Annotated in this window: 43 protein-coding genes; 23 read left to right on the forward strand and 20 right to left on the reverse strand. The window is 72.0% G+C overall.

What is annotated here, in order from left to right; all coding sequences use genetic code 11:
- The 5 genes from ACWEJ6_RS45720 to ACWEJ6_RS45740 form a co-directional block, all read left to right on the forward strand.
- Nucleotides 1–1,226 (forward strand): amino acid ABC transporter ATP-binding/permease protein (locus ACWEJ6_RS45720; protein ID WP_452431671.1); only part of this gene is annotated, 1,226 nt, incomplete at its 5' end.
- An 81-nt stretch (nt 1,227–1,307) separates the two neighbouring features.
- Nucleotides 1,308–1,928, forward strand: a complete 621-nt coding sequence (locus ACWEJ6_RS45725; protein WP_387669872.1) for a hypothetical protein — start codon at nt 1,308–1,310, stop codon at nt 1,926–1,928.
- Entirely contained in the window at nt 1,925–2,248 is a 324-nt protein-coding gene (locus ACWEJ6_RS45730; RefSeq protein ID WP_352328377.1) for a winged helix-turn-helix domain-containing protein, read from the forward strand. The genes ACWEJ6_RS45725 and ACWEJ6_RS45730 overlap by 4 nt, the downstream gene beginning before the upstream one ends.
- Nucleotides 2,245–3,138, forward strand: coding sequence for an ABC transporter ATP-binding protein (locus tag ACWEJ6_RS45735; RefSeq protein WP_387669873.1), 894 nt, complete (start codon nt 2,245–2,247; stop codon nt 3,136–3,138). The genes ACWEJ6_RS45730 and ACWEJ6_RS45735 overlap by 4 nt, the downstream gene beginning before the upstream one ends.
- Nucleotides 3,131–3,871, forward strand: coding sequence for an ABC transporter permease (locus tag ACWEJ6_RS45740; protein WP_364333811.1), 741 nt, complete (start codon nt 3,131–3,133; stop codon nt 3,869–3,871). Before ACWEJ6_RS45735 ends, ACWEJ6_RS45740 begins: the two co-directional genes overlap by 8 nt.
- Before the next feature lie 70 nt (nt 3,872–3,941).
- Here the strand turns inward: ACWEJ6_RS45740 and ACWEJ6_RS45745 are convergent, their stop codons facing one another.
- From ACWEJ6_RS45745 to ACWEJ6_RS45780, 8 genes are all read right to left on the reverse strand, one after another.
- Nucleotides 3,942–5,177, reverse strand: coding sequence for a S1C family serine protease (locus ACWEJ6_RS45745; protein ID WP_387669874.1), 1,236 nt, complete (start codon nt 5,175–5,177; stop codon nt 3,942–3,944).
- A gap of 309 nt (nt 5,178–5,486) precedes the next feature.
- Complete coding sequence (locus ACWEJ6_RS45750; RefSeq protein WP_452431672.1) at nt 5,487–5,636, reverse strand: hypothetical protein; 150 nt, start codon at nt 5,634–5,636, stop codon at nt 5,487–5,489.
- A gap of 209 nt (nt 5,637–5,845) precedes the next feature.
- Nucleotides 5,846–6,334, reverse strand: coding sequence for a DUF5946 family protein (locus ACWEJ6_RS45755; protein ID WP_452431673.1), 489 nt, complete (start codon nt 6,332–6,334; stop codon nt 5,846–5,848).
- 456 nt (nt 6,335–6,790) lie between these two features.
- Nucleotides 6,791–8,326 carry an AMP-binding protein gene (locus tag ACWEJ6_RS45760; protein ID WP_452431674.1) on the reverse strand — a complete coding sequence of 512 codons (1,536 nt, stop codon included), beginning with the start codon at nt 8,324–8,326 and terminating at the stop codon, nt 6,791–6,793.
- Nucleotides 8,327–8,483: 157 nt separating this feature from the next.
- Entirely contained in the window at nt 8,484–9,311 is an 828-nt protein-coding gene (locus ACWEJ6_RS45765) for a MetQ/NlpA family ABC transporter substrate-binding protein (protein ID WP_452431675.1), read from the reverse strand.
- Between the two features lie 10 nt (nt 9,312–9,321).
- Nucleotides 9,322–9,978 carry a methionine ABC transporter permease gene (locus ACWEJ6_RS45770; protein WP_352329100.1) on the reverse strand — a complete coding sequence of 219 codons (657 nt, stop codon included), beginning with the start codon at nt 9,976–9,978 and terminating at the stop codon, nt 9,322–9,324.
- Nucleotides 9,975–10,937 (reverse strand): methionine ABC transporter ATP-binding protein, encoded by a 963-nt coding sequence (locus ACWEJ6_RS45775; protein WP_358293113.1) that lies wholly within the window; start codon nt 10,935–10,937, stop codon nt 9,975–9,977. Before ACWEJ6_RS45775 ends, ACWEJ6_RS45770 begins: the two co-directional genes overlap by 4 nt.
- A 298-nt stretch (nt 10,938–11,235) precedes the next feature.
- Nucleotides 11,236–12,093, reverse strand: a complete 858-nt coding sequence (locus ACWEJ6_RS45780) for an SAM-dependent methyltransferase (RefSeq protein WP_452431676.1) — start codon at nt 12,091–12,093, stop codon at nt 11,236–11,238.
- Nucleotides 12,094–12,132: 39 nt separating this feature from the next.
- Between ACWEJ6_RS45780 and ACWEJ6_RS45785 the strand changes: the two genes are divergently transcribed.
- On the forward strand, nt 12,133–12,552 hold the full coding sequence (locus tag ACWEJ6_RS45785; RefSeq protein WP_452431677.1) for a MarR family winged helix-turn-helix transcriptional regulator: 420 nt from the start codon (nt 12,133–12,135) through the stop codon (nt 12,550–12,552).
- 158 nt (nt 12,553–12,710) lie between these two features.
- Here the strand turns inward: ACWEJ6_RS45785 and lon are convergent, their stop codons facing one another.
- Nucleotides 12,711–15,071, reverse strand: coding sequence for an endopeptidase La (gene lon / locus ACWEJ6_RS45790; RefSeq protein ID WP_358293121.1), 2,361 nt, complete (start codon nt 15,069–15,071; stop codon nt 12,711–12,713).
- Between the two features lie 176 nt (nt 15,072–15,247).
- Here lon and ACWEJ6_RS45795 point away from each other — a divergent pair, with 176 nt between their 5' ends.
- From ACWEJ6_RS45795 to ACWEJ6_RS45820, 6 genes are all read left to right on the forward strand, one after another.
- Complete coding sequence (locus ACWEJ6_RS45795) at nt 15,248–16,708, forward strand: sensor histidine kinase (protein ID WP_452431678.1); 1,461 nt, start codon at nt 15,248–15,250, stop codon at nt 16,706–16,708.
- Nucleotides 16,705–17,361: a response regulator transcription factor gene (locus tag ACWEJ6_RS45800; RefSeq protein WP_358293127.1), complete on the forward strand. Its 657-nt coding sequence runs from the start codon at nt 16,705–16,707 to the stop codon at nt 17,359–17,361. Before ACWEJ6_RS45795 ends, ACWEJ6_RS45800 begins: the two co-directional genes overlap by 4 nt.
- A gap of 515 nt (nt 17,362–17,876) precedes the next feature.
- A complete protein-coding gene (locus ACWEJ6_RS45805) occupies nt 17,877–18,257 on the forward strand; it encodes a hypothetical protein (RefSeq protein WP_452431679.1) in 381 nt (126 codons plus the stop codon).
- 5 nt (nt 18,258–18,262) lie between these two features.
- Nucleotides 18,263–19,174 (forward strand): hypothetical protein, encoded by a 912-nt coding sequence (locus ACWEJ6_RS45810; RefSeq protein ID WP_452431680.1) that lies wholly within the window; start codon nt 18,263–18,265, stop codon nt 19,172–19,174.
- Nucleotides 19,175–19,348: 174 nt separating this feature from the next.
- Nucleotides 19,349–22,219: a CHAT domain-containing protein gene (locus ACWEJ6_RS45815; protein ID WP_452431681.1), complete on the forward strand. Its 2,871-nt coding sequence runs from the start codon at nt 19,349–19,351 to the stop codon at nt 22,217–22,219.
- A 271-nt stretch (nt 22,220–22,490) separates the two neighbouring features.
- Nucleotides 22,491–23,852: a phenylacetate--CoA ligase family protein gene (locus tag ACWEJ6_RS45820; protein WP_452431682.1), complete on the forward strand. Its 1,362-nt coding sequence runs from the start codon at nt 22,491–22,493 to the stop codon at nt 23,850–23,852.
- Nucleotides 23,853–23,877: 25 nt separating this feature from the next.
- Here ACWEJ6_RS45820 and ACWEJ6_RS45825 read toward each other — a convergent pair whose 3' ends face one another.
- Genes ACWEJ6_RS45825 through ACWEJ6_RS45850 form a run of 6 tightly spaced genes read right to left on the reverse strand, consistent with a single transcriptional unit; the run spans nt 23,878 to nt 29,711 of the window.
- Nucleotides 23,878–25,467: a SpoIIE family protein phosphatase gene (locus ACWEJ6_RS45825; RefSeq protein WP_452431683.1), complete on the reverse strand. Its 1,590-nt coding sequence runs from the start codon at nt 25,465–25,467 to the stop codon at nt 23,878–23,880.
- Nucleotides 25,460–27,142: an ATP-binding response regulator gene (locus ACWEJ6_RS45830; RefSeq protein ID WP_452431684.1), complete on the reverse strand. Its 1,683-nt coding sequence runs from the start codon at nt 27,140–27,142 to the stop codon at nt 25,460–25,462. The genes ACWEJ6_RS45825 and ACWEJ6_RS45830 overlap by 8 nt, the downstream gene beginning before the upstream one ends.
- A complete protein-coding gene (locus ACWEJ6_RS45835; protein WP_387669894.1) occupies nt 27,129–28,130 on the reverse strand; it encodes an ATP-binding protein in 1,002 nt (333 codons plus the stop codon). Before ACWEJ6_RS45835 ends, ACWEJ6_RS45830 begins: the two co-directional genes overlap by 14 nt.
- A complete protein-coding gene (locus ACWEJ6_RS45840) occupies nt 28,118–28,501 on the reverse strand; it encodes an anti-sigma regulatory factor (RefSeq protein WP_358011053.1) in 384 nt (127 codons plus the stop codon). The genes ACWEJ6_RS45835 and ACWEJ6_RS45840 overlap by 13 nt, the downstream gene beginning before the upstream one ends.
- Before the next feature lie 8 nt (nt 28,502–28,509).
- Nucleotides 28,510–28,875 carry an STAS domain-containing protein gene (locus ACWEJ6_RS45845; protein WP_221762408.1) on the reverse strand — a complete coding sequence of 122 codons (366 nt, stop codon included), beginning with the start codon at nt 28,873–28,875 and terminating at the stop codon, nt 28,510–28,512.
- Nucleotides 28,875–29,711: an STAS domain-containing protein gene (locus ACWEJ6_RS45850; protein WP_387669895.1), complete on the reverse strand. Its 837-nt coding sequence runs from the start codon at nt 29,709–29,711 to the stop codon at nt 28,875–28,877. The genes ACWEJ6_RS45845 and ACWEJ6_RS45850 overlap by 1 nt, the downstream gene beginning before the upstream one ends.
- A 255-nt stretch (nt 29,712–29,966) precedes the next feature.
- On the opposite strand from ACWEJ6_RS45850, the gene ACWEJ6_RS45855 reads away from it, so the two are divergent.
- The gene (locus tag ACWEJ6_RS45855) at nt 29,967–30,617 is read left to right on the forward strand and encodes a biliverdin-producing heme oxygenase (RefSeq protein WP_352354231.1); all 651 of its coding nucleotides are present in this window, start codon (nt 29,967–29,969) and stop codon (nt 30,615–30,617) included.
- Here the strand turns inward: ACWEJ6_RS45855 and ACWEJ6_RS45860 are convergent.
- The 4 genes from ACWEJ6_RS45860 to ACWEJ6_RS45875 are packed head-to-tail and all read right to left on the reverse strand — an operon-like array spanning nt 30,601 to nt 34,616.
- Nucleotides 30,601–32,610: an APC family permease gene (locus ACWEJ6_RS45860; RefSeq protein WP_452431685.1), complete on the reverse strand. Its 2,010-nt coding sequence runs from the start codon at nt 32,608–32,610 to the stop codon at nt 30,601–30,603. The two genes, ACWEJ6_RS45855 and ACWEJ6_RS45860, sit on opposite strands and share 17 nt — an antisense overlap.
- Before the next feature lie 22 nt (nt 32,611–32,632).
- The gene (crcB, locus tag ACWEJ6_RS45865) at nt 32,633–33,010 is read right to left on the reverse strand and encodes a fluoride efflux transporter CrcB (protein ID WP_452431686.1); all 378 of its coding nucleotides are present in this window, start codon (nt 33,008–33,010) and stop codon (nt 32,633–32,635) included.
- Nucleotides 33,007–33,399 (reverse strand): fluoride efflux transporter CrcB, encoded by a 393-nt coding sequence (gene crcB / locus ACWEJ6_RS45870; protein ID WP_397164243.1) that lies wholly within the window; start codon nt 33,397–33,399, stop codon nt 33,007–33,009. The genes crcB (ACWEJ6_RS45865) and crcB (ACWEJ6_RS45870) overlap by 4 nt, the downstream gene beginning before the upstream one ends.
- Nucleotides 33,399–34,616, reverse strand: a complete 1,218-nt coding sequence (locus tag ACWEJ6_RS45875; RefSeq protein ID WP_452431687.1) for an ammonium transporter — start codon at nt 34,614–34,616, stop codon at nt 33,399–33,401. The genes crcB (ACWEJ6_RS45870) and ACWEJ6_RS45875 overlap by 1 nt, the downstream gene beginning before the upstream one ends.
- A gap of 225 nt (nt 34,617–34,841) precedes the next feature.
- Here ACWEJ6_RS45875 and ACWEJ6_RS45880 point away from each other — a divergent pair, with 225 nt between their 5' ends.
- The 9 genes from ACWEJ6_RS45880 to ACWEJ6_RS45920 all read left to right on the forward strand — a co-directional run bounded on the left by ACWEJ6_RS45880 (nt 34,842) and on the right by ACWEJ6_RS45920 (nt 42,880).
- The gene (locus ACWEJ6_RS45880) at nt 34,842–35,774 is read left to right on the forward strand and encodes an urea transporter (protein WP_452431688.1); all 933 of its coding nucleotides are present in this window, start codon (nt 34,842–34,844) and stop codon (nt 35,772–35,774) included.
- Between the two features lie 9 nt (nt 35,775–35,783).
- On the forward strand, nt 35,784–36,089 hold the full coding sequence (locus tag ACWEJ6_RS45885) for an urease subunit gamma (RefSeq protein WP_352330244.1): 306 nt from the start codon (nt 35,784–35,786) through the stop codon (nt 36,087–36,089).
- A 31-nt stretch (nt 36,090–36,120) separates the two neighbouring features.
- Complete coding sequence (locus ACWEJ6_RS45890) at nt 36,121–36,648, forward strand: urease subunit beta (RefSeq protein WP_452431689.1); 528 nt, start codon at nt 36,121–36,123, stop codon at nt 36,646–36,648.
- Between the two features lie 4 nt (nt 36,649–36,652).
- Nucleotides 36,653–38,377: an urease subunit alpha gene (gene ureC, locus ACWEJ6_RS45895; protein WP_387669904.1), complete on the forward strand. Its 1,725-nt coding sequence runs from the start codon at nt 36,653–36,655 to the stop codon at nt 38,375–38,377.
- On the forward strand, nt 38,374–39,045 hold the full coding sequence (locus ACWEJ6_RS45900) for an urease accessory protein UreF (protein ID WP_452431690.1): 672 nt from the start codon (nt 38,374–38,376) through the stop codon (nt 39,043–39,045). Before ureC ends, ACWEJ6_RS45900 begins: the two co-directional genes overlap by 4 nt.
- Nucleotides 39,046–39,098: 53 nt before the next feature.
- Nucleotides 39,099–39,782, forward strand: coding sequence for an urease accessory protein UreG (ureG, locus tag ACWEJ6_RS45905; RefSeq protein WP_452431691.1), 684 nt, complete (start codon nt 39,099–39,101; stop codon nt 39,780–39,782).
- The gene (locus ACWEJ6_RS45910; protein ID WP_452431692.1) at nt 39,764–40,705 is read left to right on the forward strand and encodes an urease accessory protein UreD; all 942 of its coding nucleotides are present in this window, start codon (nt 39,764–39,766) and stop codon (nt 40,703–40,705) included. The genes ureG and ACWEJ6_RS45910 overlap by 19 nt, the downstream gene beginning before the upstream one ends.
- A gap of 111 nt (nt 40,706–40,816) precedes the next feature.
- Nucleotides 40,817–41,416 carry a TetR/AcrR family transcriptional regulator gene (locus ACWEJ6_RS45915; protein ID WP_452431693.1) on the forward strand — a complete coding sequence of 200 codons (600 nt, stop codon included), beginning with the start codon at nt 40,817–40,819 and terminating at the stop codon, nt 41,414–41,416.
- Nucleotides 41,417–41,473: 57 nt separating this feature from the next.
- Entirely contained in the window at nt 41,474–42,880 is a 1,407-nt protein-coding gene (locus ACWEJ6_RS45920; protein ID WP_452431694.1) for an MFS transporter, read from the forward strand.
- On the opposite strand, the gene ACWEJ6_RS45925 is transcribed toward ACWEJ6_RS45920, so the two are convergent.
- Nucleotides 42,870–44,099, reverse strand: a complete 1,230-nt coding sequence (locus ACWEJ6_RS45925) for a cytochrome P450 (RefSeq protein ID WP_358293170.1) — start codon at nt 44,097–44,099, stop codon at nt 42,870–42,872. The two genes, ACWEJ6_RS45920 and ACWEJ6_RS45925, sit on opposite strands and share 11 nt — an antisense overlap.
- Before the next feature lie 136 nt (nt 44,100–44,235).
- Here ACWEJ6_RS45925 and ACWEJ6_RS45930 point away from each other — a divergent pair, with 136 nt between their 5' ends.
- Nucleotides 44,236–44,571, forward strand: coding sequence for an FG-GAP repeat domain-containing protein (locus ACWEJ6_RS45930; RefSeq protein WP_452431695.1), 336 nt, complete (start codon nt 44,236–44,238; stop codon nt 44,569–44,571).
- Nucleotides 44,572–44,644: the final 73 nt, after the last annotated feature.

Genomic DNA, 44,644 nt, shown 5'->3' on the forward strand with positions numbered 1-44,644 from the left:
GCCCTGCCACAGCGCCTTGTAGACGGCGATCGCCGCGCCCGGCGCGACGCCGGAGCCGCTGGTCGGCCCGGATCGCGCCGGCCAGGGCCGCGCTGGCGGCCCGCGTGGCCGACCTCGTGCACGGCTCGGCCGACCTGGCCGCCTACGGCGCGGGCGAGCGGGCGCTGTCCGGCGCGCTGGCCGCCGACGAGGCGCTGGCCGCGCTGGAGCGCCGCCAGTCGCGCGTGCACGCCGCCGCCCTGGCGGTCGGAACGCTGGCCCAGGGCCTGACGGTGGCGGCCATCGTGCTGCTCGCCCAGGGGGCGGGCGCCGGCTCCGTCGCGACGGCGGTGCTCGCGCTGACCGCGCTGGTGTCGTTCGAGCCGGTGCTGCCGCTGGCGGCGGCGGGCGAGCGGATGGCCGGGATCACCGCCGCGATCCGGCGGCTGCGCGAGGTCCGCGCCGCCGCGCCGGCCGTCACCGAGCCCGCCGCTCCCGCGCCCGTGCCGTCGGCTCCCCTGACGGTCGAGGTCGACGACCTCGTCGTCCGCCATCCCGACGCCGCGCGGCCCGCCCTCGACGGCGTCTCCCTGCGCCTGACCCCGGGCCGCCGGGTGGCGATCGTGGGCCCGAGCGGGGCGGGCAAGAGCACGCTGCTGGCCGCGCTGATGCGCCTGGTCGAGCCAGAGTCGGGAAGCGTCCGCGTCAACGGGACCGACCTGCGCGACCTGTCCGGCGACGACGTCCGGACGCTGATGACCGGCCTCACCCAGGACCCGTACATCTTCCGCACCACCCTGCGCGACAACCTGCGCCTGGCCGGGCCGGACGCCGGCGAGGAGCGGCTGACGGCGGCCGTGCGGGAGGCCAGGCTCGGCCCGTGGGTCGAGCGCACCGGCTGGGACGCCGAGCTCGGCGAGGACGGCAGGACCGTCTCCGGCGGCCAGCTCCAGCGCCTGGCCCTGGCCAGGGCGCTGCTGTACGACCCGCCCGTGCTGCTGCTGGACGAGCCCGCCGAGGCGCTCGACGAGGAGACCGCCGACCGCCTGATGGCCGACCTGCTGGACGTCATCCGCGACCGCACCACCGTGCTGGTGACCCACCGGCTCAAGGGCCTGGAGTCGGTGGACGAGGTCGTGGTGCTCGACGAGGGCCGCGTCGTCCAGCGCGGGCGGCACGACGAGCTGGTGGCGGTGCCCGGGTACTACCGCGACCTGTGGGAGTCCGAGGCGCTGACCCGGCGGTAGCCGTTCCTCTTGCCCTCGCGTTGAGTTTGCGTCGCCATCAGGTTTATGATGCAAACCTGTTTGCGGGTAAGAGGAGTTGGCATGGTTGACGACGATCGGGCGCGCACTCCCGAGGAGACGCTGCGGCTGATCGAGCAGCAGCGCTCCGCCACGGTCCGGCGCCTGCACGGCGACCCGGTGCTGCTCTACGTGCCCTGGGGCGTGGCCTGGCTGCTCGGCTTCACGGCGCTGTTCCTGCACTACGGCCTCGACGGCGTCCCCTACGCGCCGATCTCCCGCCCGCAGGCGCTCATGGTGCTGTTCGCGGGCATGTCGCTGGCCGGGGCGATCGCGATCTTCGGCATGGTGAAGATGGGGGCGCAGGTCCGCGGCGAGACCTCGGCCAAGGGCATGATGTACGGCTACGCCTGGGCGGCCGGCCTGGTCTCCATGACGGTGCTCGCCATCCGCCTCAGCCCCCAGCTCCCGGCCACCGAGAGCGGCCTGCTGTGGGGCGGCGGGTTCATGATGCTCGTCGCGTTGCTCTACATGGCCGGCGGCGCGATCTGGACGTACTGGCCGATGTTCTTCGTCGGCGTGTGGGCGGCGGTGGTCAACGGCGTGGGCGTCATGCTCGGCGCCGGCTGGCACGCGCTGCTGACGGCCGTGCTGACCGGCGGCGGCTACATCGCGGCCGGCGTCGTGCTGCGGCGGCGGATGTGAGCCCCGACGGGGCCGTCCCCGAGCTCGACCCGGTGATCCACGCGCAGGCCAGGCTGCGGGTGGTCGCCACGCTCAACACCCTCGGCGGGCGCGACGAGATCGCCTTCCCCTCGCTGAAGGACCTGCTCGGGATGACGGCCGGCAATCTCTCGGTGCACCTGACCAAGCTGGAGGACGCCGGTTACGTCCGCATCACCAAGACCCACAAGGGCCGCACCCCCGTCACCTACGTCGCGCTCACCCAGCGCGGACGGCTGGCCTTCGAGGACTACACCAAGGCGATCCGCGCCTTGCTCGACAACGCTGGAGGAACCCCATGACGGCCCTCGCCAGAACGGTGGAGGTCACCCGCCGCTACGGGGACGTGCTCGCGCTCGACCGCGTCTCGCTCGACATCCGGGCAGGAGAGCTGGTCGGCCTGCTCGGCCCGAACGGCGCGGGCAAGTCCACCCTGATCAACCTGTTCGTCGGGCTGCGCCGCCCGACCTCCGGGACGGTCGAGCTGTTCGGCGGCTCCCCTCAGGATCCCGTCATCCGCCGGGGCATCGGCGTGACCCCGCAGGAGACCGGCCTGCCCGAGTCGCTGCGGGTCGGCGAGATCGCCGACTTCGTGCGCGCCCACTTCCCCGACGCGCTCGGCAGGGACGAACTGCTCGACCGCTTCGGCCTGAGCGACCTGGTCAAGCGGCAGGTGGGCGGGCTGTCCGGCGGCCAGAAGCGGCGCCTGGCCGTGGCGCTGGCCTTCGCCGGCCGGCCGCGCCTGGTGTTCCTGGACGAGCCGACCACCGGCCTCGACGTCGAGGCCAGGCGCACCCTCTGGGACGGCATCCAGGCCTTCCACGCCGAAGGCGGCACGGTCGTCCTGACCAGCCACTACCTGGAGGAGATCGAGGCGCTGGCCCAGCGCGTGGTCGTCGTCGGGCAGGGACGCGTCCTGGCCGACGACACCGTGCGGGCCGTGCGCGACATGGTGGGGGTGCGGCGCGTCTCCCTCGACGCCGGGGACCTGCCCGAGCTGCCCGGCGTGCTCAGCACCGAACGCCAGGACGGCCGCGTCAGCCTGCTGACCACCGACCCCGACCGGCTGGTGGTCGAGCTGGTGCGCAGCGGCATCCCGTTCTCGGGGCTGGAGGTCAGGCCGACCACGCTGGAGGAGGCCTTCCTCACCATCACCTCGACCTCGCCCCCCAAGGAGAGCGCGCATGTCTAGCCTGATCGTCGCCCACACCCGGCTGCAGCTCGTCGAGCAGTTCAGGGTGCCCATCGGGATCCTGGCCAGCTCCATGTTCCCGGCCATCTCGATGCTGGCGTTCGTGGTGCCGTTCGCGGGCGGCGACCCGGCGGCGGCGACGTCGGCGACGGGGGCGCTGATGTTCTTCGGCGCCATGTCCTCGGCGGTGATCGGGCTCAGCGCGTCGGTCTCGCAGGATCGCGAGCAGCCGTGGGACCCCTACACGCGCACGCTGCCCGCCGGGCCGTTCCCGCGCCTGGCCGGGCGGATGGTCTCGACGGTGGTCCTCATGCTGCTGTCGGTGGTGCCGGTGCTGGTGGTCGCGGCCCTGCTGACCGAGGCGGTCATCACGCCGGTCCGGCTGGCCCTGGGGCTGGCCGCGCTGGTCGGCGGAGGGGTGCCGTTCATGCTGATCGGCCTGTTCCTCGGCCTGACGCTGCCGTCGAAGGCGGCGCTCGCGGTGGCGCAGATCGTCTTCTTCCCCGTGGCGATCGTGGGCGGGCTGATCCTGCCGCCGCAGATCCTGCCGGACATCGTGGAGGCCGTCTCGCCGTACGTTCCGTCCAGGGGCGCGGCCGAGCTGATCTGGGCGGCCATCTCGGGGGCCCGCCCTGACGGCATCGCGCTGATCATGCTGGGCGTCTGGACGGTGATCGCGGCGGCCGCCGCGACGTGGGCGTACCGCCGCGACGAGGGCCGGCGTTTCGCCTGATGGGGGGGTGTGCCGCCGAGTCCGCAGCGATCTCAACGGCACACCCGTCTCCGGGAGGGGGTCCTTGTGTTTACTTCTTCTCTTGGAGGGTCACGGTGGCCTCCGCGGACCGACCGTCCCTCATATATGTGATCTTGACCTGTTGGCCCGGTTTGAAACCTCTGACCTGTCCAACAACGGTATCGCCTGAGTCAACAGGTGTGTCCCCAATCTTGGTGATGAGGTCGCCCTCCTGCAGCCCGGCCCTGGCTGCCGGGCTTTCCGCGGTCACCTGCCGGATCAGCGCGCCGGGCACGTCGCCGGTGGCGTCGGTGACGCTCACGCCGAGGAAGGCGTGGCTGACCTTGCCGCTCTTGATGAGCTGCTCGGCGACCTGCTTGGCGGTGTTGACCGGGATCGCGAAGCCGACGCCGCCGCCGGCCGCGTCGGAGGCGATGGCGGTGTTGATGCCGACGAGCGCGCCCGCCGCGTTCACCAGCGCGCCGCCGGAGTTGCCGGGGTTGATCGCGGCGTCGGTCTGGATGACGTCGCCGATGGTGGTGCCCTCCACCGGGGCCTGCTGCTGCTCGCCGCCGAACCCGGGGGGAAGCTGCTGACGCTGCTCGCCGCCCAGCTTGAGCGTACGGTTCAGGGCGCTGACGATGCCCCTGCTGACCGACCCGTCCAGGCCGAGGGGGCTGCCGATGGCCAGCACGTCGTCGCCGACCTTGAGCTGGTCGCTGTCGCCCAGCGTGGCCTTGGTCAGGCCCGAGACGTCCTCGGCCTTGATGACCGCGAGGTCGGTGGCCGGGTCGGTGCCCACGACCTTGGCCTTGGCCGTCTTCCCGTCGCTGAACTTGACCGTCATCTGACCCCCGCCCTGCGAGGCGCCGACGACCACGTGGTTGTTGGTGAGGATGAGGCCGTCCTCGGACAGCACGACCCCCGACCCCTCGCCCGTCTGCCCCTGGATCATGACCACCGACGGCTGCACCCGCTCGGCCACCTCAGCGGTGGAGAGCTGGTTGGAGGCGGCCCTGAGCACCGGGCTCGGCGCGCTGACCACCTGCTGCGGCTCGGGCTGGAACGCGGTCGCGACGGCGGCCCCCACGACACCGCCGCCGATGGCCATCGCGGCCAGCGCGAGCCCGGCGACGGCCTTCTGCCCGGCGTTGAGCCGCGCCTTGACGGGGGTGGACGGCGGAGGAGGAGGCGGCTGCTCCATGACGATCGTGTCCCGCCGGGGGAAGCCCCCGGCGGCCGGCGGGGTGGCGCCGAACTGGCTCCACCCACCGGTGCCCTGCTCGCGAGGCTCGTTCGCGTTCATCTGTCATCTCCCTCAAGTCCCTATGACTCAAGGGTGCCAAGAGGGGCGTAAGAGCTGGTTAAGGCGCTGATCGGAACTCTGTGAGACGACTCACTCACACCTTATCTGCGCTGCTCACCGCCCGGACTTCGGCTCACAAAAGCAGAAAAGAATCTACAAACCACGTTCGTACGGGGTGCGGCGCAGCCGGGGGTGGGTTCACCGGCGGCGGTCACGGTTCGCCAGCCTCACCGCCGCGACCACGATCCCTCCCCATGACCAGCGCCATCACGACGAGGACGACCAGCATCCGGTCAGCGGCAGGGGCGGTCAGCGGCGGGCGCGGACGGCCGCTTCGATGCGCAGGGCGAAGCCGCCCAGGGCGATCACCAGGTAGACGAGCAGCCACGCGGTGGGCTCGTCCTGCCACGGCGTGACGATGGTGAGCACCGACAGCGCCAAGCCCAGAAAGATGGCCACGTTGCCGACCACGCGCACCGCCGTGGCGGGGTCACCGTCCCCCCGGTGGACGCCACGAGGACGGGGATCTGGACGGGGACTTGGTCGTCGGCGGGCTCGCCTGCTGAAGAGGTCACGGGTCGAGAGGCTGCCATCCCGAGATCAAGATTCGATAGCTGCCGGGTCCCCGATCCGTTGACGAGGGGCCACGGCCTCCGCCCCGGGCGGGGTCAGGTCTGGAGGGAGCGCCAGGACTCCACCGTGGCTGCGGCGATCGTCTCGATGCGCCGGCCGTAGGCGGGATGGCCGTCGGACACGAAGCTGCCGTCGCGGACCGGGAGGTCGCTGAACGTGGCGCGGAAGTGCCGGGGCGGCCCGCCCGGCGGGAGCGGCGCGTACGCCGACAACGGTTCCAGGTCGTGGACCGGCCGCGTCCCGTGCCTGTTCCTGGCCACCTGGCGGGCTCCCACGCGCAGCAGCGCGTCCAGGCCCCGGTCCAGGCAGAGCTGCAACTGGCGGAACTGCCCGTCGAGGTACTTCGGGTGCGCCCCGGACGGATGCTGCAGGAAGTACGCGCAGACCACCACCGCGTGCCACCGGTACATGCCGGGATCGCCCTGCTCCTCTGCCAGGACGGCGTGATAGTAGTCCACGCAGGCGCCCAGCGGTCCGGCGACCGCGCCGCACTCGCACCGAGTCATGGTGAGACGCTCCGTCATGGCCCGCACCCTAGGCGGCCGGAGCGGCGTTGTCGACGAGGCGTCCGGCGCCGGGGCTACCGCCGGCCGCGGTTGGCGAGTCTCACCGCCACGAACACGATGCCTCCTAAGATCAACGCCCCGAGGGCGAGGATCACCAGAAGAGCGAGGATCTCAGGGACTCCGATGTTGGTCATGCTCGTCTCCCGTCCAGGTCGGTGCGGGGCCGTCACGCCGGCCCGGCCGTCAGGGGCGGCCGGGCGGACGAGGGGTCGCCGCCTCGCGGGAACGGGCCCCCGGGTGTCGGTCCCGGACTGTTCGCCTCCGGCCCGCGGCAGGGCCGGGGGCACCACCGAGCCTCCCTCATCGACCTACGCACGCGCCAGGGGCGGCGACGGACCGGGCTTCCTCTCGCAGCCTCCGCCCGTCCACCAAGGGACGATCCTGGACGCCAGCCGCATGATCGCGGCCCTGTGGTCAGGTGCGGGCGGGCCAGTATTCGTCCCTGAGGAGGCGTTTGTAGAGTTTGCCGGTCGGGTGGCGCGGGAGCTCGTCGCGGAAGTCGACCGACTTCGGGCACTTGTAGTGGGCCAGGTGCTCCCGGCAGTACGCGATCAGCTCCGCCTCCAGCGCCGGACCCGCCTCCGCCGCCGTCATCGCCTGGACCACGGCCTTGACCTGCTCCCCCATCTCCTCGTCCGGTACGCCGAACACGGCCACGTCGGCCACCTTGGGATGCACGGCCAGCACGTTCTCGGCCTCCTGCGGGTAGATGTTCACCCCACCCGAGATGATCATGTACGAGCGGCGGTCCGTGAGGTACAGGAAACCGTCGGCGTCCAGGTAGCCGATGTCGCCGAGGGTGGTCCAGCCCCGGCCCTTCGGGTCCTGCGCCGAGCGGGTCTTGTCGGGGTCGCCGTGGTACTCGAAGCGGGCGCCGTTCTCGAAGTAGACCGTGCCGTGCTCGCCCGGCGGCAGGTCCTCGCCCTCCTCGTCGCAGATGTGCACGACGCCGAGCAGCGAGCGGCCGACCGTGCCCTTGTGCTCCAGCCAGTCCTGGGAGCCGACGTAGAGGAAGCCGTTGCCCTCGGTGCCCGCGTAGTACTCGTGGATCACCGGCCCCCACCAGGAGATCATCTGCTCCTTGACCGGCACGGGACACGGCGCGGCCGCGTGGATGGCGCAGACCAGCGACGACAGGTCGTACTTCTTCCGGGTCTCCTCCGGCAGCTTCAGCATCTTGATGAACATCGTCGGGACGAGCTGCGAGTGCGTCACCCCGTACCGCTCGACCAGCCGCAGGTACTCCTCGGGGTCGAAGCGTTCCATCACCACCACCGTGGCGCCGAGCCGCTGGAAGGACAGGCAGTAGCGCAGCGGCGCGGCGTGGTACAGCGGCGCGGGCGAGAGGTAGACGCTGTCGGCCGACGGCGCGAACAGCGCCTGGATGAGCCGGACCAGCGTGTTCGACTCGGCCAGCGGGGCCAGCGAGGCGGCCACCTTGACGCCCTTCGGACGCCCGGTCGTGCCGGAGGAGTAGAGCATGTCGGCGCCCTGGCACTCGTCGGCGATCGGGGTGACCGGGCAGCCGGCCACCGTCTCCTCGTAGGAGGCGAAGCCCTCGGCGCGGCCGTCGAGCATGAGCCGCAGTTCCACGCGCGGCGTGGCGCCGGTGATCGAGGTGGCCACCTCCGCCAGGTTCGCGCTGGAGATGAAGACCCGGGCGCCGCAGTTGTCCACGATGTAGGCGAGTTCGTCGGTCTGCAGGCGGGAGCTGATCGGCGTGTAGTACAGGCCCGCGCGGTGCGCGGCCCAGGCGACGGCCAGGAAGAGCGGGTGGTTGGCGAGCATGAAGGCGACGTGGTCGCCGGGCCTGAGCCCGGCCGCGCGGAAGGCGTGGGCCAGGCGGTTGGACTCCTCTTCGAGCTCGCGGTAGGTGAGGATTTGCCCGGAGCCCGCCATGATCACAGCGGGCTTGTCGGGGGTGACGGCTGCGATGGCTCCCGGGTACATATTAGAACAGTATTCGGTCCGTCGGCGGCGGCGCTAGGGCGCGCCGAAGCCGCGGCTCCCCGGCGGGGAAGCCGCGGCTTCGGCATCGGCCGACGCCGGGATCACTCGGCGCGAATCACTCGGCGCGAATCACTCGGCGCGGATCACTCGGCGGGGATCACTCGGCGGGGATCACCGAGCCCTCGTACTTCTGCTTGATGAAGTCCTTGACCTTCGGGTCCTGGAGCAGCTTGCCGAGGGTGACGATGTTGGCGTCCTTCTCGTGGCCGGCCTGGACGACGAGCCCGTTGACGTACGGGTTGCCCTCGGTCTTCTCCAGCACCAGCGCCTGGCTGGCGGGCTTGAGCCCGGCCTCGATGGCGTAGTTGCCGTTGATCACGGCGGCGTCCACGTCGTCGAGCGAGCGCGGGAGCTGGGCCGCCTCAAGGGGCTTGAACTGCAGCTTCTTGGGGTTGTCCGTGACGTCGCGCTCGGTGGCCGCGGTGCCCGCGCCGTCCTTGAGCTTGACCAGGCCGTGGTCGGCGAGCAGCTTGAGCGAGCGGCCGAGGTTCGTGGCGTCGTTGGGGACGGCCACGGTGGCCCCGTCCGCCAGCGCCGACAGCGCGGTGATCTTCTTGGAGTACAGGCCGAGCGGCTCCAGGTGCACCGGGGTGACGAAGCTCAGCTTGGTGCCCTTGGAGGCGCTGAAGTCGTCCAGGTAGGGCTTGTGCTGGAAGAAGTTGGCGTTCAGCTGGCCCTCGTCGAGCTGCACGTTCGGCTGGACGTAATCGGTGAACTCGACGATCTCCAGCTTCAGCCCGGCCGCCGGGGCCAGGTTGTCCTTGACGAACTTCAGGATCTCGCCGTGCGGGACGGGGCTCGCGCCCACCTTCAGCACCGTGTCGGCCGACTCGGCGGCGGGGGTGGTGGTCGCGGACTGCGACGTACCGCATGCGGCGAGCAACAGGGACAGCGCAGCAGCACCCAATATCGAGCGAATCTTCATGATTTTTCCCTTACTTATGTGAAATGCGCCGAGCGACCCAGTCGCCCAGACTCTGCAGAATTTGCACGATGACGATGAGCAGGACGACGGTCACGATCATCACGAGCGTCTCGAACCGCTGGTAGCCGTAGCGCACGGCCAGGTCGCCGAGCCCGCCGCCGCCGACGGTGCCCGCCATGGCCGAGTACCCGATGAGCGCGACGATCGTGACGGTCAGCCCCGACACCAGGCCCGGCAGCGCCTCGGGCAGCAGGACCTTGCGCACGATGGCGGTCCGGCTCGCCCCCATGGCCTGCGCGGCCTGGACGACGTCGGTGCCGACCTCGCGCAGCGCCGTCTCGACCAGCCGGGCGAAGAACGGCACGGCCCCCACGGTCAGCGGCACCACCACGGCCGCGGTGCCGATCGTGGTCCCGATGACGAGCCGGGTGAACGGGATGATCGCGATCATCAGCACGATGAACGGCAGCGACCGCCCGATGTTGACGACGATCCCCAGCACGGACTTCAACGCCGGCAGCGGGCGCAGCCCGTCCCGGTCGAAGGCCACCAGCGCCACACCGAGCGGCAGCCCGAACAGCACGGTGAACAGCGTGGCCCAGCCCACCATCTGGGCGGTCTCCCACGTGGCCGGCCACAGCAGCGGCGCGATCTCTTCCCAGGTCATGCGGCCTCCCCCGCGACTTCGACGAGCAACCCCGACTCCCGCAGGAACGACAGCGCCGAGGACGACTCCGCGCCGGTCAGCGCCACGCGCAGGCGGCCGACCGAACCGCCGGCCAGTTCCTCGATCGAGCCGCCGAGGATGTTGACGTCCACGTCGAACTTGCGCGCCATCTCCGAGACCAGCGGGCGGCCCGGGTCACCGGTGAAGGTGAGCGTGACGGAACCGGCCGGAGCCGGCTCGGGCAGCGGGAAGATCTCCCTGGTCAGGCGGGATCCGGGGGTCCTGATGAGGTCGGCGATCGCCCCCGACTCCTCGACGCGGCCCCCGGCCATGATCGCGACCGAGTCGCAGACGCTCTTGACGACGTTCATCTCGTGGGTGATGAGCAGGATCGTCAGGCCCAGCTCGGCGTTGAGCCGCTTGAGCAGGGCGAGGATCGACTGGGTGGTGGCCGGGTCCAGCGCGGAGGTGGCCTCGTCCGACAGCAGCACCGACGGGTTGCCCGCCAGCGCCCTGGCGATGCCGACACGCTGCTTCTGACCGCCGGAGAGCTGGTGGGGGCGGTCGCCGCCGCGTCCCTGGAGGCCGACGAGGTCGAGCAGCTCGGCCACGCGCCGCTGCCGTTCGGCCCTGGGCACGCCCATGACCTCCAGCGGGAAGGCGACGTTGCCGGCCACCGTGCGCGAGGACAGCAGCGCGAAGTGCTGGTGGATCATGCCGATGCGCTGCCTGGCGCGGTTGAGCTCGCGGCCGGGCAGGGCGGTCAGGTCCTGCCCGGCGACGGTGACCGTGCCCGCGGTGGGGCGTTCGAGCAGGTTGACGCAGCGCAGCAGCGTGCTCTTGCCGGCGCCGCTCTGGCCGAGCACGCCGTAGATCTCGCCCTCGCGCACATGCAGGTCGACGCCGTCGAGCGCGACGGTCTGGCCGTACTGCTTGCGCAGGCCGGAAGCCTGGATCACGAAATTTCCCCACGAGTGAGAGCGGCCGGGTGGCGGGCCGCTTCCTTACACGAACATCACCGTCGGAGCGGTGGGATCTAGTGGCTGCCCGGAGGGAACGGCAGGTGGCTCAGCCTGCGCAGCACGAAGCAGAAAGTGTGGATCATGGTGACCTTCGAGGAGAACGGGCGGGGATCTGGTCTCTAACGGGCCGGCATTCGCCCCATACGCATGCGACAACACATGGCGTCCCGGTGGGCGCGGTGGTCGTTCGCGTATGCCTCGTTCACGCCGGTGCTAACGCCGCCTTTACATACTCCTATTCCGGGGAATTGTGGTGATCTGCGTCACTCAGCACCGCGGTGAGGAAACCGCCGCGCGGGGCGGGGCGGCCGTACCGGGCGGCGAGGGCGGCGGCTTCGACCGTACGCGTCCGCCAGCCGCAGGCTGTCAGCCGGGCGACGGCGTCCGCGCCCGGGCCGCCCTTCCAGAGGGTGGCGATCCGCCGCAGCTCGGGCATCGTGCGCACCCGCTCGGCGAGCACGGCGGCCGCGGCCGGGTCGTGCTCGAAGGCGAGCCTGCTGCCCGCGGCCGACAGCGCGCACACGCCGTCGAGCAGCCGCCCGGCCTCGGCCGGGCTCAGGTAGATCAGCAGGCCCTCGATCAGCCAGGCCGTCGGCCGCGCCGGGTCGAACCCGGCCGCGCGCAGGCTGCCCGGCCAGTCCTCGCGCAGGTCCACCGGCACCGGGACGCGCTCGCACCGCGCCGTCGCGGCCAGCCCGCGCAGCACGCCGTCCTTGAACGCCAGCAGCTCGGGCAGGTCGAGCTCGAACAGCCGCACGCCCGGCGGCCAGTCGAGCCGGAAGGCGCGGGCGTCGAGCCCGGCGGCCAGCAGGACGACCTGGTCGCAGCCGGAACCGCTCAGATGGTCGTCGAAGAACCTGGTCCTGAACACCAGGTGGGCGCTGAAGAGATCACCCGCTCCGCTCCCCCGCCCCGCGTCCGGCGACCCGGAGTCCGGCGACCCGGAGTCCGGCGACCCGGAGTCCGGCGACCCGGAGTCCGCGGCCGCCACGAAGGCGCCCGCGTACGGGTCCTCGAACAGCCGGTCGGGCCGTTCGCTCTCGCGCGCCCGTAACCGGGCCGCGCCCACCGCCGTCCTCGCCACCCCATTCATATCGCTGACGATACATCTTCAGCGATACAATCGGCCACCATGAACGTGGCACGACTGCGAAGGCTCGGACGACGGCTGGTGGACCTGTCGAAGACGGCGGCCGGCGAGACCAAGGGCCCGCCCCTCACCCCCGGCGAGGAGGCCGTCTTCGAGGACGTGCTGCGCCACCCGGGCGGCACCGTCGGCGAGATCCAGGCCAGGACGGGCTTCGTCCAGAGCCACGTGTCGGCCTCGGTGGCCCGGATGCGCGAGCGCGGCCTCGTCCGGACCGAACCCGACCCCGGCGACGGGCGGCGCACCCTGGTCACGCTGACGGAACCGGCGCTGGCCGCGGTCCACCGCCGGGCGGCCGGACCGGTGGAGGAGGCGGTGCGCGCGGCGGCCGGCGACGATCCCGAACGCGCGGCCCGGGTCATGGCGCTGCTGGCGGAACTGGAGTCGCTCCTGCTCACCGACTGACCCCGCCGGTCCGCACACCGGTCTGTCCAAGCCCCGCCCGCCGGTTCGTTCAGGCCCCGCACGCCGGTTCGTTCAGGCCCCCGTACATGGAGCCGCCCCGCCGCATCCGGGGAGCCGGAGGCGGCGGGGCGGTGCCGGGGCAGCCCCGGGGCGCGGCGTCAGGCCGCGACCGTGGTGGCGACCTCGGCCGGGGTCAGCGCGATGTCGAGGACCTCGCGCACGTCGCTGACCGCGTGGATGGTCAGCTCGTTGCGCACCTCCTCGGGCACGTCGTCCAGGTCGGGCTCGTTGCGGGCCGGGATGAGCACCGTGGTGATGCCCGCCCGGTGGGCGGCCAGCAGCTTCTGCTTGACGCCGCCGATCGGCAGGACGCGCCCGGTCAGCGAGATCTCACCGGTCATGGCGACGTCGGCGCGGACCTGGCGGCCCGACAGGAGCGAGGCCAGCGCGGTCGTCAGCGTCACGCCCGCCGAGGGACCGTCCTTGGGGACGGCGCCCGCGGGGAAGTGCACGTGGACCGAGCGGTCCTTCAGCGCGGTGACCGGCAGCTCCAGCTCCGCGCCGTGCGAGCGCAGGTAGGACAGCGCGATCCGGGCCGACTCCTTCATCACGTCGCCGAGCTGGCCGGTCAGGGTCAGGCCGGTCTCGCCGGTCTCCGGGTCGGCCAGCGACGCCTCCACGTAGAGGACGTCGCCGCCGGCCCCGGTCACCGCCAGGCCCGTGGCCACGCCCGGCACCGAGGTGCGCTGGGTGGACTCGGGCAGCGACGACTCCGGCACGAACCGCGGCCTGCCGATGTAGCCGACCAGGTCGTCGGGGCCGACCGTGACGGGCAGCTCGTCCTTGGCCGCCACCTTGCGCAGGATCCTGGCGACCGCCCGCTCCAGCGAGCGCACGCCGGCCTCGCGGGTGTACTCGCCGGCCAGCCGCCGCAGCGCGCCGTCGTCGACCTTGACCTCCTCGGAGGTCAGCCCGGCGAGCTCCAGCTGCCTGGGCAGCAGGTGGTCGCGGGCGATGGCGACCTTCTCGTCCTCGGTGTAGCCGTCGAGGGTGACGACCTCCATGCGGTCGAGCAGCGGGCCGGGGATGGCCTCCAGCACGTTGGCCGTGGCCAGGAACAGCACGTCGGACAGGTCGAGCTCGACCTCGAGGTAGTGGTCGCGGAAGGTGTGGTTCTGGGCCGGGTCGAGGACCTCCAGCAGCGCCGCCGTGGGGTCGCCGCGGTAGTCGGCGCCGACCTTGTCGACCTCGTCGAGCAGGACGACCGGGTTCATCGAGCCGGCCTCGCGGATGGCCCGGACGACGCGGCCCGGCAGGGCGCCGACGTAGGTGCGCCGGTGCCCGCGGATCTCGGCCTCGTCCCGTACGCCGCCGAGCGCGACCCGGACGAACTTGCGGCCCATCGCGCGCGCCACCGACTCACCCAGGGACGTCTTGCCGACCCCGGGAGGACCGGCGAGCGCCAGGACGGCGCCGCTGCGCCGGCCGCTCACCACGCCGAGGCCCTTGTCCTGGCGGCGCTTGCGCACGGCCAGGTGCTCGATGATGCGGTCCTTGACGTCGTCGAGGCCCGTGTGGTCGGCGTCGAGCACGGCCCGCGCGCCCGCGATGTCGTAGTTGTCCTCGGTACGCTCGTTCCACGGGATGTCGAGCACCGTGTCGAGCCAGGTGCGGATCCAGCCGCCCTCCGGGGACTGGTCGGAGGTGCGCTCCAGCTTGTCGACCTCCTTGAGTGCGGCCTCGCGCACCTTCTCCGGCAGGTCGGCGGCCTCGACGCGGGCCCGGTAGTCCTCCTCCTCGCTCTCGGCGGTGTCGCCGTTGAGCTCCTTCAGCTCCTTGCGGACGGCGGCGAGCTGCTGGCGCAGCAGGAACTCACGCTGCTGCTTCTCCATGCCCTCCTGGACGTCCTTGCGGATCGTCTCGGCGACGTCGAGCTCGGCGAGGTGCTCGCGGGACCACTCGATGAGCCTGGCCAGGCGGTCGGCCGGGTCGGCGGCCTCCAGCAGCTCGACCTTCTGGGCGGTGGTCAGCCACGGGGTGTAGCCGGAGCTGTCGGCCAGCACCGAGGGGTCGTCGATCTGGTTGACCTGGTCGACGACCTGCCAGGCGCCGCGCTTCTGCAGGATGGTGGTGGCCAGGGCCTTGTACTCCTTGGCCAGCTCCTGGGCGCGCTCGCCGGCCGGAACCGTGTCGATCGTGTCGGCCTCGACCCACAGTGCGGCGCCGGGGCCGGTGGTGCCGGTGCCCACGCGCACGCGGTTGACACCGCGGACCACGGCGGCGGGCTCACCGCCGGGCAACCTTCCGACCTGCTCGATCACGGCCTGGACGCCGACGGCGCCGTAACGGCCGTCGATCCGGGGAACGAGGAGGACCCGCGGCTTGTTACCACCGGACGCGCGGGCCGCGTCGATCGCAGCACGCACCTCGGAGTCGGACAGGTCCAGCGGAACCACCATGCCCGGCAGGACGACCTCGTCGTCGAGCGGCAGGACCGGGAGGATCAAGCTCTCACTCATGCGAACTCCAAAGGGTTGAGTTATACCGACTCAATTCATTGGAGCGCGCTGTTGTTCCCAACCTTGCCGATGTTCGCTCACGGCGATCGTAATGTTGTAAGTGATACCTGAGGGTGACGTCAGGATCAGACCTTGGTCTGACGTCCGGCCGCCCGCCTTTCCGTATCCTTGACCAGGTGAATCACCGTGCCCGGCGCTCCGCGCCACTCGCCTCCCGGGGCGACGCGCGCACCGGCCCTCCGGAGTCGTCCGGAGGAGCGGCCGGGCGGTTCGCCGTGGCGCTGTGGCGGGCCTCGCTGGCCGTGCTGCGGCCCTTCACGCTCGCGTTGCTGACGGGCAGCGCCGATCCCCCGTCCCGGCCGCGTTCCCGGTGGCTGCGGATGCCGGTGCCCCGATGGCTGGCGCCGCTGGTCCCGGTGAAGACGTACAGCCTGTTGCAGATCGCCGAGCTCCTGCTGGGCGTGGAGCTGTTCGGCGTGACGCTGTCCACGACCCAGGAGTGGAACGAGCGGGCCGCCGCCACGCCCGGCGATCCCGCGCCGCTCTGGGGCGGCGCCGTCGTCCTCGCGGCCCTGGCCGCCGGCCTGCCGGTGGTGCTGCGCAACCGGTGGCCGCTGGCAGCCTGGCGGGCGGCCGCCGTGCTGACCCCCCTCGCCGTCTGCGCCAGCCTCACGATCGGGCAGGACGAGGGCTACGCGCCCTACCCGATCGCGGTGGGGGTGGCGTACCTGCTGGCGCTCTATTCCGTGGGCGTGCGCTGCGATCGGCGGATCACGGTGGGGGCCGGGATCCTCACCGTCCTGTTGTGCCTGGCCGTCGACGTCGACTCGACGCCGGTGGTGGCCGGCGTGGCCGTGGTCGTCCTGCTGTTCGGCTACAACGTGCGCGCCCGGCGCAACGCCACGGCCCTGCTCATCGAGGAGGAGCGGCGCACCCGGCAGGCCGAGGGCGCGCAGGCGGTGCTGGAGGAGCGCGCCCGCATCGCCCGCGAGCTGCACGACGTGGTGGCCCACCACATGTCGGTGATCGCCATCCAGGCCGAGGCCGTGCCGCTCAGGGCCGGGGGCGACGCGTCCCAGCTGGAGGCGGGGCTGGCCGAGATCCGCGCGTTGTCCCTGGAGGCCATCAACGAGCTGCGCCAGGTCCTCGGCGTGCTGCGCGACCCCGAGGGCCGCACCGACACCGCGCCGCAGCCCGGCCTCGACCGGCTGGAGGAGCTGGTGGCCAACGCCCGCAACGCGGGGCTGACCGTGGCGGTCGACCGGCGGCGGCCGATCGGGCGGCTGTCGCCCGCGGTGGGGTTGTCGGCGTACCGGATCGTGCAGGAGTCGCTCAGCAACGCGATGCGGCACGCGCCGGGGTCGAGCGTCACCGTGGAGATCACCGCCGACGCCGGCACGTTGCGCCTGCGCGTCGCCAACGGCCCCGGCCGCTCCCCCGCGGCGGCGCCCGGCGCGGGCCAGGGGCTGGTGGGCATGCGGGAACGCGCGGCGCTGCTCGGCGGCACGCTCGACGCCGGGCCCACGCGCGGCGGCGGTTACCAGGTGAGCGCCGCGTTGCCGACGGAGCCGCCGGTCGAGTCGTCAAGCGGGCCGGCCGCAGGGCTGCCGGTCGAGGAGAGGGAGGGTGCCGCGTGATCCGCGTGCTGATCGCCGACGACCAGGGGATGGTCCGCACGGGGTTCACCGTGTTCCTGAGCGGCCAGCCGGACATCGAGGTCGTGGGCGAGGCGGCCGACGGCCGTGAGGCGGTGACGCGGGCCGTCGCGCTGAGCCCCGACGTGGTGCTGATGGACGTGCGCATGCCGGTCATGAACGGGCTGGAGGCGACCCGGGAGGTGCTGGCGGCGTGCCCGGCGTCGAAGGTGCTCATCCTGACCACGTTCGACCTCGACGACTACGTCTACGAGGCGCTGCGGGCGGGGGCCAGCGGGTTCCTGCTCAAGGACGCTTCGGCGGCCCAGCTCGCCGAGGCCGTCCGCGTGGTCGCCGCCGGCGACGCGCTCATCGCGCCGGCCATCACCAAGCGGCTGATCCACGAGTTCGCCCGGCTGGGCGGGCCCCGTCCGCCGTCGGGGAGGCGTCCGGAGGAGCTGACCGAACGCGAGACGGAGGTGCTCATCCTGGTCGCCCAGGCGATGTCCAACCAGGAGATCGCCCAGAAGCTGTTCGTGGCCGAGCAGACGGTCAAGACACATGTGGGCCGCGTGCTGACCAAGCTAGGGCTGCGCGACCGCGCCCAGGCCATCGTCTTCGCCTACGAAACCGGCCTCGTCCGCCCCGGCGAGTAACCCGTCCCCGAACAGACACCCAGCGCTGGAACACGGACGGACATGAGGCCGGGGCGGTACCAAGCGCCACAGCACGACACCACAAGAGCCCAACGTACGAGTACGGCGCCGCCAAGGGCACGGCGAGCCGGCAAGCCTCCGGGACGCCCCACCGGCCGGAACGGGAGGACGGCGGTACGCCGACGACCAGGTCAGCCGGCACAGGGAAACGGCGGCACAGGGAAACGGCGGCACGAGGGACACCTACGGGAACGGCGAAGCCGAGAGGCACAGCGACCGGAAGGACCGGCGAAGCCGAGAGGCACAGCGAGCCGGAGGGGCCTGGGAACACTGCGCTCACGGGTACGGGCGTACGGCGGTACGACGGCGACCAGGGAGGCACGAGCCGTGCGCGATGTCGCGCAGCCCGGAGCCATGGAGAGCACGGCCTCCTCGGTGACGGCGGCGCCGCCGATGGTCTTGCCGCGGCCGCGGGCGCGGGCGCGGGCGCGGGCGCGGGCGCATTCGTGCCCTTGATGCCGCGATCACGGGCTGGGACGATCGAGGCGATGGACGACGCCGAACGTCTCGCGCTGACCGTGTTATGCGGCGAGTTGCCTGAGTTGCGTGCCGAATGTGCGCGCCAGTCCGAGCGCCATCAGCGGCTGCTCGGAGCCATCGAGGCCGCGGCCCGCGTGCGGCGGCCGATCATTCCCATGCTGGGGCAGTTGCTCGGGGGCGACGGGTCCGGCGCCCTGCGCGCCCTCGGCAGCGCCCTGCCGGGCAGCGGCCCCGGCAGGGCGCACGAGGAGGAGTTCGGCTGCCCGGACGGCGCGTGTGACCGGCTGGAGGTTCCCCTGCCCGGCGGGCCGATCCCGGTGTGCCGGGTGACCTTCGCGCCGATGCGGCCCAGGTAGCGGCCGTGGGTGATTTCTTCGCCGAGCTGGCCAAGAAGCTCGCCGAGCGATGGGTTTCGCTGCTGCTGCTTCCCGGGGTGTTGTTTCTCGCCGTCGCGGCGCTCGGCGTCCGGCTCGGGCACGCCCACGCCCTCGACGTGGATCTGGCGGCGAGGGAGGTGGTCGGGTTCTCGGAGTGGTTCGCCCGGCGGCCTGCGGGAGGTCAGGTGGGACTGCTGGTCGCTGTGCTGGTGGCGACCGGCGGGGCGGGGCTGCTGGTGCAGGCGATGGCCGGGGTGACGCGTACGTTGTGGCTGGGTCAGTGGCCATGGCCGTTCGGCCGGCTGCGGAACACGCTCGTACGGCGAAGGCGCGACCGCTGGCATGCGCTGCTGAATCGACGCCGCACGCTCACCCGCGCTCACCCTGCCCCAACCAGGACTCCTGAGCAGCAGGAGCGGATCGACCAGGCGGCGGCCGAGGTCAACCGGATGGCCCTGGCCGAGCCGGGGCGGCCGACCTGGCTGGGAGACCGGATCCACGGCGCGGAGGCGGTCGCACGGGATCGCTACGGCCTCGATCTGCCCTTCGTCTGGCCGAGGTTGTGGGTGGTGCTGCCCGAGGCCGCGCGTGCCGATCTCGTGAACGCCGGCACCGCACTGGCCACAGCGGTCGCCGTCGCCAGCTGGTCATGGCCCCTGGTCGCCCTCGCCTTCGTGTGGTGGCCCGCCGCCCTGATCGCGATCGTGGTCGGCGCCGCCGGATGGGCACGCGCCCGCGGCGCCGTGAACGAGCTGGCGTTGCTCGTCGAGTCCGTCGTGGACCTGCACGGCCGTACGCTCGCGACGGCACTGGGCGTGGCCGAGGAAGGCCATGCCGGGCCGCTCACCGTCGAGGAGGGCAGCCGGGTCACCGCTGTGGCACGGAAGGGACGCTGAGGTGGGAATCTCCGGTGTGCCGCGGGGCTTCCAGCTCCACCTGATCGCCCGCCGGATCCGCCGCCGCCTCGCGGCTTACGAACGTACCGGTGACGCGCGGACCGTGCTCGACGAGGACGCTCTCAGGACGCGTTACGGCTGTGGCACGGCACGGTGCGGCGGAACCCCTCGGACATGACCGGCTCGGAACGGAAACGGCTGCTCAAGGCACATATCGCCATCGGCTGGCTCTTTCATGCCCGCTGGGTCGCCACCCGGTCGAACTTCGAGCTGTCCCAGGCCGCTTTCCACCTCACACCGGTCGCGCACATCCCCCGCGTGGTCCCCGAACTGCTACGGCCGCTGATCGGGCCCGACGCCGACCCCGAGGTCCAGGCCGGTACGGCGATGGCCCTGCTCGCCGAGGCGCACACCACGTCCGAACCGTCGTACCTGACCGTCGTCATCACGCTGCTCTCCCAGGCGGCGGCCGGGACGCCGTCCGGCAGCCCGGAGCTGCCGCTGCTGCTCATGAACCTCGGCGTCGCCTTCCGCCACCGCTACCAGCGTCACGGTGATCCAACCGATCTCGACGCCGCGACCCTGGCCACGGAGGAGGCGCTGGGCCTGGTGAGCGAGTCGAGCGCCGAGTGGTTCGCGGCGGCCGCCAATCTTGTCGCGGTCTATCAGCAGCGATACGAGCTGCGTGGCGATGTGGCGGATCTGGACGAGGCGATCCGGCTGGGGGATCAGGTCGTGGACACCGCGCCGGGTGATCATCCGCTGCTGCTGGTCGCGGTCTCGTATCTTGGCATCGGGTACCAGCTGCGGTACCTGAGGGACGGCGGGCTGCCCGACCTGCTCCGGGCGATCACGCTGAGCGAGGTGTCGGTCGAGGCCACCCCGCCGGACGACCCGGACCGGCCGGGACGGTTGAACAACCTCAGCATCGCGTTGCTCCAGCGTTACCTGCGCGGGGGCGGAGTGGCGGATCTCGACCGGGCCATCGAGCTGTCGGAGGAGAGCCTGGCGTCGGTGCCCGGCGATCATCCTGAGCGGGTGATCTACCTCAGGCAGCTCGCCGCCGTTCTGGCTCGGCGACACGAGCACGGCGGGGATCCGGTGACCCTGGATCGCGCGATCGAGGCCGGTGAACAGGGGCTCGCGCTGGCGTCCGGCGGCGCGCTCGCGTCCGGGGGCGCGCTCGCGTCCGGGGGCGGCGCGCTGGCGTCCGGGGGCGGCGCGCTGGCGTCCGGGGGCGCCGACCTGGCCGCCGGTGCCCCCCTGGCCGGTGGTGCGGACCTGGCCAAGCAGCTGGCGGACCTCGCCCATGGCTACTTGTGGCGGTACGAGCGCGACGGCGACGCCGCAGACCTGGCACGCGCGGCGGAACTCGCCCGGAACGCCCTCCCGTTGCTGCCGGACGGCCACCCCGCCACCGCCGGGATCATCTCCGTGACCACCGACATCCACTCGGCACACCGCGCCGCTGGTTCCCCCTCGGTGACGATCGACGAGCTGCGGCGCCTCGCGGGGCTGGCCCGCGGCGCCGTCCGCTCGGTGCCCAGCCACAGCGTCCGCGCCTTCACCCAGCTGGCCACATTGGCTGTCGAACTCGGTGACCCGTCGCTCGCCGCCGACCTGTACGACGCGGCGGTCGCGCTGCTGCCCGCCGCGGTGTCCAGGCGCAACTCCCGCGTCGATCAGGAGGAACGGGTCGCCGAGTACACGCACCTGGTGGGCGAGGCCGTCGCCGCCCATCTGGCCGCGGGCGACCCGGCGGGCGCCGTCGCCGTGGCGGAACAGGGCAGAGGCATCCTGCTGGCCGAAGAGGCCGACCTGCACACCGACCTCACCGAACTGGAGGCACGCGACCCCGGGCTCGCCGCGCGCTTCCGGGACGTACGCGACAGGCTTCGCGCCACGTCACAGGTCCATCCAGGCGGCTTCATGGTGATCACCACCGATCTGGTCAACGACCGCACGCGGCTATGGGCGGAGTACGACGACCTGGTCAAGGAGATCCGGCGTGGGGCACCGCGCTTCCTCGGCCGTCCGGACCTGGCCGAACTGCGCGCCGCCACGGCCGGCGGCGCGGTGGTGCTGGTCAACTCGGCACGCACCCGTAGCGATGCGATCATCATCACGACCGGGGACATCACCCCGGTCGCGCTGCCCGGCCTTTCCTGGGACGACGTGGCGGAGCACGTGGCCGAACTGGTCATCTCCATCCGGGCATCTGCGAACGGAACGCTGACCGGTGCGCTGCGCATGCAGAGGGTGGTCAAGGAGACCCTGGAGTGGCTGTCGGCCACGATCGCCGGGCCGATCGCAGCCGCCCTGCCCGCAGTGGACCGGGTCTGGTGGCTGCCCATCGGCATGCTCGGCGTCCTCCCCCTGCACGCGGCCCTTCCCGAACCTGTGGTGTCCTCCTACGCGCCGACGCTTCGCGCGCTCGCCCGGGCCAGGTCGCGGGCGCCGGCCACAGTACGCCGCCAGCTCACCGTCGCGGTCGGCAGCGCGCCCGAGCTGCCTGCTCTCACCTCTACGGCCGAGGAGGCGGAGGCCCTGCACCAGCACCACCCCGGGGTCCTTCTCGTGGATGAGCACGCCACGACCGACCGGGTACTCGCCGAGTTGCCCGGCCGCACCTGGGCCCATTTCGCCTGCCACGCGGCCACCGACCTGGAGAAGCCGTCGCTGGGCGGCCTCGTCCTGCACGATGACCTGCTGCCCGTCGGTGCGATCGCCGCACTGCCCCTGGACCAGGCCGAACTGGCTTACCTGTCGGCCTGCTCGACCGCCTTCAGCGGGATCTTCCACGCCAACGAGTCGATCCATCTCGCGTCCGTGTTTCAGATGGTCGGCTTCCGCCATGTCGTCGGCAGTCTGTGGCCCCTCGACGACGCGACGGCCGCGGCGGTCGCCCGCGAGTTCTACCGCGGCCTGCCCGGACCGGACGCGGACGACGCCGCCCGCGTGCTGCACCGCGTCATGCGCGACCTACGCCGTACCCACCCGGACAGACCTGATCTATGGGCGGCACTCGTCCACCACGGCCCCTGACCCCCATGCCGGCAATTCCTGTCCTCATGGCGTGCCCCTGGCCCTTACGGCGCAGTTTCCCTTCGCGGGCCATGGGCGGCCGACATGCGACGGTGTCATCCCCTGGACGCGAGGCGACGCGGTACACCCAAGGCGTGACCGCCGCTCGGACGGTGAGGACGGGCGAGGAGTGGTGTCACCATGGGGGCTGGAGACGATCGATTCTTGGAGGGAGGAGGCGTGGGGGCTGGTCCGGGGCGCAGGGTTCCGGGCGGCCGGCCGCGCGTGCCCCATGGATCCCCTTGAGCTCTTCCATCAGGTGGCCGCCACCGTGCCCGCCTACCGTTCGTTCCTGGCCGAGCACGGTGTCGACCCGGCGAGCGTCACCGATCTGGAGCGCTTCAGCCGGCTGCCGATGACGTCCAAGGACACCTACATCCGCCGTCACCCGCTCCCCGACCTCTGCCGGGACGGCCTGATCGGGGACATGATCGCCGTGTCCTCGGGCTCGACCGGCACGCCGTCGTTCTGGCCGCGCTCGGTGGCGGACGAGCGGGTGATCGCGTCCCGCTTCGAGGAGGTCTTCCGGGGCTCCTTCGGGGCCCGCGAACGCCGTACGCTGGCCGTGGTCTGTTTCGCCCTGGGCACCTGGGTGGGCGGCCTGTTCACCATCGAGTGCTGTCGTCACCTGGCCGAACGCGGCTATCCGATCACCGTCGTCGCGCCGGGCACCGACCGCAGGGAGATCGCCCGGGTGCTGCCGGAGCTGGCGCCGCACTTCGACCAGGTGGTCCTGCTGGGCTATCCGCCGTTCCTGAAGAACGTCATCGACACCGAGCCGCTCCCCTGGGCCGACTGGAACGTCAAGCTGGTCACGGCGGGCGAGGTGTTCAGCGAGGAGTGGCGCACGCTGGTGGCCGAGCGGGCCGGGATCGCCGACCCCGTGCGCGGGATCGCCTCCCTGTACGGCACCGCGGACGCCGGGGTGCTCGGCAACGAGACGCCGCTCTCGGTCGAGCTGCGCCGGTTCCTGTCCGGCCGCCCGGACACGGCCAGGGAGCTGTTCGGGGAGTCCCGGCTGCCGACCCTGGTGCAGTACGACCCGGGGGTGCGCTTCTTCGAGGAGCACGAGGGCACGCTGCTGTTCTCCGGCGACAACGGCGTGCCGCTGATCCGGTACCACATCGCCGACGAGGGCGGCGTGATCCCGTACGAGCGCATGCTGGAGTTCGCCGAGCGGCACGGTTTCCGGTCGGACGTCGCCGGCCCGCGGCATCCGTTCGTCTACGTGTTCGGCCGGAGCCATTTCACGCTGTCGTACTACGGCGCGAACGTCTACCCGGAGAACATCGCGGTCGGGCTGGAGCAGCCGGAGGTCAGCAGGTGGGTGACGGGCAAGTTCGTGATGGAGGCGGCCGAGGACGCCGACCACGACCGGCACCTGACGGTCACGGTGGAGCTGATGCCCGGCGAGAAGCCTGCCGACGAGGTCGCCCAGGCGGTGGGCGCCTCGATCCTGGCCCAGCTGCTGCGGCTGAACAGCGAGTTCGCGAACTATGTGCCGGTGGCGCAGCAGATGCCGTTCATCCGGTTGCGCGAGGCCGGGGACCCGGAGTACTTCCCGCCCGGAGCCAAGCACCGGTACACCCGCTGAGGGGTTCAGGCCCAAGTACGCCCGTTCAGGCGCCGGCGGAGTCCGCGTCGAGGGTGCGGCGGACGACGACGAGCGCCACGTCGTCCTCGCGCGCCCCGAACGCCGCCAGCATGCGCTCGGCGAACTCCTCCAGGTCGTCCTCGACGGTCTCGGCGAGCTGCCTGGCCTTCTCCATGCTGTCGTCGAGCAGGATGTGCCGGTCCTCCAGCAGGCCGTCGGTGAACAGCATCATCGTGCCGCCGGGCGGCAGCTTGAGCCGGTCCACCTGGTACCGCTCGGGCACCGCGCCGAGCAGCAGGTTGCCCAGCGTGTGGTACGAGCTGCCGGGCCCGGCGAACAGCGGCGGCATGTGCCCGGCGTTGGCCAGCTCGATCTCGCCGGTGGCCGGGTCGATGAGCATCAGGCACACGGTGGCGGTCAGGCCCCGGTGGTAGCGCCGCATCATCTGGTTGAGCAGGTCGAGGGAGGCGCTCAGGTCGACCTGGGCGATGAGCGAGGCGCGCAGGGCGTGGCGCACCTCGGCCATGACGGTCGCGGCGTGCAGGGAGTGGCCCTCCACGTCGCCGACGGCGATCAGCACGCGTCCGTCGACCTGCAGCACCTCGTAGAAGTCGCCGCCGACCTCGACGTTGTCCACGGCGGGCTGGTAGCGCAGCGCGACCTGCAGGCCCGGCACCTCGGGGATGCGGCTGGGCAGCAGGCTGCGCTGCAGGGTCAGCGCGATGTCGTGCTCCTCGGTGTAGGCGCGCAGGGCGCCCAGCGCCAGGGCCAGCTCCTGGCCGAGCTGGCGCAGCAGGTTCACCTCGTCGGCGTCGAGCGGCGAGACGGCCTCGACGCCCAGGTAGACCGGCGACGGGGAGTTCTTGGTGCGGCAGAGCACGCCGGTGGTGGAGTCCTCGGCGCGCACGTCGGGCAGCAGGCCCTCCCATTCGCTGGTGGCCAGGGTGAACACCCGGGCCCTGGTGGCGTCCTTCAGCGTCCGCTCGGACAGGCGTTCCAGCACGTCGGGGGCGGCGGGCTGGACACTGGCCGGCTCGCCGGGACGGGCGCGGAGGCGCCGGACCCGCCCGTCGGGCAGCATGGCGAGCGTGCCGCTGTAGCGGCCGAGCACCTCGGCGGTGCCCTCGACGGCCACGGTCAGCAGCTCGTCGAACGTCTCGGCCTCGTTCATCCGCAACGTCACCTCGGCGAGCTTGGCCAGGCGCTCGGCCATCAGCTCGGCCCGCCAGCGCGCCCGGTAGTAGCGCAGCATGGCCTCGACGGTCGCGGCGAACTCGGTGGGCTCGATGGGCTCGCTCAGGTAGGCGTCGGCGCCGCGTTCCAGCCCCTCGGTGCGGTCGGCGGGAGTGATCGCGTTGGCCGACACCTGGATGACGGGGATGGAGGCGGTGGCCGGGTTGGCCTTGATCAGCTCGCAGACCTCGTAGCCGTTGATGTCGGGCAGCCGGACGTCGAGGACGACCAGGTCGACCTGGTTGGCGGCGAGCAGGCCGAGGGCCTCCTCGCCGCCCCTGGCCTCCAGCACGTGGTGCCCCGACCGTCGGAGCCAGCTCGACAGGATGTAGCGCTTGGTGGGGGTGTCGTCCACCACCAGCACGCGTGCGGACTCAGGCATTCTGGTCCTCTCCAGCACCGCCGTTCTCGCCCTGGCGGGCGCTGCGGATGGCCTGCAGGAGTTGTTCCCTGCGCAGCCCGTGCTTGGACAGTACCGGCCGGTTGCCGGGAGCGTGTTGCGGGGCGATGGTCACGATGACGACCGGGATGTCGCTCAGCCGCTCGTCCTCGGCCATCTGGTGCAGCAGCACGTGGCCGTCCACGCGGGGCATGAGCAGGTCGACCAGGATCACGTCGGGCGGGGAGGCGGCCATGACCTCCAGCGCGGCGGCGCCGTCGGCGGCCTCGTCCACGTGCACGGTGAAGCCGTAGAGCATGCGGCGGGCGCTGGCGCGGAAGACCTCGTCGTCGTCGGCGATCAGCACGCGCTGGACCTCGGGCGTGCCGCTCTGGTGCGGCAGCCGCAGGGTGGCGGTGGTGCCCTCGCCCGGCGTGCTGGTGAGATCCAGCGTGCCGCCCAGGGCCTCGGCGAGCCTGCGCGCGTACGGCAGGCCGAGGCCGGTGCCCCTGGCCCTGACCTGGAGCGAGCCGGGAACCTGGTAGAAGTCCTCGAACACGCGCGTCAAGTGTTCCTCCGAGATGCCGATGCCGGTGTCCGTGACCGTGATGACGATCTCGCTCTTGGCTTCGTCGGCATGCGCGGCCAGCACTACCTGCCCGCTTTGAGTGAATTTGAGCGCGTTCGAGAGCAAATTGCGCAGAATTCTGATCAGCATGCTCTCGTCGGCGTACAGCTCGGTGGCCTCCGGCGTGATCTCGTGGCTCAGCGTCACGCCGGCGCGCTCGCTGGTCGGCCGCATGGTGACGTGCAACTGCCCGGCCATCCGCGCCAGGTTGACCAGCGTGGGCTGCGGGTCCAGGCGGCCGGACTCGGCCTTGGCCATGTCGAGCAGCTCGCTGACGAGTTCGAGCAGCGTCTGCGCCGAGTCGCCGATCAGCCCGATCTGGTGGGCCTGCTCCTCGGTCAGCGGCTCGCCGCCCTGGCCGGTCAGCAGCCGGACCAGGCCGATGACGGAGTTCAGCGGGGTGCGCAGCTCGTGGCTGACGGTGGCCCAGAACCGGTTGCGCGCCTCGATGGTCTCGCGGAGCTGGGCGGACTTCTCGTCCAGCTCGGCGTACAGGGCGACGACTCCCCTGTTGGTCTCCTCCAGCTCGGCCGAGAGCTGGTTGTACATGGCCAGCACGCCGGTGTTGGTCTCCTGCAGCTCGGAGTTGAGCCGCAGCACGTCCTCCAGGGTCTCGGCCAGCTCCCTGTTCTGCTCGCGCAGCTCCTCCAGCGCGCTGATCGGCGCCAGCTTGGCGAGGTCGGCGCGGATGGCCTCCAGCGGGAGGGCGGTCGCCCGCGGCCGCAGCCGCTTGGTGATCGTGACGTGGCCGTCGCCGAGGGCGATGTCGTCGACGAGCCGGCCGGCCAGCGTCACGCCTTCGGAGCGGTCCAAAGCGGACGGCCTGGTGTGGCGGATGGTGATCGCGAGCACGTCGGGGCCGAGGGCGATCACGGCGGCGGCGTCCTTGCCGAAGGCCTCCCTGCCGACCTCACTGAGGGCGGTGGCGACCCGGATCTGGTCCTGGGACTCCAGCCCGACCAGCTCGGCCGCGGCCCGGCCGAGGCGGCGCAGGACGAAGACGTCCTGGTCGGTCTCGAGCCTGACCCTGATGAGCTCAGTCGCCGCCATTGCCGGGCCTCACCGTCACCACGCAGGCGTCGTCACGCCTGCTGCCCGCCTCGCGCAGCAGGCCCGCGGCGATGACCGCGGGGGTGCGCGCGAACAGCCCCGGCACGTTCCCGGGGTCCCATCGGTCGGTCAGGCCGTCGGAGTGCATCACGACGGTGGCGTACGGGGGGATCTTGTACTCGTACTGGCGGAGCGTGCGTCCCTGGTGGCCGGCGATGCCGGGCAGCGAGATCATGCCCTGCCGGCCGCCGGCGTCGGCGACCCAGCCGGAGACGTTGCCCAGCCCGGCGTAGGTGACGGTGTCCCGGCCGACCCGGGCGACCGCGACGGCGCCGCCGCGGGTCCCGCTCAGTCCGCGGTGCAGGTGTTCCAGGATCGACAGCGGCTCCTGGTCCTGGACCTGCGCGAACAGCTCGATGGCGGTCTGCGCGGCGATGGCGGCGATGTGGCCGTGGCCGAGGCCGTCGCACAGCAGCACCGTGGTGCTCTCGCCGTTCTCGGCGATGGCGTAGCCGTCACCGCAGCTCACCTCGTCGCCGATCGGCCGGGTCAGGCCGCTGGCGCGCAGCGGAGGGCCGGGCGTGCCCTCGGCGGTGAAATGCATGACGAGCACAGTGCCCATGCCGGGCACGGAGTGAACGTCGTATCCGGTGGCGATGCGGGCGATGGCCCCCATCCCGATGCCGAGGGTGCCGGAGGTGGAGTAGCCGTCGCGCAGGGCGCGGGCCACGTCGGCCATGCCGGGGCCCTTGTCCACCGCGACGAGCTCCACGCCGGCCGGGGCCTCGGGGTGCGGCCGTACCAGGACGACGCCCTCCACGGCGTGCTTGACCAGGTTGGAGACGGCCTCGCTGACGGCCACGGCCGTCTGCCCGGTGCGGGTGGTGTCGAAGCCGGCCGCCTCGGCCAGCTCGACCGCCCGCCGCCGGACGGCGCCGACGGCACTCGGGTCCTCGGCGCGCACCCAGGCCGGGTTCACCTCGCCCACTTGGTCACCGTCACGGTCGTGCCCTTCCCGGGGGCGGAGATCAGGTCGAACTCGTCGACCAGCCGGCGGGAGCCGCCGAGGCCGAGGCCCATGCCGCCGCCGGTGGTGAAACCGTCGGTGAGCGCCTTGTCCAGGTCGGGGATGCCGGGGCCCTCGTCGCTGAAGACCAGCTTCAGGCCCCGTTTCCGGCCGTTCTCGACGAGGTCGATGCGCACGTCGCCGCCGCCGGCGTAGACGAGCGCGTTGCGGGCCAGCTCGCTGGCCGCCGTGACGATCTTGGTCTGGTCCACGAGGGAGAGCCCTGCCTCGATCGCGAGGGTCCGCACGATCTGCCGGACCATCACGACGTCCGCGCTGCCCGCGATCGTCATCGTCTCGGTCACGTGGCGGCGCCCCTGACGTGGTCGAGCAGCGCCACTCCCTTCTCCAGGTTCAGTGCCGTGCGCACGCCGCCCAGCGACAGGCCGAGCTCGACCAGGGTGATCGCCACCGCGGGACGCATGCCGACGACCACGGTCTGGGCGTCCAGCATGCGGCACATGGTGGCGATGGTGGCCAGCATGCGGCCGATGAAGGAGTCGACGATCTCGACCGCGGTGATGTCGATGATCACGCCTCTGGCCCCGGTGGCGACGACCCGCTCGGCCAGGTCCTCCTGGAGGGCCAGCACGCTCTGGTCCTCCAGGTCGATCTGGATGGAGACGATCAGGATGTCGCCGAGCTTGAGTACGGGCACCCGGTCCATCAGGCGCCCTCCGCCCGGACGGCGATGCGGGCGTGCTTGGACTGCGTCACCTGCACGCCGCTGCGCTTGAAGGCGTGGGCGAGGGCGTCGGCCAGCGACGCCTTGGTGACGATGTCGCCGAACTCGATGCCGAGCGTGACGATGGTGTGCGCGATCTGCGGGCGGATGCCGGAGATGACGCATTCTGCGCCCATCAGCCTGGCGGCCACCACGGTCTTGAGGAGGTGCTGGGCCACCTGGGTGTCCACGGCGGGCACGCCGGTGATGTCGATCACAGCGTGCTCGGCGCCGGTGTCGACCAGGGTCTGCAGCAGCTTCTCCATCACGACCTGGGTCCTGGCGGAGTCGAGGGTGCCGATCAGCGGCACGGCGACGATGCCCTCCCACAGCTTGACCACCGGGGTGGACAGTTCGAGCAGCTGCTCGGCCTGGTCCAGGATGATCTTCTCGCGGGCGTCGGCGAAGGTCTCGAAGGTGAGCAGGCCGAGGTCGTCGATGAGCCGGGAGAACCAGATGAAGCCGCGCAGGGCCTCGGGCTCGCCGTCGGCCTCGACGATTTCGTACAGGGCCTCCTTGAGCCCGAAGACCGCGCGGGCGGTGTCGGCCGGCTGGTGGCCCGCGCGGGCGCGGGTGCGGGAGAGCTCCGCGAGCAGCCCGCGGACGTCGGCGAGGTCTCCCTTGCCCTGATCGAGCGAGGACCGCAGGGCGCGGTAGATGTCGAGAAGCTCGTCCGACGGGGCCTTGGCGAGCTGCACCCAACGGGTGAGGATCTGCTCCTCGTGCTCACGGAGCAGCTCTTCGATGCGTCGCCTGGCGACGTCGGCTTGGACGGTCAAGGATCACTCCTGGGTTGGCTAGCGAGTGACGGTGTCACCGTATGTTAGAGCGATTTTTCCAGGTAGCGGACCGTTTGACGCCCGCCACTGTGCGCGACGGGCGGCCCCGCCAGGCCCGCCCCCTTGAGCGCCGCCTTCCTGGGTAGATGAACGGCGGAGGCGAGTTTTGCTGACATGCTGTCGCCATCACCTTGACGGAGCCTCCGCGGGTTGTGACACTGTGTCAGAAACATTCGCGCGAGTTGGGGAAGTGCTGTGACGACGTCGTTCTCCGAGACCTTGAGGGCCGCCACCTGGGGCGACCACGAGTCGGCCGAGTCCGAGGGCTACCTCGCCGAGCTGATGAGCGGCCGGTTGACCGAGCACGAGTACGGCGAGATGGTCGCCCAGCACTACTTCGCCTACCTCGCCCTCGACGGCGTCTCCAAGGAGCTGGCCGCCCACCCGGTCGCCGGCCGCTTCGTCTTCCCCGAGCTGTACCGCGAGCCCGCCCTGGAACGCGACCTGGCCACCATCTACGGCCCCGCCTGGCGCGAGCGCGTGGCCCCCTCCAAGGCCACCCGGACCCTCCAGGCCCGCATCCACCAGATGACCGACTGGCCCGGCGGCTACGTCGCCCACCACTACACCCGGTACCTCGGCGACCTGTCGGGCGGCCAGTTCATCCGCATGGAACTGCAGAAGATCTTCGGCTACCGGGCCGGCGGCGGCGTCGACTTCTACATCTTCGACGAGGTCGGCAGCCTGCCGCGGTTCAAGACCGAGTACCGGGCCCGGCTCGACGCCCTCGGCGCGGAGCTCGACGAGCGCGAGCGGCAGCGGATCATCGGCGAGGTGCGGCTGGCCTACCAGCTCAACACCGAGGTCCTGGCCGAGCTCATGCACGTCGTCAGGGCCGCGGCGTAGCCGCCTGCGCCGGGTCGTCGCCGCCGTCCGGCGCCTGGGCCAGGACGGCCAGGCGCGTGGGCAGCCGCGGCGGGCGCTCGGCCCGGCCCTCGCCCGAGGCCAGCCGGTAGGGCACCAGGGTGACCATGACCCCGGGGAGCAGCAGCAGCCGGTCCCGCAGCCGGGCGGTCAGCCGGTTGTGCAGGGCCGGCTCCCACCAGCGGCCGGTGACGTAGTCGACGATGTAGACGGTCACGATCTGGTCGGGGTGCAGGGCCAGCCAGTCGCGTACGTGCCGCAGGATCGGGCCCACGGCGGTCCGGTAGGGCGCCTCGATCATCCTCAGCGGCACGGAGGAGGGCGCGTAGTGCTCCCAGCCCTCGCGCAGCTCGCGGGTCGCCTCCTCGTCGGTGCACACGTGCACGGCCTCCAGCCCGGCCGGGCGGGTGGCCGCGGCGTAGGCGACCGCCTGGAGCGCGGGGCTGCCCAGCCGGGAGACCAGCACCATGGCGTGGGCGCCGCCCGGCAGCTCGACGGGCGCGTCCGGGGTGGTGGCCGCCCGTACCTGGTCGTAGTGCCGCCTGATGCCCTTCATGAGCGCGAACAGGCCCGGGATGGCCAGGCAGACCAGCCAGGCGCCGTTCGCGAACTTGGTGACCAGCACGATCACCAGGACGGCGGCGGTCACCGTCGCGCCGGTCGCGTTGACGGCCTGGCGCCGCCGCACGCCGGGCGAGCGCGGGCCGGTCCGCTGCCAGTGCCGCACCATGCCGGCCTGGCTCAGCGTGAAGGAGATGAAGACGCCGATGATGTAGAGCTGGATGAGCCGGGAGCTGTTGGCGTCGAAGACGACGAGCAGCACGGCCGCGGCCGTCGCGAGCAGCAGGATGCCGTTGCTGAAGACCAGCCGGTCGCCGCGCTTGTGCAGCTGGCTGGACAGGTAGGAGTCGGCGGACAGGATCGAGGCCAGCATGGGGAAGCCGTTGTAGGCGGTGTTGGCCGCCATGATCAGGATCGCCGCGGTGCTGGCCTGGAGGAAGGCGTACAGGACGCCGCGGCCGAGCACGGCGTCGCCGATCTGGGCCAGGGCGGTGGGCTCGACGTACCCGGCGGGCATCCCGGCGAGCCGGCCGGGGTGGTCGGGGTCGGTCATCCGGACGTGGGTGAGCAGGGCCAGCACGGTGATGCCGGAGAACATGGTGACCGACAGCACGCCCATGATCGCCAGGGTGTTCGCCGCGTTCCTGCTCTTGGGCCGGCGGAAGGCGGGCACGCCGTTGCTGACCGCCTCCACCCCGGTCAGCGCCGTGCAGCCGGAGGCGAACGCGCGCAGCACCAGGAAGACGGCGACGAAGCCGACGGGCTGGTAGAGCGGCTCGATGGCGAAGCCGGCGCTGACCGCCCGAGGATGCTCGCCGGTCAGCAGCCGCCAGGCGGCGACCAGGAACATCAGGTAGACCGCGGCGATGAAGGCGTAGGTGGGCACCGCGAACCCGCGGCCGGACTCGCGGGTGCCGCGCAGGTTGACCAGGGTGAGCAGCGCGACGCAGGCCACGCTCAGCGGCGCCGACCAGCGGTCCAGGCCGGGCGCGTAGGAGGTGATGGCGTCCACCCCGGCGGCGACGGAGACGGCGACGGTCAGCACGTAGTCGACCAGCAGCGCGCTGGCGGCGACCAGGCTGGCGTTGACGCCCAGGTTCTCCCGGCTGACGACGTACGCGCCGCCGCCGCCCGGGTAGGCGTAGCAGGTCTGCCGGTAGGACACGATGATGATCACCAGCATGGCCACGATGGCCAGGGCGATCCAGCCGGTCACGTGCAGCAGGGCGAGGCCGCCCAGGGTGAGGGCCATGATGATCTGCTCGGTCGCGTACGCCACCGACGAGATCGGGTCGCTGCAGAAGACCGGCAGCGCCAGCCGCTTGGGCAGGAGCTGCCGTTCCAGGTGCTGGGTCCGCAGCGGCCGGCCGACCAGGGCCCGCTTGGCCCGCTCCCACGGGGAGGCGGTGGTCATGGGCGTTCCCGCCTCCTTCCGGTCAGCCGGCGATCGCCCTGCCGAGCAGGTAGCCGAGGCTGACGACGGCCAGGCCGAGCACCAGGTTCATGGCGATGTTGGCCAGCGCCCGGCCGGTGGACCCGGCGGCCAGCAACTTCCAGGTGTCGGCGCTGAAGGTGCTGAACGTGGTGAGCGCGCCGCAGAACCCGGTGCCGACCAGCGACAACACGGCCGGCGGCAGGGCGCCGTGGGAGGCGATGCCCATCAGGACGCCGAGCACGGCCGAGCCGATGACGTTGACGGCCAGCGTGCCCCACGGCATCGCCTTGCCGGCCGCCTTGGTGACGCCGGCGTCCACGAGGTAGCGGGCCGGCGCGCCGATCAGGCCGCCGACGAAGACGACCAGCGTGAGGATCATCGACGGCCGCCCAGCCGCAGGCCCGCCCAGACGGCCAGCAGGCCCAGGACGACGCTGAGCACGAGGTAGAGCACCGCCCAGCCGGCCGCGCCGCCGACGGTGAGCTCGCGGACGCCGTCCACCAGGTGCGAGAAGGTGGTGAAGCCGCCCAGGAAGCCGGTGCCGAGCAGCGCCTTGACCGGCATGCGGTGCAGCGGGTGGCGGGTCAGCTCGCCGGTGAGCAGGCCCATCAGCAGGCAGCCGAGGACGTTGACCACCAGCGTGGGCCAGGGCAGCGGGTGGTCGGCGCCCATCAGGGTCTGGGTGAGCAGGTGACGGGCGACCGCGCCGACGCCGCCGCCCACCCCGACCAGGACGAGCGCGCGGGCCGGATGGCGGGTGGCGGCCATCAGTCCTCCGTCCCGAGCTGCGCGTCGGTGCCGGCGAGCTGTTCGGCCTCGGTCTCGCGCATCCGGCAGAGCCGGTCCACGACGCGGCCGATGAGGTAGGTGACGACGAAGGAGTAGAGGCCGACGACGACGATCGCGGCGAGCTGCTTGAGCAGCACCTCGATCGGGCCGCCGTACAGCAGGCCCTTGGTCCTGGTGGCGCTGACGCCGGTCGCGAGCAGGCCGATGAGGGCCGTGCCGACGATGCCGCCCGCGCCGTGCACGCCGACGACGTCGAGGGTGTCGTCGTAGCCGAGGACGAGCTTCCAGGTGACCGCGTACGACACCACGACGGCGGCCACGATGCCGACGACCAGGGCGCCCTCGGCGTTGACGAAGGCGCAGGCGGGCGTGATGGCCACCAGCCCGGCCAGCGCGCCGGTGGCCGAGCCGAGCCGGGTGAAGTGCCGGTACCGCAACCACTCCAGGACGAGCCAGGTCAGCATCCCGGCGGCCCCGGCGATCATGGTGGTCAGGAAGGCGTTGACCGCGATGCCGCCGTCGGCCATGGCCGAGCCGGCGTTGAAGCCGAACCAGCCGAACCACAGCAGGCCCAGCCCGAGCATGACGAACGGGATGTTGCTCGGCCGGGGCGGCTCCTTCCTGCGGAAGCGCACGCCGGGGCCGAGCGCGAGGGCCAGGGCCAGGCCGGCCATGCCGGAGTTCAGCTCGACCACCAGGCCGCCGGCGAAGTCGAGCACGCCCCACCGGCTGATCCAGCCCTGCCGGTCGAACACCCAGTGCGCGATCGGGAAGTACACCAGCGTCACCCAGACGACGGAGAACACGATCCACGGCCCGAGCCGGGTCCGGCCGGCGACCGAGCCGCTGATCAGGGCCACCGTGATGATGGCGAAGGTGAGCTGGAACAGCGCGAAGGCGTAGGTGGGGACGCGGCCGTGCAGCATGGTGGGCGTGATGTCGGCGAAGCGCAGGTCGCCGAAGCCGATCACGCCGGCGCCGCCCACGTCGGGGCCGAAGACCAGCCCGTAGCCGTAGCCGAACCACAAAATCGTCACCAGGGCGATCGAGACGAAGCTCATGAACAGCATGCTGAGCACGTTCTGGGCGCGGACCATGCCGCCGTAGAAGAAGGCCAGTCCGGGCGTCATGAGCAGCACCATGGCGGCGCTGACGAGCACCCAGGCCGAATCGCCGGTGTTGAGCCCTGGCGGCATCGCCCGACCTCCCTTCCTGTCCCCAGACAGAGATGATCGGGGGAACCGGAGGCAAAACTCCCTGGTAAAGCGCCTTTGCCGGGCATGTGCATTGTTGAGGCGCTCTTAGTCCTCGACGGCTTTCGCAAAGAATGTCCATCCCACCGCCGCCGCCGCGTGGCCCGCCGCCCGCGGGGGAATGGTGCCGCTCGTCAACCCCGGTTCCGGCGAGAGAGGCAGGCGGACATGCGCGCCGAGATGCCCGACCTGCCGCTCGCCACGCTCCGCGGCGTCAGCCAGGTGGACCTGCAGAACAACCTGGGGACCGCGATCTGCTTCGTCGTCGCGCTGCTCGCCGCCGGATGGCGCTTCGCGCTGTTCGGCCTGGTCGGCGCGTCCGTGGGCACGCTCACCGCCTGGTTCCTCGGCGCGCCCAGGGAGAGCGTGGCCGCGGGGCTCGAAGGGTTCAACGGCACGCTGATCGGCGTCGCGCTGGTGCTGTACTTCCAGGCCCGGTGGATCACGCTGCTGCTGGTCGTCGTCGGCGCGATCATGGGCAGCGTCCTGACGTCGGCGCTCAAGACGCTGCTCGGGCCGCACGACCTGCCGGGGCTCACGGCGCCGTTCTGCGCGGTGGCCACGATCATGGTGGTCGGCGGCCCGGCCTACGAGCGGGTCTGGCGCCGGCACGTCCTGGCGGCGCCGCCGTCGGCGACGTCCCCGGGGACCGCGGTGACGTTCGCCGACCTGTGGCAGGGGCTGCTGAACGGCGTCGGCCAGGTGTTCTTCCAGGGCAAGTGGTACGTCGGCCTGATCTTCCTGATCGGCCTGGCGTTCGCCGGGTGGCGGGTGGCGGGGGCCGCGCTGGCCGCCAGCGCCGTCGGGATCCTGGTGGCCGTGCTGCTCGGCGCGCCCGCGGCCGACATCGGCGCCGGCCTGTACGGCTACAACGCGGTGCTCACCGGCATCGCGCTGTGCTGCGCGTTCGTCGTGCCGACCGTCCTCGGCCTGCTGTACGCCCTGGCCGGCGTGGTGTCGGCGACCGTGCTGACGGCGTTCGTCGGCCACCTGTTCGCGCCGGTCGGCGGGCACACCCTGACCTGGCCCTTCGTCCTGGTCACCTGGATCTTCCTGGCGGCGGTCCCGGCGTTCTCCGGCGTCCGGCGCGCTTCCACCTAAGGAGAGCTCATGAACCTCGCACCGCGCGAGATCGACAAGCTGCTGATCTACGTCGTCGCCGACCTGGCCGCCAAGCGCCGCGAGCGCGGCGTGAAGCTGAACTACAGCGAGGCGGTGGCGCTGATCAGCGTCGCGGTCCTGGAGGCCGCCCGGGACGGCAGGACGGTGGCCGAGTGCATGGAGCTCGGCAAGCAGGTGCTCGGCGCCGGGGACGTCATGCCCGGGGTGCGCGAAATGCTCAAGCTGATGCAGGTCGAGGCGTCGTTCAAGGACGGCTCCAAGCTCGTTTCCTGCCACGACCCCATCGGCGGCTGACACCGCCGCGACCAGAAAGGAGCGGTTCGCCATGACGGACACGGACCGGATCATGTACGGGGACGAGCCGATCGAGATCAACGCCGGTCGCGCCACGGTCACCCTGACCGTGCGCAACACCGGCGACCGGGCCATCCAGGTCGGCTCGCACTTCCACTTCTTCGAGGCGAACCGGGCGCTCAGCTTCGACCGCGAGAAGGCGTACGGCATGCATCTCGACATCCCGGCCGGCACCGCCGTACGCATCGAGCCGGGCGACACCCACCAGGTCACCCTGGTCGAGTTCGCCGGCGGCATGCGCGTCGTCGGCTTCGCCGGCCTGGTGGACGGCGGCCTGCGGGCCCGGGACAGCCGCACCCGCGCCCTGCGCCGCCTGGCCGAGCTCGGGTACGCCGACCAGCCGGAGCCGGGGGCCACGGTCCGCGCGCCGGGCGAGGAGCCTCCGGCGCGCAAGGAGCCGCCTACGCGCAAGGCGTCCGCCAAGAAGGCCGCCCCCAAGGAAGCGGCCGCCAAGGAACCGGCCGCCAAGAAGCCGGCCGCCAGGAAGAAGAAGGCCTGAGCCGATGAGCACCATGAACCGCAGGCAGTACGTCGCCATGTTCGGCCCGACCGTGGGCGACCGGGTCCGGCTGGCCGACACCAACCTGGTGATCGAGATCGAGAAGGACCACACGGCCGGCTTCTACGGCGACGAGGCCGTCTACGGTGGCGGCAAGACCGCCCGCGACGGCATGGCGGCCGACCCCGGCTCCCAGAACGCCACGATCGCGCTCGACCTGGTGATCACCAACGCGGTCGTCCTGGACCCGGTGCTCGGCGTGGTCAAGGGCGACATCGGCATCAAGGACGGGCGGATCGTCGGGATCGGCAAGGCGGGCAACCCGCACACCCAGAACGGCGTGGACCGCCGCCTGGTGATCGGCGCCGGGACGGAGGTGCTGGCGGGCGAGAACATGATCGCCACGCCGGGGGCGATCGACCCGCACGTGCACCTGATCGCGCCGCAGCAGGCCGAGGCCGCGCTCACCAACGGCGTCACGACGCTGATCGGCGGCGGCACCGGCCCCACCGACGGCACCCGCGGCACCACCTGCACGCCCGGCCCGTGGAACATCGGCCGCATGTTGCAGGCCGTCGAGGCGCTGCCGGTGAACATCGGTATCATGGCCAAGGGCAACGCCAGCCTGCCGGCCGCGCTGGCCGAGCAGATCGAGGCCGGGGCGTGCGCGCTGAAGGTGCACGAGGACTGGGGCTCCACCCCGGCGGTGGTGGACTGCGCGCTGCGCATCGCCGACGAGTACGACGTCCAGGTGGCGCTGCACGCCGACAGCCTCAACGAGGCCGGCTACCTGGAGGACACGATCAGCGCCATCGACGGCCGGGCGATCCACACCTTCCACACCGAGGGTGCGGGCGGCGGTCACGCGCCGGACATGATCCGCATCGCCGGCGAGCCGAACGCGCTGCCGTCCTCGACGAACCCGACGCTGCCGTACACCATCAACTCGGCCGACGAGCTGCTGGACATGGTGATGGTCTGCCACCACCTCAACCACGACATCCCCGAGGACGTCTCCTTCGCCGACAGCCGGGTGCGGGTGGAGACCATCGCGGCCGAGACCGTGCTGCAGGACATGGGCGTGATCAGCATGTTCTCCTCCGACTCCCAGGCGATGGGCCGGATCGGGGAGACCTTCACCCGCGCCTTCCAGACCGCCCACCACTGCAAGGACCAGCGCGGCCGGCTGCCGGAGGACTCCGAGCGCAACGACAACGCGCGGGTGCTGCGCTACCTGGCCAAGCTGACCATCAACCCGGCCCGGACGACCGGCATCGCCGAGCACGTCGGCTCGCTGGAGGACGGCAAGCTGGCCGACGTCGTGCTGTGGCCGTTCACGTCGTTCGCGGCCAAGCCGGCGCTGGTGGTCAAGGGCGGCCTGATCAACTGGTCGCAGATGGGCGACCCGAACGCGTCGCTGCCCACGCCGCAGCCGGTCTACTACCGGCCGATGTTCGGCGCGATGGGGATGGCGCAGCGCAAGAGCAACGTGACGTTCCTGCCGGACGCCGCCATCGCCGCCGGGGTGCCGGAACGGCTCGGCCTGCAACGGCTGATCGCCAGGGTGCGCCACACCAGGACGGTGGACAAGCGGCACATGATCCGCAACAACGCGCTGCCGAGGATCACCGTGGACCCCGAGACGTACAAGGTCACGGTGGACGGCGAGCACGCGACCATCGCGCCGGCCCGCGAGCTGCCGCTGAACCACCTGTTCTTCCTGGCATGAGCCTGCTCGCCCAGCTCCAGCTCACCGACTCGGCCTTCCCGGGCGGCCTCTACACGCTCTCGCACGGGCTGGAGGCGTACGCGCAGGCCGGCCCGGTGGACGTCGCCGCGCTGCTGGAGGACCTGCTGCTGCACGCGGCGGGGCCGGGCGACGCCACCGCCCTGGTCCTGACCCACCGGGCGGTGACGGCCGGCGACTGGGACGCGGTGACCGAGGTGGACCGGCGGCTGCACGCCGTCAAGCTCGGCCGGGAGATCCGGGCCGCCGCCACCAGGACCGGCAACCAGGTCCTGCGCACGGCCGCCCTGGTCTTCGCGACGCCGGCGCTGGCCCGCCTGTCGGAGCTGGTGGAGGCCAGGGTCACGCCGGGCAACCACGCCGTCGTGCTGGGCACGGCCTACGCCGGGCTGGGCGTCCGGGAGGCCGACGCGGTGACCGGCGACCTGTACGCGTTCGCCGCGAGCTGGGTCAGCGCCGCCGTACGGCTGCGCCTGCTGGACTTCCGGCAGGCCCAGGCCACCCTGTACGGCGCGGCCGGCGCGATCGCGCGGGCCGCCGGGCACGCCCTGGCCGCCCGCGGCCCGCTGGACCTGCACGCCGCCACGCCGCTCGCGGACACGATGAGCGCCGCCCACGAACGGGCCGAGGCCCGGCTGTTCACCACCTGAGAAGGGAACGGCCGAGGCCCGGCTGTCCACCACCTGAGAAGGGAAGCGTCCCGATGCATCACCACCACCCGCACCCGCACCCCGCCGTGAACGTGCCCGCGGGCACCACCATGGACCGCGTCTTCAAGATCGGCGTCGGCGGCCCGGTCGGCTCCGGCAAGACCGCCCTCATCGAGGCGCTGGTGCCCGTGCTGCTCGACCGGGGACGCAGCGTGGCCGTCGTCACCAACGACATCTACACCCAGGAGGACGCCCAGCACGTCCGGCGCACCCTGGACGGCGTGCTGGACCCCGAGCGCGTCGTGGGCGTCGAGACCGGCTCCTGCCCGCACACCGCCGTGCGCGACGACCCGACGATGAACCTGGCCGCGGGGGCCGAGCTGCTGGAGCGCTTCCCCGACATCGACACGCTGCTGTTCGAGAGCGGCGGCGACAACCTGACCCTCACCTTCAGCCCCGTCCTGGCCGACGTCTACGTCTTCGTCCTGGACACCGGCGAGGGGGACAAGATGCCGCGCAAGCGGGGCCCCGGCATCACCGACTCGGACCTGCTGGTCATCAACAAGATCGACATCGCGCCGTACGTGCGGGCCGACCTGGAGGTCATGGCGCGCGACGCCGACCGGGTCCGCGACGGGCGGCCGGTCGTGCTCACCGACGCCCTGCGCGGCACCGGTGTGACCGAGGTGGCCGACTTCGTCCTCAGCGGGGCGCCGGCGTGCTCGCCGGCCCGGTAGACCGGCTGGCCGCCGGCCACTACACGATCGACTCGGTCCCGGCGGACGTGGCCCGGCACGCCGGCGTGCCCGACACGCTGCCGGTCGGCAGCCCCGGCAAGGTCGGCGTGCTGGAGCTGGCGTTCGAGCGGCGGGGCGGGCGCACCGAGCTGACCGGCCACTTCCAGAAGGCGCCGCTGCAGATCATGCGGCCGCACTACTACGACCCGGCCCGGCCCGACCTGCCGTACGTGATGGTGATGTCCACCGGCGGCGGGGTGCTCCAGGGCGACCGCCACCGGCTCGACGTCACCTGCGGCGCGGGCGCGTCCGTGCACGTCACCACGCAGGCGGCCACCAAGCTCTACCGGATGGAGCAGGACTACGCCACCCAGCTCGTCACGCTCACCGCCGGGCCGGACGGCTACCTGGAGTACCTGCCGGACCCGGTGATCCCCTTCGCCGGGTCCCGGTTCTACCAGCGCACCCTGGTGAGCGCCGGGCCCGGGGCCACGGTGATCCTCGGGGAGACCGTGCTGGCCGGGCGGCTGGCCCGCGGCGAGCGGCACGCCTACACCGCGTACTGCACCGACCTGGACGTCCGCGACGCCGGCGGCGGGCTGCTGTTCGCCGACCCGCTCAGGCTCGTGCCCGAGCGCGCCCCGGTCACCGGGCCGGCGATGTTCGGCGAGCACGGCGTGCTGTCCACCCTGTACGTGATCACCTCCGCCGTGCCCGCGGCCGAGCTGGCCGGCGCGCTGCACGAGGTGGCGGCGGGCAGCGGGCTGCCCGGCGGGGCCAGCACGCTGCCGAACGGGGCGGGCGCCTGGGCCAGGCTGCTCGGGCCGGAGTCGCCGCCCGTCCTCGCCGCCCTGGAACGCCTGTGGGACCTCGCCCGGCGCGCCGTCACCGGCCACCCGGCCCCGGACCGGCGCAAACCCTGACCCCGGCGCGCACCGGCCCGGGGCTCCCGGGAGCGGTCACGGGTGCGCCGGCGCGGGGCTCCCGGGAGCGGTCAGGGGTGCGCCGGCGACGAACCGGCCTACCATGGGCCTATGCCCCGCATCTCGGCCGCCACGATCGGCGAGCATCGCGCCCAGACGCGCGACCGCATCCTGCAGGCCGTCTCGCGGCTGTCCAGGGCCCAGGGCATCGACGCCATCTCCCTGACGGACGTGGCCCACGAGGCCGGCATCACCCGCACGGTCCTGTACAACTACTTCCCCGACAAGGCCGCGCTGCTGCTGGCCTTCACCGAGCGCGTCACCAGCTACTTCATCGAGAGCTACGAGCGGGAGCTGCCCGAGCACGCCTCGCCCGCCGACCGGTTGCGGGCCTTCGTCCGGCTGCAGCTCGCGGGGCTGCTCGCCCACCCCCACCCCGGCGCGGCCGACCTCGGCGCGGCGCTCGGGCCCGACGCCTACCAGCAGCTCGCCGAGCACGTCGCGCCCATGCAGCGGGTGCTGGTGGAGATCCTCGACGACGGCGTGCGGGCGGGCGACTTCCAGGTGCCCGAGGTGGGCGCGACGGCGCGGATGGTGCTGGCCGTCATCGGGGCCGAGCGGGTGCCGCTGATCAGCGGCGAGGTCACGGTCGAGACGGCCGAGCAGGCCGTGTCCGGTTTCGTGCTCCGGGCCCTCGGCGCCCGCACGTAGGGGCCGAACGCCGGGGTGGCCGCCGGAGGCCGCCGGGCACGGTGACAAGATTGTCGGATGGGACAGAACGGTCACATCCAGGTGAAGTCGGCGCGCGGGCGGTGGATTCTCGGCGCGACCGTGCTCGGCTCCGGGCTGGCCCTGCTCGACAGCACCGTGGTCAACGTCGCGCTGCCGTTCCTCGGCAAGGAGCTGCACGCGGCCATGGACGGCCTGCAGTGGACCGTCAACGCCTACACCCTCACCCTGGCGGGCCTGATCCTGCTGGGCGGCTCGCTCGGCGACCGCTACGGGCGGCGCAAGATCTTCCTCATCGGCACGGTGTGGTTCGCCGTGGCCTCGGCGCTGTGCGGCCTGTCGCCGAACATCGAGTTCCTGATCGGGGCGCGCGCGTTGCAGGGCGTCGGCGGCGCGCTGCTCACGCCGGGGTCGCTGGCCATCATCCAGGCGTCGTTCGTCAGGCAGGACCGGCCGCGGGCGGTCGGCGTCTGGTCCGGGCTGGGCGGCGTGGCCAGCGCGATCGGGCCGCTGCTGGGCGGCTGGCTGGTGCAGACGGCGGGCTGGCGGTGGGCGTTCCTGATCAACCTGCCGTTCGCGCTGATCGTGGTGCTGGTGACGCTGCGGCACGTGCCGGAGAGCCGCGACGAGCAGGCGGCCGGGCGGTTCGACGTGCTGGGCTCGCTGCTGGCCGCGCTGGCGCTGGCCGGGATCACGTACGGGCTGATCGAGAAGGGCGCGCCGGTGCCGCTGATCGTGGGGGCGCTGCTCGGGGCGGCGTTCGTGGTGACCGAGCGGCGCAGGTCGCCGCAGGCGCTGGTGCCGGTCGCCATCTTCAGGAACCATGTCTTCACCGCGGTCAACGTCGTCACGCTCATCATGTACGCCGCCATGGGCGTGGTGTTCTTCCTGCTGGTGATCCAGCTCCAGGTGGTCTCCGGGTTCTCGCCGATCGCGGCCGGGCTGTCGATGTTGCCGACCACGATCCTGATGATGCTGCTGTCGTCGCGGGCCGGGGAGACGGCCCGGCGGCTCGGGCCGCGCTGGCCGATGACGATCGGGATCCTGCTGGCGGGGGCCGGGTTCGTGCTGATGAGCATGATCGGCCCGCACGCCTCCTACCCGCTGCTGGTGCTGCCCGCGGTGACCGTCTTCGGGCTCGGTCTGTCGGCGGCCGTCGCGCCGCTGACCGCGACGGTGCTGGCCACGGCCGACGAGCGTTACGCCGGCACGGCCAGCGGCGTCAACAACGCCGTGGCCCGCACCGGGAGCCTGCTGGCGGTGGCCGCCGTGCCGCCGCTGGTCGGCCTGGTGGGCGACGCGTTCGAGAACCCGCCGGTGTTCGACGCCGGGTTCCGGGCGGCCATGCTGATCAGCGCCGCCATGATGGCGGTCGCCGCGGCCGTCACGTTCTTCACCATCAGGACGAACGTGCTGGCCGGGGAGCCGGAGACGGCTAGTACGTGAACGCCTGACTGCGCACGCTGTTGTCGAAGTTGGACAGCAGCAGCTCGGGCTCGCCGACCGAGCGCACGCCGGGCAGCCGGGTCAGCAGTTCCCGGAACATCGTGCGCATCTCCTGCCTGGCCAGGTTGGCGCCGAGGCAGAAGTGCGGGCCGGGCCCGCCGAACCCGACGTGGGGCTTGGTGTCGCGGGTGATGTCGAAGGTGTCGGGGTCGGGGAAGACCGACTCGTCGCGGTTGGCCGAGCCGTAGAACAGCACGACCTTGTCGCCCTGCTTCAGCTCCAGCCCGCGCAGCGTGTAGTCCTCGGTGACCGTGCGGCGGAACTGCATGATGGGCGAGACGTAGCGGACCATCTCCTCGATCGCGCCGTTGATGTGGGCGTCGAAGTCGGAGGTCAGCAGCTCGCGCTGGGCCGGGTTCTCGGTGAGCAGCCGGATGCCGTGGGCCATGGTGTTGCGGGCGGTCTCGTTGCCCGCCACCAGCAGCAGCGAGAAGAACGAGCCCAGCTCCTTGTCGGTCAGCTTCTCGCCGTCGGGGTTGGCGTTGACCAGGAGCGAGACCAGGTCGCCCTTGGGCTCGGCGACGCGCTCGTGGCCGAGCTTGATGACCATGCGCTGCAGGGCCAGCAGGGCCAGCATGTTCTGGCCGGCCATCTGGACGCTGCGGGCCAGGCTGGGACGCACGCCGGTGTAGGCGGTGGAGATGTCGACGTGCTGGTGGACCTTGGCGCGCAGCTCCTGCGGGATGTCGAGCATGTCGCAGATGACGTGGATGGGAAGCTTGGCGGCCACCTGCGTGACGAAGTCGCGCGGGCCCTCCTTGACGACGTCGTCGACGATGCGGGCGCAGGCGGCCTCGATGTCGCCCTGGAGCCCCGCCAGCATCCTGGGGCTGAACGAGCGCGTCACGATGCGGCGCAGGCGGGCGTGGCGGGGGTCGTCCATGTTGACCATGGACTCGCCGAACACCTGCTTGACCCAGCCCGGCGGCTCGGGGTTGGTCACGGCGGGCTCGCTGGAGAAGATCTTGGCGTTGCGGCTGGCCTCGACCACGTCCGCGTGCCGGACGAGGGCGTAGAAGCCCTTGCCGGAGCGGAGGAAGGGCACCTTCTTCTCCGGGAAGAACACCGGGTGCTCCAGTTGCCGGAGCCGGGCGAATGCCTCATTCCGCTCTTTGAGCGGTTTGCGCCAGAAGTCCAGATCAGCGAGGTCGATGTCCACCCGTCTATCCTGGCACGCTCCCACGCCCCGGCGGACGGGCCGAAAGTCCCTTCCGAAGCGGATGTGCATCGTGCCCTCCTGGGCCGTTCTCGTGGTGTTAAGTCCGGGTTCGGCCTGGACGGAGATGACTGTCGGTATGAACGCGTTGCTCGCCGTCTGCCTGGTCGCTCCCCTCGTGTCCGGTGCCGCACCCGCCGCCGCACCGGGATGCGGCGGGCACCCCCTCGACTTCGACGGCGACGGCCGCGCCGACATCGCCGTCGCCGCTCCCTACGACGACTCCAGGGCCGGTTCGGTGACCGTCATGTACGGCTCGGGCCGGACCGTCAAGCTCACCCAGCCCGGCGCGGAACCCGGGGACGCCTTCGGCTCGGCGCTGGCCGTCGGCGACTTCGACGGCGACCGCTGCGCCGACCTGGCGGTCGGGGTGTCGGAGGAGTTCGCCGGGAAGCGATCTGTTCGGCGCCCCTGAGCGCCCCGGACCCGATCCGCAGGCCGGGCAGCTCGGGCAGCGGGCCGCCGAGCGTGTAGATCAGCTTGATGCC

This window comes from Nonomuraea sp. NPDC004702 (assembly GCF_053601695.1).

Excerpts from the sequence above, each read along its gene's own strand:
- ureG (WP_452431691.1), top strand. The coding sequence starts at position 39,099 with ATGCATCACCACCACCCGCACCCGCACCCCGCCGTGAACGTGCCCGCG.
- ACWEJ6_RS45765 (WP_452431675.1), bottom strand. The coding sequence starts at position 9,311 with ATGAAGATTCGCTCGATATTGGGTGCTGCTGCGCTGTCCCTGTTGCTC.
- ACWEJ6_RS45780 (WP_452431676.1), bottom strand. The coding sequence starts at position 12,093 with ATGAATGGGGTGGCGAGGACGGCGGTGGGCGCGGCCCGGTTACGGGCG.
- ACWEJ6_RS45840 (WP_358011053.1), bottom strand. The coding sequence starts at position 28,501 with ATGACGATCGCGGGCAGCGCGGACGTCGTGATGGTCCGGCAGATCGTG.
- ACWEJ6_RS45920 (WP_452431694.1), top strand. The coding sequence starts at position 41,474 with ATGGGACAGAACGGTCACATCCAGGTGAAGTCGGCGCGCGGGCGGTGG.
- ACWEJ6_RS45825 (WP_452431683.1), bottom strand. The coding sequence starts at position 25,467 with ATGCCTGAGTCCGCACGCGTGCTGGTGGTGGACGACACCCCCACCAAG.
- ureC (WP_387669904.1), top strand. The coding sequence starts at position 36,653 with ATGAGCACCATGAACCGCAGGCAGTACGTCGCCATGTTCGGCCCGACC.
- ACWEJ6_RS45860 (WP_452431685.1), bottom strand. The coding sequence starts at position 32,610 with ATGACCACCGCCTCCCCGTGGGAGCGGGCCAAGCGGGCCCTGGTCGGC.
- ACWEJ6_RS45930 (WP_452431695.1), top strand. The coding sequence starts at position 44,236 with ATGAACGCGTTGCTCGCCGTCTGCCTGGTCGCTCCCCTCGTGTCCGGT.
- ACWEJ6_RS45745 (WP_387669874.1), bottom strand. The coding sequence starts at position 5,177 with ATGAACGCGAACGAGCCTCGCGAGCAGGGCACCGGTGGGTGGAGCCAG.
- lon (WP_358293121.1), bottom strand. The coding sequence starts at position 15,071 with ATGAGTGAGAGCTTGATCCTCCCGGTCCTGCCGCTCGACGACGAGGTC.
- ACWEJ6_RS45845 (WP_221762408.1), bottom strand. The coding sequence starts at position 28,875 with ATGGACCGGGTGCCCGTACTCAAGCTCGGCGACATCCTGATCGTCTCC.
- ACWEJ6_RS45740 (WP_364333811.1), top strand. The coding sequence starts at position 3,131 with ATGTCTAGCCTGATCGTCGCCCACACCCGGCTGCAGCTCGTCGAGCAG.
- ACWEJ6_RS45725 (WP_387669872.1), top strand. The coding sequence starts at position 1,308 with ATGGTTGACGACGATCGGGCGCGCACTCCCGAGGAGACGCTGCGGCTG.
- ACWEJ6_RS45735 (WP_387669873.1), top strand. The coding sequence starts at position 2,245 with ATGACGGCCCTCGCCAGAACGGTGGAGGTCACCCGCCGCTACGGGGAC.
- crcB (WP_397164243.1), bottom strand. The coding sequence starts at position 33,399 with ATGGCCGCCACCCGCCATCCGGCCCGCGCGCTCGTCCTGGTCGGGGTG.
- ACWEJ6_RS45880 (WP_452431688.1), top strand. The coding sequence starts at position 34,842 with ATGCGCGCCGAGATGCCCGACCTGCCGCTCGCCACGCTCCGCGGCGTC.
- ACWEJ6_RS45770 (WP_352329100.1), bottom strand. The coding sequence starts at position 9,978 with ATGACCTGGGAAGAGATCGCGCCGCTGCTGTGGCCGGCCACGTGGGAG.
- ACWEJ6_RS45915 (WP_452431693.1), top strand. The coding sequence starts at position 40,817 with ATGCCCCGCATCTCGGCCGCCACGATCGGCGAGCATCGCGCCCAGACG.
- ACWEJ6_RS45805 (WP_452431679.1), top strand. The coding sequence starts at position 17,877 with ATGCCGCGATCACGGGCTGGGACGATCGAGGCGATGGACGACGCCGAA.
- ACWEJ6_RS45900 (WP_452431690.1), top strand. The coding sequence starts at position 38,374 with ATGAGCCTGCTCGCCCAGCTCCAGCTCACCGACTCGGCCTTCCCGGGC.
- ACWEJ6_RS45755 (WP_452431673.1), bottom strand. The coding sequence starts at position 6,334 with ATGACGGAGCGTCTCACCATGACTCGGTGCGAGTGCGGCGCGGTCGCC.
- ACWEJ6_RS45885 (WP_352330244.1), top strand. The coding sequence starts at position 35,784 with ATGAACCTCGCACCGCGCGAGATCGACAAGCTGCTGATCTACGTCGTC.
- ACWEJ6_RS45785 (WP_452431677.1), top strand. The coding sequence starts at position 12,133 with ATGAACGTGGCACGACTGCGAAGGCTCGGACGACGGCTGGTGGACCTG.
- ACWEJ6_RS45815 (WP_452431681.1), top strand. The coding sequence starts at position 19,349 with ATGACCGGCTCGGAACGGAAACGGCTGCTCAAGGCACATATCGCCATC.
- ACWEJ6_RS45830 (WP_452431684.1), bottom strand. The coding sequence starts at position 27,142 with ATGGCGGCGACTGAGCTCATCAGGGTCAGGCTCGAGACCGACCAGGAC.
- ACWEJ6_RS45875 (WP_452431687.1), bottom strand. The coding sequence starts at position 34,616 with ATGCCGCCAGGGCTCAACACCGGCGATTCGGCCTGGGTGCTCGTCAGC.
- ACWEJ6_RS45820 (WP_452431682.1), top strand. The coding sequence starts at position 22,491 with ATGGATCCCCTTGAGCTCTTCCATCAGGTGGCCGCCACCGTGCCCGCC.
- ACWEJ6_RS45890 (WP_452431689.1), top strand. The coding sequence starts at position 36,121 with ATGACGGACACGGACCGGATCATGTACGGGGACGAGCCGATCGAGATC.
- crcB (WP_452431686.1), bottom strand. The coding sequence starts at position 33,010 with ATGATCCTCACGCTGGTCGTCTTCGTCGGCGGCCTGATCGGCGCGCCG.
- ACWEJ6_RS45760 (WP_452431674.1), bottom strand. The coding sequence starts at position 8,326 with ATGTACCCGGGAGCCATCGCAGCCGTCACCCCCGACAAGCCCGCTGTG.